The following is a 57158-nucleotide window of genomic DNA, read 5'->3' on the forward strand; positions in this document are numbered from 1 at the left end:
GCCCCGCAAGAACGCGAAGCCCTGGAAGACGATCACCGCTGGAGCCGTGGCGCGAAACGAGGCCCTGCGCGCGGTGAAATACCTGGGCCGCGCGCTCTGGCGACGATGGAGCGGATACCACCGCCGAAGCCGCGTCGAGACAAAGATGCATTGTGTGAAGTTGCTGGGGCAGCGGCTCATGGCGCGGGACTTCGACCGTCAGGTCGCTGAACTCCAGGTCCGAATCGCCGTCCTGAACGGATACACCGCGCTCGGCATACCCGTCACGGAAGCTGTGGGATAAGTCCGTCCGGGGAAGGGGGAACCTCGGCCATCACCCGATTTGTGCAACAGAGTCCAGCGTGAGCCTCATGGATTTCAGCTATTATCAGGCAAAGCCCCAACTGCATGACGCATTCGGGGCGGCATTTGACCAGTGTTATCGCGCACCAGAGGGCTCCGAATTGCGCCTGCGCCTCGAAGCCCTCTGGCGAGAAATGAGGTTGTAAACCCACAGAAACGGAGTCTTAGCCGTGAACAAGACCTCAGAGGATCGAGCCATGCAGCCTATTGGGGATTTGGCCCTTGACGATGACAAGGCCGTGAACGCCGTCAGCACCGGGGAGCGGCTTTCGCGCAAGCGCCGGACCGTCCGACGGACGGCCTCGAGGGCAGCGCTTCTTGGTTTTGTGGCGGTCCTTTACCACCCTACGCCTTCCGTTGCCGATCAGGTCGCATCCGTCATCGGGTGTTCGGTCGGCAGCACGCATCTCTACTGCAGCGATCCTACCATTCTCGTGTTGCGAGACGCTTTGGACGCTGCCTGGCCTGAGGCGCAGCGTTCTCTCGGTACGGGCGCAATGGTCGATCAAGATACCGCCTATCGCGACACGGTCTTGTCCTGCGGCGGGGATCGGGTCTGCCTGATCACTGCGGTGGCCGAGCAGGTTGGAACTCTGCGTGGCTGGGCATATCCGGAGCCTACCGATGCTCCTGTGCTGGCACCCCCCGAAACCGAGGCGCCACAAGCGGATACTCCAGCGCAGGCGGACGCTGCCGAGATCGCAGCGCTGCTGGGCTGCGACGGCAACGTCAAGCCCGCACGTTGCGCTGACCCTTCCATCGACGCTTTGGCGACGGACCGCATAGCCTCTGCGCGGGAAATGATCCAGGCGGATCCGGGGATGGCCGCGGCAGACAAGGTTGACAGATCGATGTTGTCGCGGGCGCTCGAGCGATGTGCGGACGATCTGTCTTGTGTGCGCCAGGCGCTGACCATGTCGACGGAGTCGATCCGCGGCATGGCTGGATTGCCGCCGAAGATGGAAGGCCCCGGAGAGGGGGCATTGGATGAGGATGTTCGCTCGCTGGTTCGACGTGCAGAGGACGCGGCGCGGACCCGGAACACCTCCCAGATCGCTGCGGCGGAAGCCGAGGCCAAGGCCGTCGAAGAGCGGCTGACAGCCGAAGCCGCATCGCGGGAGCAGACACTTGTCTCGCAGGCGCAGAGAACGGCTGATGCGTATGCGTCCGAGTGGATGGCGGCCACCACCGCCCTGTCACCCTATCCGCAATCCCTGGAGACATTCGCGCGGATCTACCAAACACCCGAAGCATGGGTTGAATGGCGCGACAGCAGCTGCCGCCAGTATCCCGAGCCGCTTGCCTGCATGGCGCAGGCTACTTTTGACAGGGAACGGATGGCGGCGCTTGCCGCCGAGCAGTTGGAAATTGGCCAGCAGAGTGCGGCGCGGGCGGCAGAGATTGCGCGAGAACGTGCCCTCGAGGCCGCGCGACTTGAGGAGCAGAGGCTCGAGGCCGAGACTCGGCTCGCGGCGCAGCGACAGGAGGCGGCAGAGCGGCTGACCCGGGAGATGGCCCCCGCCGAGCTTGCCAAGATCTTTCCCGAGAACAGCCTGCTACTGCATCTTGTCCACGGCGACTTCGACACGCTCGACGCCGAGCTGCGCGAGATGGTCGAACGCGAATATGCCGGCAAGATCTCGGCAACGATTGGGCTTTTGGCTCCGGGCAGGGCAGAAGAGATCAGAGCGGGGATCATCGGGAACCGACGAAACCTGTTTGCGGCCAGCTACGCGGTGACGCGTTTCAGAGAATTGGGCGCCTGCGGCGACCGTATTGTGAAGACCTTTCTGAGGTCCGTGTCAGGAACCGAAACGCGAACTTTGTCGGGCCGGGTCGTGGATCGTACCGAAGGTTTCGATGTCTATATCGACATCCCACGTCAGTTCGCCCGTTACATCCGACGCACCGGTGTGGATGACAGCGACCTCTTCATTGAGGAGGTCCGCGCGATGGGGTGCAACCACCCCTCGCGCCGCGTAGTCGAGGACAACCTCGTGGCGTTCGCCGAACGGCGCGACTTCATCCCATGGCGGCCCTGAGCCGGCCAGCCGGGGAGGACCTCACAGCCCCGAGCGGAAGACCGGGAGACGACCGTCGAAATACGCCCGCATGTTGCCCTCCATTGCGCGGCGCGTGTCGCTGTCGCAGCCCATCGCTTCGGCGATCCGCTCGAACCGGCCGATATCTGCGCGCAGCGTCCCCGGCGCAGCGATGAGGATATCAGCGAACCCGGCCAGCGCGGTGAATTCCGTCTCCGACGTTGACCCATATTCGCGACTTTCGAAGCTGCGGCCGCGGTACCAGTCGGTGACCGGGGTCGACGTGTGGATCATTGTCGTTACCGGATCGCCGCAATCGCCAAGAACCGCGTATCGCGCCAACGCCCACTGCGCGGCGATGTCCGCGAAGGCGCGCTGGCTGTTTGCGCCACCACTCTGGCTGGCCACCTGTTTCCAATTGGTCATCGAGCCCCCATTTGCGCTGATGAAACGTGCCCGCCCAATCCAATCGATCCTGTTCCAGTCGCCATGGAGAAAGAGCGTGAGAATGCTTCCGGGCCAATCCGGCCCGGCCGCGTCGATCGCGCTGGCGTCCGCGACCAGCCCGACGAAAGCCAGTTGCCCCGGCGAAACCCGTGCCGGAAGGCCAGCGAGATAGGCAGCCCGCATGTCATCGTACCGGGACAGAAGGTTCCGGCGCGGATTGCCCTGGTCCGACCACAGAAAATGATAGGGCGCGGACTACAGCGCGACCTCGGCCATGAGCTCCTGGGCCTCATCCGATGCGGCGCCTTCCGGCCACGACTGGTTCACCCAGCGCGGATCAGGCCGGTTTCGGGTCATCAGGTAGTAGAGCCGTGAAGTCAGAACGAAGATATCCTCGTCGGCGGGGGTGCCGAAGCGGGCGTTCCAGGCCTCGTGATGCGCACCCGGGCGGGCGGTCTCGCCGATCCCACAGTCAAAGTTCTCGACCTGCCCGAGCGTCGCATAGGGATCCTCAATCAGACGGGCGAAGGCCGCATCGCAGTCGACGTCACCGAGGGTCAGCAGCACCAGTCGCAGATCATCGAGGTCCGGCACGAACGCGCCGCTGAAGATCGATCTCGTGATCTCGTCCTCTGCAATTCCGAGAGCCGCAGCGTATTTGACGAACTGAGCGACGACATCACCGCTCACATCCAGTCGGTCCGCGATCTGGCGCGCCGCGCCCGCGTGGACGACCGGCTCGGGGGATGGCGCTGGCGGAACGCGCTCGAGGAAGACGGACTTCTCGATCGGGTGGATCGGCATGCCCGGACCGGTGAGAAAGGCTGCGACAAGGTTGTATTCCTCATCGACCGTCCGGAACAGGCGATGGATCTCCGGGCAGGCCGCCTCCATGCCGTCGAAGCCGTCCATCAGGCGCATCAGCCAGGCCAGCTGCATCACCCGGGGCTCCGGCCCGGCGTACCAGATATGACGGGTCCCCAACGGCTGCGGCGGCGGGTTCTGGGCGACGCTCGCAAGTAGCTCTCCGTAGTCGCCGGCAAGGATCACCGTCTCGACGAGGATGCAGGAATCCCCGAGGCGCTTGACATAGCTCGGGCGGTACCTTTTGCGCTCATCGCGTTTGCCCTGCGGGATCAGAGCGAAGAGCCTGCCGTATTCCGGATGCGCGGGCACCTCGGCGATGGCCGGAAGATCCGGGGCCGTGTACCATCCCGGGCGGCCCGAGGGATCCGGCAAGTCCGGCAGGGTCACGAGGTCGATCTCGGTCCAAGGGTCGGCCGTTGCCGGAGCGGCCGGCAAGGCCAGTGCGGCAGTTACAAAACCAACCAGAGCAATGAGTTTCTGCACGAACCAATCTCCCAAATTGTTAGGGCATCCGAATTTCGTGGTATGTATTCGACGGGCCAATCGGTTCCGAAACTCGAATTTCGTGATCGATGTTCATTCCCTCGCATTAACCTTCTGACTCAAATAAAGTGGTTGAGGCAGTCGCACCGGAGCCTAGCGGGATCGAGGGGGAAGCAGTGTTATGTGAGCGGCTGCATGCCCACTCCGGAGACCGTCCTGCGCGGGGGCGGTGGAAGATGGCCGACAGCACAGTCAATACCTCCTGCTCAGCCGCGTTAACTGGATGAGGAACGCTTGGCCCATCCCCGCCAGCGCCTGTAAGGTTGAGTGCCGTTCCTTGCCGCTCATTCCAGTGCCTCAAGCCTTTCAATCAGGACATCCTCGCGCGAGGCCGCTGGCAGGTCCAGCAACTCGCCGTTCAGTGCGAAGGCCGGAACCCCGCGACGCCCTCCGTCTGCAAATAGCTTCTGGAGGAGCTCGGTATTGCGGCGAAAATCGGCGTCGGCCGCGACGATGTTGTCGGGGTGGAAACAGGCGGTATACGCTTCAACCCCCGGATAGATGTTCATCGCGCGGATGCCATGCTCAAATATCTGCCGCTGCTCGGCATTCTCGATATAGGGCCAGTGCTTAAGGATATTTGCATCGGGAAACCAACTCGGCATTGTTGCAGAAGTCGACTTCAGCACATGATGGCCCTTTCCCCAGCTGAGGTCAGGCCACGCGTTCGATCTCGGCGGTGCCGAGGGCGTTGAAGCGGTTCATCAAGGCCACGCGGATGTGGATCTCGGCTGTCTGGCGGTCGGGGTCCCTCGAGGCGATCCGCTCGCCGAAGGATTTCAGGTTCCTCATCCGGGCCTCGACCCGGCTGCGGACATGATAGCCGGACCACCTTTTCCAGATCGTCCGGCCGAGGCGCCGGGTTGCCCTCAGGATGTCGTTGCGGGCCAAGGCGGCGGGGCAATCTTCCTTCCAGAGGCGGCCATTTCTGCGGATGGGAATGATCCCTGTGCCACCGCGCGCGAGGATCGCCGAATGGCAACGGCGAGTGTCGAAGGCGCCATCACCGGTAACGGTGCCGATGTCCTCGTCTTTCGGGATCTGGTCCAGAAGATCAGGGAGCACGGGGCTGTCGCCCGCGCAGCTAGAGGTGAATTCCACCGCCCGGATGTCGCCGGTCGCCGTGTCCATCGCCAGATGGACCTTGCGGTACTGGCGACGGCGGTGGGTGCCATGCTTCCTCGCCAGCCACTCTCCGTCGCCCAGGAACTTGATCCCGGTGCTGTCCACCAGCAGGTCCAGAGGGCCCGGAGCCCGGCGCGACGAAAGCTGGACCGCGATTGTCTTCTGGCGGCGGCTGAGCGTGGAGAAGTCCGGTACCGGCCAGTCCAGACCAGCCATCTTGAGGATGCTGGCGACCATTCCGGTCGTTTGCCGAAGCGGCAGGCCGAAGAGCACCTTGATCATCAGGCAGAACTGGATGGCGGCGTCGGAGAAGACCGGCGGACGTCCGGGCTTGCCTGCCTTCGGCGCAAGCCAGTCCACGTCCCGGTCTAGCCAGACAAGCAGCGATCCGCGCCGCTTCAGCGCGTCGTTATAGGATTTCCAGTTGGTCGTACGGTACCGGGCAGGTTCGGGCTTGCTCATGGCAGGCTTTTAACCCACCGGATTCACGCCGTGAATCCCGGAAGCTGATGAGTTCTGCAACAACACCCCGTAGACCTCCTTGGAGCGCTGGCGGAGCTTTTCCTCCTCAGAAAGGCGATCGAAGTTGGCGCCGGCGAATGCGTCGACTATATCCGGGAACACATCTTCGCTCCAGACGGTGGCGCCGGCGTGACGGGGCCGGATGCCAGGATTCTCAATAATAATGGCGAAATTGTTTGCCTTGATGCCAAAACATTCCAGGCAGGCAGCAATAGAAAATTTTTTGCGATAAATGACCGGAAGCATAGAGAGCTATTTGGAGAATGTAACTTCTATTTTTGCGTGCTGGTCAAGAGATTTGGAGAGGTGATGATTGTTGCGAGACTGGTTCCCTATGATGACGTGTCCCATTGGGAGTGCAACAATTTAATGAGGGGTGGAAAGGGATCGCCATCGCGAAATCTTGGTATCGATGAGTTTTCGAGGAATTATTGCAGCACTCCAGACGCTCTGTTCAGGGCAAATTCCGCGAAAGTGTTCGATGAAAAGAGCGTTCACAAGGTTTCCCGAGACGTTGATGTTATGAAAAGCATTCGAGGGATGCTACCAAACCTTCCAATTGGTGAGTGAGACGCATTGCCGAACCGACACCCGGCTATTCAATCTGCGGGCGGCCACAGGCGTGTGGTTGATTTTGGAGTCTTTTTTGTGCCGGAAAAAGAGAAGCTCAGTCGTCCTTCATTTCGCTGTTCCACAGCAATCTTGTTAAGATGAGTTCTACGGACGGGCACCTGCTCCATCACCTCGCTGGCGAGTGGCCCGAATGCGATACCCGGTCTCTGCGACACCGTCCGCAGCAGGAGTTCCGTAGCCCGCCCGATGTGACCAGAGCATCCGACCCCGTCGCGATCGGTTTCGAACGCGATGATCTGGTCCTCTGGAAATAGCTGCGACTGTCCGCTTTCCACCGTCTCAATGGTATGGCGCGTGCGGACGGCTTCCTTTTCCACTTTTTCCTGAATTGTCCGGAAAACCTCGACGCCGACTCCGCTGTGGGTGCCTAGGATTAGCCTCATCTTGATCCTATCTTCACGCGGTTTCCGAATGGCCATATCAGTAAGATACGTGGCGGCCCGGGCCTCCCTCATCTTGGCCTTAAGGAGCTGCAGGATCTTGGCTTCGTTGGAGGAGTCCTCCGGCATCGCTTCGAAAGCATCCTTCCAGACAGGATCCGCCAAGAAACGGCCGACAGAAGCCGAGACACCATCCCAGCCGGCATGCCTGTTCACCTCTTCGGCCATGAAGTTGAAAAGGAATTCGCCGTTCAGGCTCCGCAGAAAGTGAAAGACCTTGGCAGACTCGACATTCCATCCGGTAGGGTCGATGAATGTAAAGGTAAAGCCGCTTTGGCAGGCAGACCGAATATCGTCCAGGTTGTCTTCGAAAGCGTCCGAAAAAACCCGAATATCGAATTCTGGTTTGTCAGCCGCGAATTCTTGTAGCTTTGCGACAGAAGCAGGATTGCGTTCGCAAAATCGAAAGCGAACTTTCAGCCCGCTGCGCCCCATGTCGAGCAATGACCGGCGCACGGTTTCCAATGTCTCGATGGCTTGGGAGAACGAGGCGTCCGAGTACATGTTCGTGTCTGAAACCCGCCAGGGACCCGCAAACGCATCAACGAAGTTGAAGATCGGTGATCTACCCTGGAAAAGCTTGTAGGCCGCAGACTCGAGATACTTGTTGAGAAACAGGTGCTTAATGAAGGATTGCTCGCGCCCTTGGTAATTCTCGATCCGCGGCGGCATCAGGCATCCTCGGGCTGAAGAGCGCGAAGCATTGGCTCGGGAACGACCTGCCAGGGAAACCCATTCCACTCTTCTCCGTCTAGAAGTCGGCCGCCGGATTTCGGCCTGGCGCCGCCCCACTGTTTGAAGAAGAATGCCACATCGTCACGGTCGCAGAGGTCCCGAATTTTCCGGGCCCAGCCTTCCTCCATCGGTCGAGCGCGAGGCCCGCTCTCTCCTCCAACGATAGCCCACGCGACACCTTGCAGGTCGACGTCCTCGATTGGTCCGAGGAGCGGCTCAAACGAGATGAAACGTGCGTCGGAATTGATCTGCTTCAGGTACTCGATCCGGCTGCTATGCGCCGCGTCCTCGACCGAAACGCCGAGCCAGATGTGACGCGGGACTTGGCCACCCTCATATCGCTTCCGGACGTAGTTGCGCATAAGCGAGCTGCGCTTGGTGAGCACTTGGTAAACGTGCCAGTCCGCCGCTTCCATTGCATCGAACACCTGGTCGACGAAAACGCGGTCGATGTCCTTGTGGAACAGGTCGCTCATCGAATTCACGAAGATCATCCGCGGCTTTTTCCAGAGCGTCGGCTGCTTCAGCCTCGATGGCCATAGTGTCAGGTCGAAGCCCTGCTCGTAGGGGTGTCCGACGATTCCCCGCCAGCGCTCTGCAAACCGCTCAGCATAGCAGTTGTCACACCCGGGACCGACCTTCGTGCACCCGGTTACCGGGTTCCACGTGGCATCCGTCCATTCGATTTCTGATTTCTGCGCCAACTGCCACCTCAATGATTTTGCTTGAAAAGCTAACACATGGGCGGTTCGGTACAAAGAGAGAACATGGGGCGCGCACATCGGTCACCCAACTAGCGTCGTCGGATCGGTCCGATTTCTGTTCCTTCCCCGCAGATGCGACTGTCGTCAAAGTGTGCAGGTTTGAGCGATACTTTTGTTGTTTTTTCAATAGCATGCAGGCTCTACACCGAACCAATGCAGTCGAGAGGTCCGGAGAATATCGGCCCGGAGAGACCACTTTCGGGCCTCCTGGCAGCAGGCTCGGTGCTCAACATCACCCGTATAACCCCCGAAAACAACGAGAAAATCCGGCCGCGGACGGATCGGGAGCACGATTTCGCGAGGGCAAGTGGCGGAGAGGGTGGGATTCGAACCCACGGAACCCTTGCAGGCTCAACGGTTTTCGAGACCGCCCCGTTCGACCACTCCGGCACCTCTCCGCGCTTTCTTGGGTGGTGGCGGGGATTTAGAAGGGTAGGGGTTGAAGCGCAAGGGGGTTTCGACGAAAAATCGCGAAATTCGTATCGAAGGGCGCAGGATGACCCGATTTTCTGGAGCTTGGATTGGCGCGGCAGCCGGTCTTGCGCTGTGCCATTCGACCTTGGCCGAGGCGCAGCCACGGGCGGATTCGCAACGCCTGTGGCAGGTTCTGCAACTGGATGCGCTGATGCAGGTGATGGCGGCCGAGGCGCTGGCCGAGGCCGAAACGATGGAGCAGGGCAGCTTTCCGCGCGGCGGTGACGGATTGTGGCTGGATGTGGTCGCCGAGATCCATGACCCGGCAACACTGGAATCGCTGTTCCGCGAAGGCGTTTCAGGGGCCGTCGAAGCGGTTGATCCGCAGGATCTGGGCCGGGCGCTGGATTTCTATGCGACCGCGCTGGGACAGCGTGTGATCGGGCTGGAACTGTCGGCGCGCGAGGTGGTTCTGGACCCCGCCGCCGAAGAGGATGCCGAAAGCGATTTCGCCTTTGCGCAGGCCAGTGACGATCCGCGGGTCGACCAGATCCTGCGCTTTATCGAGTCGGGCGATCTTCTGGACCTGAATGTCGCCGGGGCGATGAATGCGGCGCTGGCCTTTTCCTTTGGCTACGAAGAGGCGGGCGGCTACCAGATGCCGATGAGCGAACAGCAGCTGCTTGCCGATGTCTGGGGCCAGGAGGCGCAGATACGCGAGGATGTCGAAAGCTGGATGCTGTCCTATCTGTTTCTGGCCTATTCACCGCTGAGCGATGCGGATCTGGAGGCGTATATCCGCTTTCAGGCTTCGGATGCGGGGCACGCCCTGTCACGGGTTCTGTCGGCGGGTTTTGATCGGTTGTTCACCGAAACCTCGCATAATATGGGTTTTGCGTTCGCCACACAGATGAGAGGGCGCGAGTTGTGACAAATCCTGTGCTGTTGATCGGGCCCTTGGCCGAGCCTGCGGTCTGCGATGCCTTGGGCGTTCGGGGCGAGGTGTTGACCCTGCCCGGGTCCTTGTCCGGTGCGGACCGTCATGGGTTGCAGCGCGGCGACTGGCCCGTCTATGGCGCTGGTAACGGCCAGATCGCCGCCCGCAGGGTTGAACCGAACGCGCAATTGCATCGCTTTGCGGCGGTGATGGGCCTGCATGAAATTCGGATCGACGGGCAGCCTGCCCTGGGGGCGTGCGATGGGCGGGCCTACGGGGTTTGGATTGCGGATCGGCAGGGGGATCTGTTGGCCGAATTGGTGCGGATGATCCTGGCCGAGCCTGCGGATCTGGCCGCGGATCGCATCGCGGCGCGGTTGCCGATGATGGGGGTCTGGGCCTCTAGCTGCCTGCGTGCGGCGGCGGGGCCGCGCAGCGGTGGGAATGTGGTGGCGCCGCGCGGGCCGGGCGATATCCGCGTCAGCCATTACGAACAGCCCTATGCCGGGTATTTCGCCATCCGCAAATGGCAGCTGACCCACCGGACCCATGATGGCGGCATGACCCAGCCGATGACGCGCGAGGGCTTCGTTTCGGGCGATGCGGTGGTCGTGCTGCCCTATGATCCGGTGCGCGACCGGGTCCTGGTGATCGAGCAGTTCCGCCTTGCCCCCGCCTTGCGGCAGGATCCGCAGCCTTGGCTACTGGAACCGATCGCGGGCCGCGTGGATGCGGGCGAAACCGTCGAGGCGGCGGCCCTGCGCGAGGCCAGGGAAGAGGCGGCCTTGCAGATCGACCGCCTGATTCCCGGCATTCATCACTATCCAAGCCCCGGCGCGCTGGGGGAATTCCTGTATATGTTCGTTGGTCTTGCCGATCTTCCCGACGATGTGACCGGTGTTCACGGACTGGACAGCGAGGCCGAAGATATCCGTGGGCATCTGCTGTCGCGGCAGCAATTGCGCGACATGGTGATGGCCGGACAGATCACCAACGGCCCCTTGTCGATGCTGTCGCTGTGGTTGGAAAACCGGCCGGATCTGATCGCCGGGGAACCGTAGGCGCGATCGCCCGTTGTCAGATGGTGGCGGGGTTGCCCCCGTGGTCCGGCCATGTGTAGGTAAACGTCACATACGCATCTGACAGAAGGCCGGACCTATGCGAATTTGCTCTGATCTTTCCGACGCGATCGGAAACACGCCGCTGATCCGGCTGAACCGCGCCAGCGACGAAACCGGCTGCGAGATTCTTGGCAAGGCCGAGTTTCTGAACCCCGGCCAATCGGTCAAGGACCGTGCCGCATTGTACATCATCCGCGACGCGGTGGCGCGCGGCGATCTGAAGCCGGGTGGTACCATCGTCGAAGGAACCGCGGGCAATACCGGTATCGGCATCGCGCTGGTCGGGGCGTCGCTTGGGTTCAAGTCGGTGATCGTGATCCCCGAAACCCAGAGCCAGGAAAAAAAGGACATGCTGCGTCTGGCCGGGGCCACCCTGGTCGAGGTGCCGGCAGCCCCTTACAAGAACCCCAACAACTATGTGCGCTATTCGGGTCGTCTGGCGGCGGAACTGGCCAAGACCGAGCCGAATGGCGCGATCTGGGCGAACCAGTTCGACAACATCGCGAACCGTCAGGCGCATGTCGAAACCACCGGGCCGGAAATCTGGGATCAGACGAATGGCAAGGTCGATGGCTTTATCTGTGCCGTCGGTTCGGGCGGGACACTGGCCGGGATCGCCATGGCGCTGCAACCACGTGGCGTCAAGATCGGTCTGGCCGATCCCGAAGGGGCGGCGCTGTATTCGTTCTATACCACGGGCGAATTCGACAGCCCCGGCAGCTCGATCACCGAGGGGATCGGGCAGGGCCGCATCACGGCCAATCTGGAAGGCTTCACGCCCGACATGGCCTATCGCATTCCCGATGCCGAGGCGCTGCCGGTGGTCTTTGACCTGCTGGAATACGAAGGCCTGTGCCTGGGCGGATCGTCCGGGATCAATGTCGCCGGCGCGATGCGCATGGCCCGCGACATGGGGCCGGGCCACACCATCGTCACGATCCTTTGTGACTATGGCAACCGCTATCAAACGAAACTCTTCAATCCGGAATTTCTGCGGGCCAAGGGCCTGCCCGTGCCCGGCTGGATGACATCGGGCCGTTCTGACCTTCCGGAAGTATTCGAGGACTGAACTGCATGTTACGCGCGCTCATAGCCGTCTTTCTGACGGCGTTGATGCTGATTGCCTCGCCTGTGGCCGCGCAGGATACGGCGATCAACTATGAGGAATGGGAAACCGTTGCGAGCAAGGCCGAGGATCAGCTGTCTGAGCCCGAGGTCCCAAACGAAACGCTGGCCCAGACGCGCCAGCAGGTCGTCGAATGGCGAGCCCGGTTCGATCAGGCACAGGACGCCAATTCGGGCCGGATCTCGACGGTAAATCAACAACTCGCCGCCCTTGGCGATCCCCCGGCCGAAGGGGAGTCTGAGGACGAGGAAGTCGCCAATCGCCGGGCGGTTCTGGAAAAGCAGCTGGCCGAATTGCAGGCCCCGCGTCTCAGCGCGGTCGAGGCGTTCAGCCGCGCGGATGCGATCATCAAGCAGATGGACGAGGCCACTGCGCGGCGTCAGGCAACGGCATTGGCGCGGGTGTCGCCTTCGCCGCTTTTGCCGTCCAGCTGGCTGGCCGCGGGTGAAGACACGCTGCAACTGGCCGAAGGGCTGTGGCTGGAAGGCGAGGATCGCAGCACCGATCAGACCATCTGGCAACAGCTGAAGCCACAACTGCCCAAGGTGCTGGCCTATCTGGCGGCCGCGATCGTGCTGCTGACCTATGGTCGCTGGTGGGTCGATACGCTTCCCTCGCGCCTGTCGGCCCGCGCCTCTGAACATTCGCGCGCCGTGGTCGTCTTTGTCACCTCGCTGGGGCAAATCGCGATCCCGATGATCGGGCTGTATCTGCTGATCAGCGCGATCACCGCCAGCGATCTGCCGGGTCCGTATTCACGGCCCTTCTGGGACGCGTTGCCGATTGCGGGCGTGATCCTGTTCAGCGGGTTGTGGCTGACGCGTCAGCTGTTCCCGGCGAAGGCGATCAACTACGACACGCTGACCATGCAGCCCAAGCCACGCAACACCGCGCGTCGCATGACGGTCATGCTGTCGCTGGTCTTTGCGGTCCATTCGCTGCTGTCGCAGGCACTTTTGCAGGGGTCGGGCCTCTACGAGCGGGTCGAGGACAGCCAGAACCGCGTGCCGATGGTTTTCAGTGATGCCGGTTCGGGCGTCATTCATTATGTGCTGGTGCTGCTGGCCGGGCTCGCCCTGTTCCGTCTGGGCAAGGCGCTGCGCAGTCTGCGCCGCGTCGATTCGGGCGAGGCGCAGACTTATCGCCATACGATCCTGTCGGTCGTGGGCACGCTGACCCGGATCCTGGTGATCGCATCGGTCATCATCGGCGCGATGGGCTTCGTGACATTCGCGAATGTGCTGATCTGGCCCTGGTCGCTGACACTGGCGCTGATCGCGTTGCTGATCTTGTTGCAGGATTTCATCGCCGACCTGTTCGACATGCTGAAGCGCGGGCAGGAAGGCGCGCGCGACGGGCTTGCGCCGCTGCTGATCGGGTTTTCGCTGATCCTGCTGTCGATCCCGCTGTTCCTTGTCATCTGGGGTGCCCGTCGCACCGACCTGGCCGAGATGTGGAACAATTTCCGGCAGGGGATCAGCCTTGGCGGCATCACCCTGTCACCGGGATCCGTGCTGACCTTCTTTGTGCTGTTCGCGATCGGCTATTCGATCACGCGCGGCGTTCAGGGCGCGTTCCGCAGCTCGATCCTGCCCAAGACGCGGCTTGATGCGGGCGGTCAGAACGCCGTCGTATCCGGGATAGGCTATGTGGGCATCGTCATTGCGGCATTGATCGCGATCACTTCGGCGGGCATCGACCTCAGTTCGCTGGCGATCGTGGCAGGTGCGCTGTCGGTCGGTATCGGTTTCGGTTTGCAGAATATCGTGTCGAACTTCGTGTCCGGCATCATCCTGCTGATCGAGCGTCCAGTCAGCGTTGGCGACTGGATCAGCGCGGGGGGCCAACAAGGCATCGTCAAGCGCATCTCGGTCCGTTCGACGCAGGTCGAAACCTTCGACAAGACCGAAGTGATCGTCCCCAATAGCGATCTGATCAGCCAGCCGGTCACCAACTGGACCCGCCACAATCAGACCGGGCGGATCATCATTCCCGTCGGCGTCGCCTATGGCAGCGACACCCGCCGCGTTCAGGAAATCCTGATGGAGATCATCGAGGATCAGCCGCTGGTGACCATCGACCCGGCCCCCGCGGTGCTGTTCCGCGCCTTTGGTGCCGACAGCCTGGAATTCGAGATCCGCGCCGTGCTGTCGGATGTGGGGGCAGGGCTGGGCGTCACGTCCGAGGTCTGTCACCAGATCGCGGAACGCTTCAAGGCCGAGGGGCTTGAAATTCCCTTCGCTCAGCGAGACATCTGGCTGCGCAATCCCGAAACCTTGCGGGGCGACGGGGCGCGTCAGGATCGGGAAGATCAGCCCAAGCCCATCGCACAAACCCGTCAGGACGCCCCGCGCCCGGACCCTCGGATCGCCTTTGACGATGCCGATGACGGTGCCGACATGCCCGACGCGGGCGGCGACGGCGACGGACGCTAGGGGCGGCTTTCGAACACGGAAAAGGCGGCGCAGTTTCCCTGCGCCGCCTTTTTTCATGCCGCCGGATCGGGTCGTGTCAGGCGACCAGCGTGGGGGGCCTGATCTGGTCGTCCTCGCTGCCGTCATCGGGCAACCCTTCGCGCGACAACAGCACCGCCACCGGGCGCAGCCACGGGATGTGGGCACAGACGATCATCAGGGCCACCATGATCGGGACCGCAAGAAACATCCCCGGAATGCCCCAGATCGCGCCCCAGAAAGCAAGGCTCAGGATGATGCCAAAGCTGGACAGGCGCAGCGTCTGACCCAGCAGCATCGGGTCCAGAACGTTGCCGATGACGAATTGCACCAGCGTGCAGGCCAGCCCGACCACGACCGTCAACGTGGTATCGCCCGACAGAACGAAGGCCAGAACCGCCGCGATGGCGGTCGCGATGATCGACCCCAGCGAGGGGATGAAGTTCAGGATGAAGGTCAACAGTGCGATCGGCCCCGCAAGGCCCAGCCCGGCCAGCGTGAAGATCAGCCAGACCGCGACGGCGGTCACCGCGCTGACACCGGCCTTCACCACCAGATAGCGGTTCACGCGATGCATGATCGAGGCGATGATCCGGCGCACGCCCATCGCGCGGTCCGGGTCACCGATCAGCCTTTCCATCTTGGTGGGGAACCAGACCTGTTCGGCGAACATGAAGCCGACGAACAGGATCACAAGCACGCTGCCCGACAACACGCCCGAGGCCTGCCCGGCCAGCGAACGGATCCAGCCGGTGATGTTGAAATTGGAAATCGCCGTCAGCACGCGTTCCTGTGCCTCGGGGCCAAGCCAGCCGGTCAGCGTGGGCAGGGCGGCCTGCGCCTGTTCGGCATAGGTGATCGCGGTCAGCACCACCTCGTTGACCTGTGACACGATGGTGGTCGAAATCCACAGGATCGCCAGCGTGATCCCGATCAGGGCCAGCGTTGTGCCCAGCCATTTCGGCACTTTCAGCCGGTGCGAGATGGCAAAGATCGCATCCGTGGTCAGTGAAAACAGAATAATGGCGATGGCCAGCGAAATCAGGATGAACCGCGCCTGAACCAGCATGAACAGCAGCAGGCCAAAGGCGATGATGCCCAGAAACCCTGTCTGCAACCTTTCCCGAAGAACCGTTTCCCGCGAGTTGTCCAAGTATTTCCCTGTCGTTTTTATAGACGACGGGCCGGCGCATCGCACCGGCCCGTCGCAATGAAGATTAGCTGTCGTCGCCTGCCTCGCCGCCGGCCTCGGCATCGGCCTCTGGCTCGGCATCGCCCTGTTCGGCAATCCGGGCGACCGACACCACGACCTCGCCATTGGTCGTGTTGAAGACCCGGACCCCGCCCGCGCTGCGCGAACGAAAGCTGATGCCTTCGACCGGCACCCGGATCGACTGCCCGGTCGAGGTTGCCAGCATGATCTGGTCATCGCCCTCGACGGGGAAGCTGGCAACCAGCGGGCCGCCGCGCATGGCCTTGTCCATGCCCATCACGCCCTGACCGCCGCGGCCACGGACCGGATAATCGTGGCTGCTGCTGATCTTGCCCGCGCCCTTGGCGGTGATGGTCAGGATCAGATCCTCGGCCGCCGACATTTCGGCATAGCGTTCCTGGGTGATGTTGCCTTCGGCGACGGTTTCTTCGTCCTCATCGGCCTCGGCCCCGTCATCCAGCGCCCCGGCGACCGCGCGGCGCATTTTCAGATAGGCGGCGCGTTCGGCGGGATCGGCCTCGAAATGGCGGATCACCGACATGCTGACCACGCCGTCGCCATCGGCCAGACGGATGCCCCGCACGCCGGTCGAATCCCGGCCCTTGAATACCCGGACTGCCGTGGTCGGGAACCGGATCGCCCGGCCCATCGCGGTGAACAGCATCACATCGTCATCCTCGGTCGCCATGCGCACCCCGATCAGGCTGACGCCGTCGGGAAGCTTCATCGCGATCTTGCCGTTGGATTTGATATTGGTGAAGTCCGACAGCGCGTTGCGGCGCACATCACCCTGATCGGTCGAGAAAATGACCTGATAATTGTCCCATTCCGCCTCGGGTGCATCCATCGGCAGCAGTGCCGCGATGGAAACGCCGGGCTCGATCGGCAGGATGTTGACGATGGCCTTGCCACGCGCGGTCCGCCCGCCAAGCGGCAGGCGCCATGTCTTCAGTCGATAGACCATGCCATCGGTGGTGAAGAACAGCAGTTCGGTGTGCGTGTTGGCGACGAACAGAGTCGTGACCACGTCGTCTTCCTTGGTCGCCATGCTGGACAGGCCCTTGCCGCCGCGACGCTGCGCGCGGAATTCGGCCAGCGCCGTGCGCTTGATATACCCGCCCGAGGTGATGGTGACGACCATGTCCTCGCGCTCGATCAGGTCCTCGTCCATCATGTCGCCGGACCATTCGGTGATCTCGGTGCGGCGCGGCACGGCGAAGGCGTCCTTCACCTCGCGCAGCTCATCGGCGATGATCGCCATGATCCGTTCGCGCGACGCCAGAATGGCCAGATATTCGCGGATGTCGTCGGCCAGCGTCTTCAGCTCATCCGTGACTTCCTGAACGCCGATCTGGGTCAGGCGCTGCAGACGCAGGTCAAGAATGGCGCGGGCCTGCGTTTCCGACAGGTTGTAGGTACCGTCGTCATTGACCGGATGCAGCGGATCGTCGATCAGTTTCAGATATTCGACGATGTCATGGGCGGGCCAGCGGCGCGACATCAGCCGCTCGCGGGCCTCGGCGGCGTCGGCGCTGCTGCGGATGGTGGCGACGACCTCATCGACATTGCTGACGGCAACGGCCAGACCGCACAGAACATGCGCCCGTTCCCGCGCCTTGCGCAGTTCATAGGCGGTGCGGCGGGCGACGACCTCTTCGCGGAAGCTGATGAAATGGGTCAGGAAGTCGCGCAGGGTCAGCTGCTCGGGCTTGCCGCCGTTCAGTGCCAGCATGTTGCAGCCAAAGCTGGTCTGCATGGGCGTAAAGCGGAACAGCTGGTTCAGCACCACATCGGGGGTCGCGTCGCGCTTCAGTTCGATGACGACACGTACGCCGTGGCGGTCGGATTCATCCTGAACGCTGGAAATTCCTTCGACCTTCTTTTCCTTGGCCAGATCGGCGATCCGTTCGATCAGGTTGGCCTTGTTCACCTGATAGGGGATTTCGTCGATGACGATGGCAAAGCGGTCCTTGCGCGGTTCCTCGATATGGGTCTTGGCGCGGATGATGACGCTGCCGCGCCCATCCAGATACGCCTTGCGCGCGCCCGAACGGCCCAGGATCATGGCGCCGGTCGGAAAATCGGGGCCGGGGATGAATTCCATGATCCGCTCGGTCGGCAGATCGGGGTTGTCGATCAGGGCCAACGTCGCATCGACCACCTCGCCCAGATTGTGCGGCGGGATGTTCGTGGCCATGCCGACGGCAATGCCACCCGCCCCGTTGACCAGCATGTTCGGGAACCGCGCCGGCAGAACCGTCGGCTCGCGGTCCTTGCCGTCATAGTTGTCCTGGAAATCGACCGTGTCCTTGTCGATATCCATCAGCAGATAATTGGCGGGCTTGTCCATCCGCACTTCGGTATAGCGCATGGCGGCGGGGGGATCGCCATCCATCGAACCGAAGTTGCCCTGACCGTCCAGCAAGGGCAGCGACATCGAGAAATCCTGCGCCATCCGCACCAGCGCGTCATAGATCGCACTGTCACCATGGGGGTGGTATTTACCCATGACATCGCCGATCGGGCGGGCGGATTTGCGATAGGGCTTGTCGGCGGTATTGCCGGTTTCGTTCATCGCATACAGGATGCGGCGATGCACCGGCTTCAGCCCGTCGCGCAGATCCGGGATCGCGCGGCTGACGATCACCGACATGGCGTAATCCAGATAGGATGTCCGCATCTCGGACGAGATGTCGATCACGGGGCCGTCGTGATGCATGACTTGGCGTTCGGGTGCGCCCGTTTCGTCACCGGTTTCGGGCGTTTCCGGCAGGTCGTCTTCTGGGGTGTCAGCCACGGAATTTCCTCAACATCTTGTTGGGTTTCGGTATAGCCGACGTGGATGCAGGGGGCAATCTTGCCCCCCTGCTTTTCCCGATTTTCGCCGCGTTTCAGACCGTCTTGCGGCCACGGATCGCGGCCAGGCCCCAGATCACCGCCAGAATGCCCGAGAAAATGGCGTTCCAGCTGGCCATGGACAGGCTCAGAAAGCGCCAGGACACCTCGTCACAGCGCACGACAGGGGCGGCCTCGATCCGGGCCATCAGGTCGCTGGCCGACATGGCGCCGATATTGCCCAGACCGCCGCTGCAATGTTCAGGGCCGGGCCACCACCCGATTTCGACGCCGCTGTGATAGATCGCAAGCCCCATTGCGATACCTGCCGCGGCCATGCCCAGCACCGCGAATGCGCGGACCCACCCGGTCAGCCAGACCAGCCCCGCGATCAGCACGGCGGCGACATGCGGCCAGCGTTGCAGGATGCACAATTCGCACGGGGCATAGCCCGCCGCCTGGAATCCCAGCGCCGCGATCAGCAGCCCGGCAGAGCCGGCACCGGCCAGCAGTGACAGTTTCCGTCCAGTCATAGATACCTCAATGCGACAAAGCCGCCGATCAGGCAGGCCATGAAGATGGTGAAGACAAGGCCCAGCCGTTCCTCGATAAAGCTGCGGATCGGCGGTCCGAACCGCCACAGCAGGCCCGCGACGACAAAGAATCGCGCCGCCCGCCCGATGACCGAGGTCAGGATGAACAGCGGCAGGGAAAAGCCCACCGCGCCGGAAAAGATCGTGATCACCTTGAACGGAAAGGGCGTCAGCGCCGCGAACAGCACCGCCCAGCCGCCATAGATCGCGAATTGCGCGGTCAGATGTTCATAGGCCTGTTCCTTGCCATAGGCAGCCAGGACCCATTGCCCGACGCTGTCCATCAGCGCCCATCCGATCCAGTAGCCCAGCAACGCGCCCAGCACCGATCCCAGCGTGGCGACGCTGGCCACGATCCAGGCGCGTGCGCGGTTGGCCATGACCATCGGGATCATCAGCACATCCGGCGGAATCGGAAAGATCGAGCTTTCGATGAAGCTGACCCCGAACAGGGCAGGGGTGGCATTGCGATGGCTGGCAAGCCCCATGGTCCAGTCGTAAAGCCTGCGCAGCATGATGTCCCTTTCGTTTCTTGCCAGCGGGTTGACCGCAGCCGGGCGCGGGCGTCAAGCATCTTGCCATGATGTCGCGGGGCTGTGATCATCATTGTGTCCGCGCTGCACGCCGGTTTGATCGGAACCGGTCCGACGATCGGGCGGTTGGATCGCAGCCGCGCGGGCGGTCGGGAAGGATGGGTAGACAGATGAAATGGCGTGGCAGGCGGGGCAGCCGCAATATCGAGGATCGGCGCGGCATGCGTGCCGGCGGCGCGGGCGGGGTCGGCATCGTCGGGATGCTGGTGGTTCTGGCCTTCGGGTATTTCTTCGGCATCGACATTTCGCCCGTGGTGCAGGGGCTGGATCAGGGCGGCCCGCAACAGGCCGGACGCCAGTCCGCCCAACTGAGCGAGGCGGATCGGGCTTACGGGGAATTCGTCTCGGTCGTGCTGGCCGACACCGAAGAGGTGTGGTCCGATGTCCTGCCGGCACAGGCCGGGCGCGACTATGCCGATCCGACGCTGGTCCTGTTCAGCGGCGTGGTTCAGTCGGCCTGCGGGGGCGCGTCCTCGGCGATGGGGCCGTTCTACTGCCCGAATGATCGCAAGGTCTATCTGGACACCGATTTCTTCGATCTCATGCGGCAGAAGATGGGCGCGGGCGGGGATTTCGCCTATGCCTATGTCATCGCCCACGAGGTCGGCCATCATATCCAGAACCTTGAAGGCACGCTGCAACAGGTCAACTCTTTGCGCGGCCGGGTCAGTCAGGCGGATTCCAATGCGCTGTCGGTCCTGACCGAATTGCAGGCCGATTGCTATGCCGGTATCTGGGCGCGGCAGGCGAGTGAGCGTTTCGGCACCCTGGAAGAAGGCGATCTGGAAGAGGCGATCGGCGCGGCCCATGCCGTCGGCGATGACGTCATCCAGTCAAGCGCGGGGCGCACCCCCATGCCCGACAGTTTCACGCATGGCAGTTCGGCACAGCGACGCGAATGGCTGATGCGCGGGTTCAACAGTGGTGACATGGGCCAATGCGACACATTCGCCGCCGCAGGCCTGTGACCGATCAATGCGGCACGCGCACGCCACGGCCGTGATCCATCGTCGCCCATTCCGGCCAAAGGCCCGCCTTTTCGATCAGCACAATCGCCAGACCCAGCAGGATGATCGCGAAAACCAGCTTGACCATCTTGGGGCTGGGGGGGTGGCGTGCCCATTTCGTGGCACGTAGAAGCCAGATCAGGTTGTTCATCGCCTTTGCCGCCTGCTAAACGCTGTGCGACGAACCGAACCAGAGCCTGCCTCGAAACTCAAGAGCCTCGCCCGTGCCGCATACAGAAGACCATCGTGAACTGCCCTATACCGCCCAGCAGATGTTCGATCTGGTGGCCGATATCGAAAGCTATCCGAAATTCCTGCCCTGGAACAGCGCCGCACGCATCAGGTCGCGCAGCGAACGTCCGGACGGCGCGACGGTGATCAAGGCCGATCTGGTGATCAGCTTCAAGGTCTTCCGCGAGCGTTTCGGCAGCAATGTGATCCTGTGGCCGCGTGATGAACAGGGCCGGCTGCGGATCGACATCGACTATCTGGACGGCCCGTTCAAATACCTGCGCAGCGCTTGGGTCTTTACCGACCGGCCCGAGGGCAGCTGCCGCGTCGATTTCACGGTCGATTTCGAATTCAAGAACATGATCCTGCAACGCCTGATCGGCGTGGTCTTCGGCGAGGCGATGTCCCGCATCGTCCGCGCCTTCGAGGCTCGTGCCAAGACGCTGTATGGCTGACGAAAAAAGGCCGCCCCTGGGGGCGGCCTTTCGGTCTTAGGTCAGGGCGGCTTTCAGCGCCTCTGCCTTGTCGGTGCGTTCCCAGCTGAACGCCGTCCCGCCGGCCAGCGCATAGGGATCGCGCCCGAAATGGCCATAGCTGGCGGTCGGGCGATAGATCGGATGCAGCAGGTCCAAGTCGCGGATGATCGCGAAGGGGCGCAGGTCGAACACCTCGCGCACGGCCGCGACGATCTTGTCGACCGGGACGGTTTCCGTGCCAAAGCAGTTGAGGCTGATCGAGGTCGGTTCGGCCACGCCGATGGCATAGCTGACCTGGATCTCGCAGCGGCTGGCAAGGCCCGCTGCCACGATGTTCTTGGCAACCCAACGGCCGGCATAGGCGGCGCTGCGGTCGACCTTGGACGGATCCTTGCCCGAGAACGCGCCGCCGCCGTGACGGGCCATGCCGCCATAGCTGTCGACGATGATCTTGCGCCCGGTCAGGCCGCAATCGCCGACCGGGCCGCCGATGACGAACTTGCCGGTGGGGTTGATGAAGTACTTCGTATCCGCCGACAGCCATTCCGAGGGCAGGACCGGCTTGATGATCTCCTCGATCACCGCCTCGCGCAGGTCGTTCAGGCCGATGTCCGGGTTGTGCTGCGTGGACAGCACGACCGCGTCGATCCCCTCGGGGCGGCCATCAGCGCCATAGCGCAGCGTGACCTGCGACTTCGCATCGGGGCGCAGCCAGGACAGCGTGCCGTCGCGGCGCATCTTGGACTGACGTTCCACCAGCCGGTGCGCATAGGTGATCGGCGCCGGCATCAGCACGTCGGTTTCATCCGAGGCATAGCCGAACATCAGGCCCTGATCGCCTGCGCCCTGTTCCTCGAGGCTTTCGCGGTCCACGCCGATATTGATCTCGGGGGACTGCTTGCCGATGATGTTGATAACCGAGCAGGTCGCGCCGTCGAAACCGACATCGCTGCTGGTATAGCCGATATCGTTGATGACGCCGCGCACGATCGATTCCAGATCGACCCATGCGCTGGTCGTGATCTCGCCCGAGATGATCGCCACCCCGGTCTTGACCATGGTCTCGCAGGCGACGCGGGCGCGCGCATCCTCGGCCAGAATGGCGTCGAGGATGGCGTCGCTGATCTGGTCTGCGATCTTGTCGGGATGGCCCTCGGTCACGGATTCCGAGGTGAAAAGCGAATATTCGGTCATATGTATCAGTACCGGTAATGATCTGATTTGAACGGGCCTTCGGGCGTAACGCCGATATAGTCGGCCTGTTCCTTCGAAAGCTTCGACAGCTTCGCGCCGACCTTCTCCAGGTGCAGCATCGCGACCTTCTCGTCCAGGTGCTTGGGCAGGATGTAGACGCCGGGCTTGTAGTCGTCACCCTTGGTCCACAGCTCGATCTGCGCCAGGACCTGGTTGGTAAAGCTGGCCGACATCACGAAGGACGGATGCCCGGTCGCGTTGCCCAGGTTCAGCAGGCGGCCTTGGCTCAGCAGGATGATGCGATTGCCCGAGGGCATCTCGATCATGTCCACCTGGTCCTTGACGTTGGTCCATTTGTGGTTGCGCAGGCTGGCGACCTGGATCTCGTTGTCGAAATGGCCGATATTGCCGACGATCGCCATGTCCTTCATCTCGCGCATATGCTCGATGCGGATGACGTCGCGGTTGCCGGTGGTGGTGACGAAGATGTCGGCGGTGCCCGCGACTTCTTCCAGGGTCACGACCTCGAACCCGTCCATCGCGGCCTGAAGGGCGCAGATCGGATCGACCTCGGTCACCTTCACGCGGGCGCCGGCGCCCTGAAGGCTGGCGGCGCTGCCCTTGCCGACATCGCCATAGCCGCAGACGACGGCGACCTTGCCGGCCATCATCACGTCGGTCGCGCGGCGGATGCCGTCGACCAGCGATTCCTTGCAGCCGTACTTGTTGTCGAATTTCGACTTGGTGACGCTGTCGTTGACGTTGATCGCGGGGAAGGGCAGCTGGCCGTTCTTCTGCAGATCGTACAGGCGGTGCACGCCGGTCGTCGTTTCCTCGGACACGCCCAGGATCTGGTCGCGGGTCTTGGTGAACCAGCCGGGCGACTGCGCCATGCGCTTGAGGATCTGCGCTTTGACGACTTCCTCTTCCTCGGATTCCGGAACCGGGATGATATCCTCACCCGCTTCGGCACGCGCGCCCAGAAGGACGTACAGCGTGGCGTCGCCGCCATCGTCCAGGATCAGGTTCGGGCCGTCCTCGAACTGGAACGAGCGATCCAGATAGTCCCAATGCTCGGCCAGGGACTGACCCTTGATCGCGAAGACCGGCACACCAGAGGCCGCGATGGCCGCCGCCGCATGGTCCTGCGTCGAATAGATGTTGCACGATGCCCAACGCACATCGGCGCCCAGATCGACCAGAGTCTCGATCAGGACGGCGGTCTGGATGGTCATGTGCAGGCTGCCGACGATGCGGGCGCCCTTAAGGGGCTTGTCATTGCCGTATTCGGCACGCAGCGCCATCAGGCCCGGCATCTCGGTTTCCGCGATGTCCAGTTCCTTGCGGCCGTAATCGGCCAGAGAAATGTCTTTGATGATATAGTCGGTCACGGCCATGCCTTTGGGTCATTCGCGTTTTGACATGCGGGATAACCCATGCAGGCCATGACGGAAAGACGAAACCGGGGCCGATTCGCGACCTGACCTGAATGTCAGGCCGGGCGGGACAGATTTTCTTCGGGTCGCCGCGCACCGTTCGGCGCACGTGAGCCGCGCGCGATGCGTTGCAGGAAATCCTTGATCGAGGCGCGCGCGGCCTCCATCTGATCGCGGCCATCGTCCCATTCGCGCATCCGGTCATCTACGATCATCCGCGCCACGCCATAGGCATAGATACGCGAGGTCAGCGCAAGTTGCGGAATGTTTTCGTCCGGGTGCAGCAGCCCGGCATCGCGGGCACGTTCCAGCATCCGGACCATCAGATCGCGCACCGACTGGAAATAACGGTCAAGCTGGGGGTTCTGCGACGTGTCGAGAACCTTCGTATTCGACATCAGGCGGAACTGGACCGGATTTTCATAGGCCCACATGACATAAGCCTCGCCCAGGGCGCCGAACTGCGCCATCGCATCATTGGGGTCGATCATCACGACCGCCTTGGTGCAGCCATCGACAAGACGCATCAGCGAATCTTCGGCCAGGGCGACAAGGGCAGCATGTGTATCGGGAAAGATCGCCTGCAGATCCTGCAGCGGGATGCCGCTGTCACGGGCGACATCCTCCAGCGTGGGGGGCGTCACGATATGCTGCTCGATCAAGGCCAGCATCGACGACAGGGCACGTTGATGAACGCCTGTCCCCGTATAGCTTTGCGCAGCATTACTCATCAGCCGACCTTTTCACTTTCAACCGCTACCCCAATATCTTCGCATGGCAAAAATATAGATATCAACAAGATAGCGAGAACTTTGTCTTTTGTCTGAATTGTACACTCATAACGTGACAGTCACCAGACAGTGACAGGCGGAAAAGGGCAGATTCTTGATCGCGCCCGCACCGCTTGTGAAAATCGCGGGCAGCGACCGAATTTTCGGCAGAAACTGACCACGTGAAAGACCCGGCACTCGATATCCGGGTCAGCTTAGCATCAGTCCCGAAACGCGCGAACCCGACCAAATGGACAGGTCGGGTTCGGGTAGGTCAACCAATGATCTGGGTCTTAGCCGTCGCTGCGGGCCTGACGCTTGCGTTCATGCGGGTCCAGGAACCGCTTGCGCAGGCGGATGTTCTTGGGCGTCACCTCGACCAGTTCGTCGTCGTTGATATAGGCGATGGCCTCTTCCAGCGACATGCGGACCGGCGGCGTCAGGCGGACGGCCTCGTCCGTCCCCGAGGCGCGGACGTTGGTCAGCTTCTTGCCCTTCAGCGGGTTCACTTCCAGGTCGTTGTCGCGCGAGTGCTCGCCGATGATCATGCCCTGATACACCTGCTCCTGCGAGCCGATGAACATCTTGCCGCGATCTTCCAGGTTCCACAGCGCATAGGCGACGGACACGCCGTCCTCCATGCTGATCAGGACGCCTTGACGACGGCCCTGGATGTGGCCCTTGAACGGGGTCCAGCCGTGGAAGATGCGGTTCAGCACGCCGTTGCCGCGCGTGTCGGTCATGAATTCGCCGTGATAGCCGATCAGGCCGCGCGAGGGCACATGGGCCACGATGCGGGTCTTGCCGACGCCTGCGGGGCGCATGTCGACCATCTCGCCCTTGCGGTCGCCGGTCAGCTTTTCGATCACGACGCCTGTATAGTCGTCATCGACGTCGATGATGACTTCCTCGACGGGTTCGATACGCTCGCCGTTTTCTTCACCGAAGATCACGCGCGGACGGCTGATCGACAGCTCGAAGCCTTCGCGGCGCATGTTCTCGATCAGCACGCCCATCTGCAATTCGCCACGACCCGAGACCACGAATGCCTCGCCGCCCGGCGTGTCCTCGATCTTGATGGCGACGTTCGATTCGGCCTCTTTCATCAGACGCTCGCGGATGACGCGCGACTGGACCTTGCTGCCGTCGCGACCGGCCAGCGGGCTGTCGTTGATGCCGAAGGTGACGCTGATGGTGGGCGGGTCGATCGGCTGCGAGGGGATCGCGGCCTCGACCTCGGGGGCGCAGATGGTGTCGGCGACGGTCGCCTTGGCCATGCCTGCCAGCGTGACGATGTCACCGGCGACGGCTTCGTCGATGGGCTGCTGCGTCAGGCCGCGGAAGGCCAGGACCTTGCTGATGCGGAACTGCTCGATCCGTTGGCCGTCGCGCGACAGCGCCTTGACGGTGTCGCCGGCCTTGGCGCGGCCGGCCTCGACACGGCCGGTCAGCAGGCGGCCCAGGAAGTTGTCGGCGCCAAGCGTGGTCGCCAGCATCTGGAACGGCTCGTCGGCCTTCTCGACCTGCTTCGGCGGTTCGACATGCTTCAGGATCAGGTCGAACAGGGCCGACATGTCCTGGCGCGGACCTTCCAGGCTGTCATCGCACCACCCGCCGATGCCCGAGGCATAGAGATGGGGGAAGTCCAACTGTTCATCGCTGGCGCCGAGATTGGCGAACAGGTCGAACACGTCGTTCAGCGCCTCTTCGGGTTCGGCGGCGGGCTTGTCGACCTTGTTCAGCACCACGATCGGGCGCAGGCCAAGCGCCAGCGCCTTCGAGGTCACGAATTTCGTCTGGGGCATCGGGCCTTCGGCGGCATCGACCAGCAGGCAGACGCCATCGACCATCGACAGGATGCGCTCGACCTCGCCGCCGAAATCGGCGTGGCCCGGCGTGTCGACGATGTTGATGCGCGTGCCTTTCCATTCGACCGAGGTCGCCTTGGCCAGAATGGTGATGCCGCGCTCGCGCTCGATGTCGTTGCTGTCCATGGCGCGTTCAGCCACGGCCTGGTTTTCGCGGAAAGCGCCCGATTGCTTCAGCAACTGGTCGACCAGCGTGGTTTTGCCGTGGTCAACGTGGGCGATGATGGCGATGTTGCGGATATCCATGGAAGCCTTCCGTACAATTCGGGGTCGCCCTACCGAAGAAGGCGGTAAATTGCCAGTCCGAATCGTGCGTCAGGCGAAAGCCGCCGCGTCAGCCGCGGCGACGGAAATCCCTGGTGGCCGTTCTCAGCGAAGGCCTAGGAAGGACAGGATGAACAGAACGACGACCACGAGGCCCACGATGTAGATGATCGTATTCACGGCTTGGCTCCTGTGTTGCGCTGTGTCGGTGCCAGTGTCGCGCCGACTGCCTTTCGCTGTCAACGAATTGATCTTGCTTTGGTTCCCTGCATGTCCGAAAGCCAGCCAAGGCCGGGTTCGGTCAGTCCGGCGGGGTGGTATTCGGCGCTGATCCAGCCGTCATAGCCTGCCCGGTCCAGCGCGGCGAAGATCGCCGGATAATCGATCTGCCCGGCTGTCGGCTCGGCCCGGCCGGGACAGCCCGCGATCTGCACATGGCGGATATGCGACAGCTGGCGTTGCAGAACCGCCAGCGCGTCGCCGGTGATCATCTGCGCGTGATAGGCGTCATATTGCAGCCCCAGATTCGCCGCGCCGACCTGTTCAAGAATGGCAGCGGCCTGATCGAAATCCGACAGGAAATAGCCGGGCCTGTCGGTCTGGTTGATCGGCTCGATCGTCAGGCTTTGATCGGGATCCTGCGCCGCGGCCCAGGTCAGGTTGGCGATGAAGGCCCGATGCGCGTCATCGCCCGACGCATTGCCCGCCATGATATGGATATGCCGGGCCTTCAGCGTTCTGGCCAGTTTTAGCGCGCGCAGGAAATCGCGTTGAAACAGTGGCACGTTGTCCGGAACCGCCGCAAATCCGCGCGGCCCGCCCGACCAGTTCGGCGCGGGTGTGTTGATCAGGGCCACGGGCATCCGCGCGCGGTTGGCCGCATTGCGCAGGGTGCTGGCCGGGATGTCGTAAGGAAACAGCATCTCGACGCCCTGAAACCCGGCGCGGCGGGCGGCTTCGAAGCGATCCTCGAAGGCCAGATCGGTGAACAGCATCGTCAGATTTGCGGCAAGGCGCGGCATCTGTGTCAGGGTTCCAGCGCAAAGAACTGACCGCCCGAGCGGACGCCGACCTTGCCGTCCGGTCCCTCATCCGCCGCGGCCGCCAGCCGGTAAAAGGTCTTGCGGTCGATCAGCGCCTCCAGCCCCGCGCGGATATGGACATAGGGGCGCGGCTCGCTGTTGTTGCCTCGGGTGATGATGGGATGTTCGGCATCCGCCACGACCTGATCGCCGACATTGGTCGTCAGCGTGATCCGGTCGGGCCCGATTTCGGCATCGGTGGCGACGAAGGGCGCATCCTCGACCTGAATGCCGACCTTTTCGACCGGAGTGACCAGAAAATACTTGTCCCCCTCGCGCTTCAGAATGGTCGAGAACAGCCGCACCATCGCCGGGCGACCGATGGGGGTGCCTTCGTGAAACCATGTCCCGTCGCGGCGGATTTGCATATCCAGATCGCCGCAGAAAGGCGGGTTCCACAGATGCACCGGCGGCAGTCCGCCCTGTTTGGCCGCCTTGCTTGCCGCGGCGGCAATGCCTTCGGCGCTCACGCTTTTGTCACTGTGATCTGGCATTCGTTATGGTCGCCCCTGACTGACTTGCCTATGGTTGGTCTAGCAGCAGCGAGGGGGCATTGTCATGGCTTCGGATGAAATTCTGGTGCAAGAGGTCGAAACGCTGGCCGCCCGGCTGGCCGAGGCCCGCATCAGCATCGAACGTCGTTTCGTCGGGCAACATTCCGTTGTCGAACAGGTGCTTGCCGCCATTCTGTCGGGTGGCCACGCCCTGCTGGTCGGGCAGCCGGGTCTGGGCAAGACGATGCTGGTCGATACGCTGGCGACGGTGATGGGGCTGGACAGCCAGCGCATCCAGTTCACCCCCGACCTGATGCCCGCCGATATCCTTGGCTCTGAGGTGCTGGACGTGCTGCCAGATGGCAGCCGGGCCTTCCGCTTTATCGAGGGTCCGGTCTTTACGCAGCTGTTGATGGCCGATGAAATCAACCGGGCCAGCCCGCGCACGCAATCGGCCCTGCTTCAGGCCATGCAGGAACGCGAGGTGACGGTCAGCGGCCAGCACCGTCCGCTGGGGCGGCCGTTCCATGTGCTGGCGACGCAGAACCCGATCGAACAAGAGGGAACCTATCCACTGCCCGAAGCGCAGCTGGACCGTTTCCTGTTGCAGGTCGATGTGGACTATCCCGACCGCGACACCGAACGCGACATCCTGCTGGCCACCACTGGCACCGAAGAGGGCGCGGCACATGCCGCCTTCGACCCTGATTCGCTGATCGCGGCACAGCGCCTGATTCGTCAGATGCCGGTCGGGGAATCGGTGGTCGAGGCGATTCTGGATCTGGTCCGGGCCTGCCGTCCGGGCACCGATGAGGCCACGGGCGAGGTCGCCGATGCGCTGATCTGGGGGCCGGGGCCGCGCGCCGCGCAGGCGCTGATGCTGGTGACGCGGGCGCGGGCCGTGCTGAACGGTCGGTTCGCCCCAACGCTGGAGGATGTGCAGATGATGGCGGCGCCGGTGCTGCGGCACCGGATGGCGCTGTCCTTTGCGGCGCGTGCGCAGGGTCGGACGGTCGATGGCGTCATCGCCGCGCTGATCGATCAGCGCCTTGTCGCGCGTCAGGCGGCATGAGGCCGTCTTGACGCAGACCTCCGCCGACCTGCGCGCCCAAGCCGACGCCGCCAGCGCCCATCTGCCGGGCCTGATCCTGTCGGCGGAACGTCTGGCCGCGATGATCGCCCCCGGTGCGCATGGGCTGCGACGCGCCGGACCGGGCGAGGATTTCTGGCAATACCGTCCCGCGCATTCGGGCGATACCGCACGCAGCATCGACTGGCGCCGCTCGGCCAGATCGGATGCGCAATTCGTTCGCGACCGCGAGGCGCAGACGGCGCAGGCCGTCGGGCTTTGGGTGTCGTCGGGGCAGGGTATGACCTATACGGGCGGCACTGACCGTCCCAGCAAGTTGCAGCGGGCGCAGGTCATGGCGCTGGCCCTGGCGATGGTGCTGCTGCGGGGGGGCGAAAAGGTCGGCCTGCTGGGACAGCAGGCGCGCGCCGGACGCATTCAGGCCGACCGGCTGGCCGAACACATGGCGACGGCCACGCCCCGCGACACCGATAGCGACGCGCCGCAGATCCTGACCCTGCGGCCCAATCAGCGGCTGGTGCTGATCTCGGATTTCCTGGGCGACCCGTCATGGGTCGGGGATCTGCTGGATCGGGCGGCGGGCATGGGTGTGCGCGGTGTGCTGTTGCAGGTGCTGGACCCGGATGAAGAGACATTTCCCTATTCCGGTGCCGTCGATTTCCGCTCGCTCTCGGGGGGGATGCGCCATGACAGCCGCGACGCGAGCGGTCTGCGTCAGGCCTATCTGGCGCGTTTGGCCGAACGCCGCGACTGGCTGCTGCAACGCAGCCGCGCCGCCGGATGGCATTTCGGGCATCACAGCACCGATCATGCGCCGGCCCATGCGCTTGGCTGGGTCTATCAGGTGCTGGGGGGCTGATGCTGGTTCTTGGCCCTCTTGGATTTGCCGCGCCCTGGGTTCTGACGGCGCTGATCGCGCTGCCGGTGCTGTGGCTGATCCTGCGCGCGACACCGCCCAGCCCGCGCCGGGTGGCCTTTCCCGGGGTGGCGCTGTTGCAGGGGTTGGTCGACAAGACCCCCGTGGCGCGGCGCACGCCTTGGTGGTTGCTGTTGCTGCGTCTTGCGGCGATCACGGCGCTGATCCTTGCCTTTGCGTCGCCGGTCTGGAAACCGGTGCTGCAGGATCGACAGGACGGGCCGCTTCTGGTGGTGCTGGATGCCGGATGGGCCGCCGCACCCGATTGGGCGGCGCGTCAGACCCGGGCCGCGCAGGCCCTGTCAGAGGCCGCCGCGCAGGGTCGCCCCGCGGCGCTGTTGCTGGGCGATGGCCAGACGCAGGAAGAACCGCTTCGCTTTGCGGCGGGTGACAGCCTGCTGTCGCGCCTGCGCGCCGCCCAGCCCGCGCCCTGGGGCACCCGCTTGCCGGAGGATCCCGATGCCGTTCTGGCCAACCAGCCCGAAGGCGATCTGGCGACCCTTTGGATCAGCGACGGTCTGGACCACCCCAACCGCGCGGCCTGGTTGCAGTCGCTGGCGGCACGCGGCCCGGTCAGCGTCGTTCCGCCGCGCCGCGCCGTTCAGTCCCTGTCCTTGCAGGGCGGTGACGCGCCGTCCCTGACAGTGCACGACACGGGCGATGCCGCGCCCGCGATCCTTGCCATCGGCCCCGATCCGCAAGGGATCGAACGCGAACTGGCCCGCCTGACCGCGGGCGAGGCGACCGCCGTCGCGGGCGTGACCACGCGCCCGGTCAGCATCGATCTGCCGCCGGAATTGCGCAATCGCATCGCGCGGTTCCAGATCGAGGGCGCTTCACATGCGGGGGCCGTGGTTCTGGCCGATGACCGCGTCCGGCGGCGCAAGGTCGGGCTGGTCGGTGACGCCGACAGTCAGGCCGAGGGACAGCAATTGCTTGCGCCGCTATATTACTTGCGCCGCGCCCTTGCCCCCAGTACCGATCTGGTCGAGGGCGGCCTTGGCGATGTTCTGGATACGGCGCCCGATGTGATCATCCTTGCCGATCAGGTCCAGCTGACAGAAATCGGGGAACTGGCCGAATGGGTCGATGCCGGCGGGCTGCTGATCCGCTTTGCCGGGCCGCGCATGGCCGCGTTCGACCGCCTGACCGAAGAGCCCTTGCTGCCCGTCATGTTGCGTCAAGGGGGGCGCGACATCGGTGGCGCGCTCAGCTGGGGCGATCCGCGCGGCCTTGCGCCCTTTGCGGGCGACGGCGTCTTTGCGGGCCTGCAACCGCCGCAGGATGTGACCGTAAGGGCGCAGTTGATGGCCCAGCCCTCGCCCGATCTGGCGGCGCGGACGATCGCGGCGCTGACCGACAACACGCCCTTGGTCACACGTGACCGATTGGGGCAGGGACAGGTCGTGCTGTTTCATGTAACCGCCAATGCCGAATGGTCGAACCTGCCGATTTCGGGTCTGTTCGTGCAGATGCTGGATCGCCTGCTGTCCACTGCGGGAACGGCCGCGGTCGAACCCCGCGCGGACCAGCGCCAGCAACCGTTCTGGACGGCGCAATCCGTGCTGGACGGATTTGGGCGCGCGGCCTCCGCCGACGATCTGGCGCCGGTTGCGGCGCAGGACATGGCCGGGGGACCGGGGCCGGGGCGTCCGGCGGGGATCTATGCGGCAGGCGAACAGATCATGGCGCTGAACGCGGGCGGTCCGATGCGGATTGCCGCATGGCCCGGCGCACATGTCGAACAGGCCGCCGCCGGGCAGGGGCGGGACCTGCGCGGCATCCTTCTGGCGCTGGCGGCGGTGATGCTGGCGCTGGATGCGGTGGGCTCGGCGCTGATCGCACGCGGCGGGCGCATTGCGGCGCTGCTGCTGATCGCGATGGCGGGCCTGCCGCCCGCACCTGCGCAGGCACAGGACCTGACCCCCGAGGCGAGCCGCGCCGCAGACGAGGTCGCGCTGGCCTATGTGATCACGGGCGACGAGGCGGTGGACGAGGCCTCATACGAGGGTTTGCGCGGGCTGTCCCAGGCGCTGCGGCAGCGCAGCTCGGTCGAGCCGGGCGAACCTGTCGGCGTCGATCTGGACAATGACGGGCTATCGGTCCTGACCTTCCTTTACTGGCCGGTGACCGAGGCGCAGCCCGCGCCCACAGCGCAGGCATATCTGCGGCTGAACCAGTTTTTGCGTTCGGGGGGCATGATCCTGTTCGACACGCGCGACGGCGATATCGCGGGGCTGGGCGGGCCGGACATGTCCTCGGCGCTGCAACGTCTTGCGGCGCCGCTGGATGTTCCGCCCCTGGCCCCGGTGCCCGATGACCATGTGTTGACGCGCAGCTTCTATCTTCTGGCCGATTTTCCCGGTCGTTGGCGCGGTCAGCCGGTCTGGGTCGAAGCACCGCCCGCAGGGGCCAGCGCCGCCGAGGGGACGCCCTTCCGACAGTTGAACGATGGCGTCAGCCCGGTCGTCATCGGCGCCAATGGCTGGGCCGAGGCCTGGGCGCTGGACGAGAACGGCTATCCCACCTTTCCCGTTGGCACCGGCTGGGAAGGGGAACGCCAGCGCGAACTGGCGATCCGCTTTGGCGTCAACCTGATCATGTATGTGCTGACCGGGAACTATAAATCCGATCAGGTCCATGTGCCCGCCCTGCTGGACCGCCTGCGCACGGAAGAAAGGCTTGGCCCGTGAACCTGTCCGCGACCGATCTGCGTTTCGATCCGCTGCTGCCCTGGGGGGTGATCGCGGCGCTGGCGGGGCTTGCGCTGCTTGTGGCGGGTTTTGCCTTGTGGCGCGGCCTGCGCGGCTGGGCTTGGCGCGGGCTTGCCGGGCTGGCGGCCGCGTTGGCCCTGTCCGCGCCCGCGCTTGAAATCGGCAGCCGCACGGGGCTGTCGGATATCGTGCTGCTGGTGGATGACCGCTCGGCCAGTCAGGGCCTGCCCGAGCGCGACAATCAGACCACTGCCGCCATCGACGCGCTGAGCCAGCAGATCACGGCCCTTCCGGGGACCGAGTTGCGGCGCATCTCGGTGGGCGACGATCCCGATGGCACCCTGCTTGGCACCGCCCTGTCGCGCGCCGTCGCGGCCGAGCCCGAGGCGCGGTTGGCAGGCGTCATCACCGTCACCGACGGGCTGGCCCATGACCCCGACATGTTACCCGCCGATCTGCCCGCGCCGATGCACACGTTGCTGACAGGGCGTCCGCAGGATTGGGACCGCCGCCTTGTCATCGAAGAGGCACCGGCTTTCGGCCTGATCGACCAAGAGGTCAGCATCCGCCTGCGGATCCAGGATCAGGGCGCCGTGCCCGCCGATCAGCGCGGCCAGTCCGTCAGCCTGCGCATCAGCCTTGACGGCGAACAGGAACAGGTCGTCGCGGTGCCGGTGGGAACCTCGCTTGAACTGCCGCTAACGCTTGGCCATGCGGGGCAGAATGTCGTTCAGATCGGCTTTGACGCGCCAGAGGGGGGCGAACTGACCGACCGCAACAATACCGCCGCCATCACCATCAACGGCGTGCGCGACCGGCTGCGCGTGCTGCTGGTATCGGGCGAGCCGCATGCCGGGGAACGCACCTGGCGCAACCTGCTGAAATCCGATGCGGCGGTCGATCTGATCCATTTCACCATCCTGCGCCCGCCCGACAAATCCGATGGCGTGCCGGTGAACGAACTGTCGCTGATCGCCTTCCCCACCCGCGAACTGTTTCTGGAACGGATCGACGATTTCGATCTGATCATCTTCGACCGTTATCGCGTGCGGGGCATCCTGCCGCCGGATTATTTCCAGAACATCGTCCGCTATGTGCGCGACGGCGGGGCGGTTCTGGTTGCGGCTGGGCCGGAAATGGCAAGCGTCGAAAGCCTGAACCTGTCACCAATGGGCGCGGTGCTGCCCGCGCGGCCGACCGGGCGCGTCATCGATCAGGCATTTACCCCGCAATTGACCGATGCCGGGCGCCGCCACCCGGTCACGGCCGGGCTGCCCGGTGCGCCCGATGAGAACGGCGAGAACGGCTGGGGCCGCTGGTTGCGCATGGCCGAGGTCACGCCCAATCCTGACGCCGAGGTGGTGATGACCGGGGCGGATGATCGCCCGCTGCTGGTGATGAACCGTCAGGGCGAAGGGCGCGTCGCGCTGTTGGCCTCGGATCAGGTGTGGCTTTGGGCGCGCGGCTTTGAGGGCGGCGGGCCGCAACTGGAACTGCTGCGCCGCATCGCCCATTGGTCGATGAAGGAACCCGAGCTGGAGGAAGAGGCGCTGGAAGCCGATGTTTCAGGTGGGCTGAACGTGGATTTCACCCGCCGTACCATGGCGGACAGTGCCGGCCCCCTGACGATCACGCATCCGGATGGCAGGACCGAGGACTTGCCGTTGGCCCCGGACGGGCCGGGCCGCTTTGCCGCCGAATGGTCGGCACCGCAGCCGGGTCTGTATCGTCTGGTCGATGGCGATCTTGGCCGGGTTCTTGCGCTGGGACCGGCCGCGCCGAAAGAATTCGAACGCACCATCGCGGATGCCGGGGCACTGGGCGATCTGTCGCGGGCCACGGGCGGCGCGGTCCTGAACCTGTCGGATGGCACCCCGGATCTGCGGACCGTCGCGCCGGGACGCAATGCGCATGGCCGGGGCGTCGCGCGGGACTGGATCGCGGTCACGCCCCGCGATGCGGCGACCGTCACCGGGTTGCAGCGACGTCCGCTCTTGCCGGGCTGGGCGTGGCTGTGCATCATCTTCGGGCTGATCCTTGCGGGTTGGCTGTCCGAAGGGCGCGGCGGTGGCAAATGGTTGCCGTCCGGTCCGCGTCGCGAGGTCTGACAAGCTTGCCAAGTCGCAGGTGCATTGCTACCTCGACTAAAAGCCCGAAGGAAAACCCATGGCCGAAGATACGACCACACCCGCGCCGCACAGCCACGCCGACCTGTCGCTGATCAAGCGGATCATCCCCCATCGCTATCCGTTCCTGTTCATCGACAAGGTCCGCGATATCGTTCCCCATGAAAGCGGGGTCGGCATCAAGATGGTCACGAATAACGAACCGCATTTCCAGGGTCATTTCCCGGACGAGCCGATCATGCCGGGCGTAACCATCGTCGAGGCGATGGCCCAGACCTCGGCCGTGGTGGTCGGCGTCAGCATGAACATCATCGATCAGCCGATGGCGACCTATTTCATGGGCATCGACAAGTGCAAGTTCCGCCGCATGGTGGTGCCGGGCGACGTGCTGGAACTGCATTGCAAGGCCATTCGCGGGGGTGGCAAGATCTGGAAATTCGAGGGCAAGGCCATCGTCGACGGCCAGCTTTGCGCCTCGGCCGAATTCACCGCCATGATGGCGCGGAAAACTGATGGCTGAGACCCGGATCCACCCCAGCGCGGTTATCGAAGAGGGTGCCCGGATCGGACAGGGCGTGACCATCGGTCCGTTCTGCGTGGTCGGCCCGCAGGTGCAGCTTGGCGATGGGGTCGAGTTGAAATCCCATGTCGTGATCGAGGGCGAGACCAGCATCGGCGAAGGCAGCATCCTGTTTCCCTTCGCCTCGATCGGGCAGGTTCCGCAGGACCTGAAATTCAAGGGCGAGCGTGCGCAGCTGATCATCGGTGCGCGCAACCGCATCCGCGAATATGTGACCATGAACCCCGGCACCGAGGGCGGTGGCGGCATCACCCGGATCGGCGATGACGGGCTGTTTATGGCCGGATGCCATGTCGGCCATGATTGCCAGTTGGGCGATCGGGTCATTCTGGTCAACAACGCCTCGCTGGCCGGGCATTGCCATCTGGAAGACGACGTGATCATTGGCGGATTGTCGGGCGTGCATCAATGGGTGCGCATCGGACGCGGGGCGATGATCGGCGCGGTCAGCATGGTGACGGCCGATGTCATCCCCTATGGTCTGGTCCAAGGGCCGCGCGGTCATCTGGACGGGTTGAACCTTGTCGGGTTGAAGCGCCGCGGCGCGACGCGGGCCGATATCCTTGCGCTGCGCGATCTGCTGAAGGCGCTGGCGGGCGGATCGTTCCGCGATACCGCGCGTGGCCGCGCCGAGCAGGATGCCACCCCGATGGAGCGCGACATCCTCGACTTCATCCTTGGCCCTTCTGACCGATCCTTCCTGACGCCGAAATCATGACCCGTACCGCCGTAATCGCCGGGCAGGGCGCGCTTGCCCCTGCCATCATCGCCCAGCTTGACGACCCGCTGGTCTTTTCGCTGGAAGGTTATCAACCCGACATGCCGACAACGCCGTTCCGTCTGGAACGTCTGGTGCCGTTTCTGGACGAACTGATCGGTCAGGATGTTACCCGCGTCGTCTTTGCCGGGGCGATCCGCCGTCCGCGCCTGGACCCCGAGGCGTTCGATCCGCGCACCGCGCAGCTGGTGCCGCGCATCCTGATGGCCATGCAGGCGGGCGACGATGCCGCGCTGCGCGAGGTGCTGAAGGTCTTCGAGGAAAACGACCTGAAGATCTGCGGGATCGAAGAGATCGCGCCTGATCTTATCCCCGCCGAGGGCGTGCTGACGGGCCAGCCCGGCAAGGCCGACCAGCAGGATGCCGAACGCGCGGCGCAGATCCTGTCGGCGACCGGCCCGCTGGATATCGGGCAGGGCTGCGTCGTGGCACAGGGTCAGTGTCTGGCGATCGAAACCTTGCCGGGAACGGCGGCCATGCTGGCATTCGCGGGGCGGCACGCCGATCTGCGACCCAATCCAAAGGGCGGCAGGGGCGTGTTCTACAAAGCGCCCAAGCCCGGCCAGGATCGCCGCATCGACCTGCCGACCATCGGCCCCGATACGGTCGATCAGGCTGCCGCCGCGGGGCTCGCGGGCATCGCATGGCAGGCAGGCAGCGTGATCCTGTTGCAGCGCGACGAGGCGCTGCGCCGTGCACAGGCAGCCGGGCTGTTTCTGTGGGCACGGGCATGAATGCGGCGGCGGGTGGCAGGAAATGCTGGCACCCGCCAGCCGGATTGCTTACCCCTTATGCGTGTAAGGCAACCGAAGGCGCGGCATGAAGTTTTTCCTGATCGCGGGTGAGCCCTCGGGCGACCATCTGGGCGCGGCCCTGATGGCCGGGCTGAAGGCGCTTGTGCCCGATGCGACATTCCACGGTATCGGTGGGCCGCGCATGGCCGCCGAGGGGCTGGAAAGCCTGTTTCCGATGGACGAACTCAGCCTGATGGGCATCTGGGAAATCCTGCCCAGATACCGCCATCTGAAACGCCGGATCGCCGAAACCGCCGAAGCCGTGATCGCCTGCGATCCCGACGCGCTGATCACCATCGACAGCCCGGATTTCTGCCTTCGGGTCGCCGCCGCCGTTCGCGAACAGCGCCCTCGTCAACGCACGATCCACTATGTCGCGCCCTCGGTCTGGGCGTGGCGGGCGGGCCGTGCGCTGAAGATGGCGAAGGTCATCGACCATGTGCTGGCGATCCTGCCCTTCGAGCCGCCCTATATGCAGGCCGCGGGCATGAGCTGCGATTTCGTCGGTCATCCCGTGGCCACGGCGACGGTTTCCGGTCCCGACGATGCCGCGCTGTTTCGGGCCCGCCACGGCATCGCGCCCGAGGCTCCGGTGGTCCTGTGCCTGCCCGGTTCGCGGAAATCCGAAGTAAGCCGTCTTGCCGCCCGGTTCGACGAGGCCCTGATGCGGCTGCGCGACCGGGTGCCGGAAATCCGGGTCGTGCTGCCGACCGTGCCGGGCGTTGCCCATATGGTGCATGACATGGCCCGTCGCTGGCCGACCGCGCCCATCGTGATCGAGGAATCGGAAGAAAAGATGGCCGCCTTTGCCGCCGCCGATCTGGCGCTTGCGGCTTCGGGGACGGTCAGCCTTGAACTGGCTGCGAACCGGATCCCGATGGTGATCGGCTATGACATGGCCCCGCTAAGCCGCCTGATCATCGGGGCGTTGCTGAAAACCGATACCGTCACGCTGGTCAATCTGGTCAGCGATACCCGCGCCGTGCCCGAATTTCTGGGCAGTGCCTGCAAGCCGGGGCCGTTGGCCCTGGCATTGCAGGGCGCGCTGGAGGATATGCCCGCGCGCAAGGCCCAGCTTGATGCCATGGATCTGACCATGGACCGTCTGGGCAAGGGGGGTGAGGCGCCGGGCCTTCGCGCGGCGCGCTCGGTCATCAGGGCGATTACAGAACCGCGGTGATGATGATCTCGACCTTGTAGTCGGGGGTTGCCAGCTTGGATTCGCCGGTCGCACGTGCCGGGGCGTGGCCCTGCGGAACCCATGCATCCCAGACTTCGTTCATCGCGGCGAAATCGGCCATGTCGGCCAGCCAGATCTGGGCCGAAACGATCTTGGTCTTGTCGGTGCCGGCCTTTTTCAGCAGCGTGTCGATCTGTGCCAGGATCGAGCGGGTCTGATCGGCGGCGGGCTTGCCCGGCTCGGCGACCTGGCCTGCCAGCCAGACAGTGTTGCCGGCGATGACGGCCTGACTCATCCGTTGGCCGGATTCGATGCGTTTGATCTCGGTCATGTTATGCTCCGTTTACGAGACGCCAAAAGAATATCGCTGTCATGCCGAAGCCGACAGCCGCAATCAACAGGCGCAAGGCCCGTCGGGGAATTCGTCGCGCGACAGGCGCGCCCGCATAGCCGCCGATGATCGTGCCCGCGGACATCACCGCCGCCGGGCCCCAGACGATCTTGCCGCCGATGGCAAAGACAGCCAGCGCGATCAGGGCCAGCGCGAAGGACAGCCAGCTTTTCAGCCCGTTCATCAGGTGAAGATCCTGCATTCCCCACATCGCAAAGACGGCCAGCATGACGATGCCAAGTCCGCCATTGAAATAGCCGCCATAGATCGCGACCGGCAGCAGCGTTCCCAGCCCGAAGGGGGCCACCGCCGACCGCCAGCGTGCGGCGTGGTGGCGGATGGGTTCGGCCCAGTAAAAGATCACCGTCGCCGCCAGCAGCAGAAAGGGTACCAGGGCGGCAAAGGCGGCGTTCGAACTGATCAGCAGCAGCAGGCAGCCGACCGTGCCGCCCAGCATCGTCCATAGGGTCAGCTTGACCAGCGGCAGGTCGCGGCCGGCACGCAATTCATGACGAAAGCCGATCGCGGCGGCCAGATAGCCGGGCAGGGCGGCCACGGTCGTCGTCGCATTCGCGATGACCGGCGGTACACCGGTAAAGACCAGCGCCGGAAATGTGATGAAGGTGCCCCCACCCGCGACGGCATTCAGCATGCCACCGACGATCCCGGCAAGAAACAGCAGGGCGGCGTCGAACATGGCGATCCTTGGGGGTTGGATTGGAGCGGGTGAAGGGAATCGAACCCTCGTCGTCAGCTTGGGAAGCTGCTGCTCTACCATTGAGCTACACCCGCATGCGCCTCTGATTAGCCGCAGCCGCAGCCCGAGACAAGCGCCTTTTTGTCGCGATCCCCAGCTGCGCTGCGCCAGACACGTCCGTCAGAAGCTATTTGCTTGCAGAGGCACGTCGCCATGACTAGAACGGCGGAAATTTTCAGGTCGCCGCTGCCCGGTGGCCCTTCTTGCTATGAGGAACATGATGCAGGTCAAGGAAACCCAGAACGAAGGTCTGAAGCGGGGCTACCAGTTCACCCTGCCCGCCGACGAGCTGGCCGCGACGGTCGATGCCAAGCTGAAAGAGGCCCAGCCGGAAGTCGAAATGAAGGGCTTCCGCAAGGGCAAGGTGCCCATGGCGATGCTGAAAAAGCAGTTTGGCCCGCGCGTGCTGGGCGATGCGATGCAGGAAGCCATCGATGGCGCGCTGCGCAAGCATTTGGACGAATCGGGTGACCGCCCCGCCGCCCAACCCAAGGTCGAGATGGAGAACGGCGAACAGTGGAAAGAGGGCGACGACGTCGTCGTCAACGTGTCCTACGAAACGCTGCCCGCCATCCCCGAGGTCGATCTGGCCGCGCTGAAGCTGGAAAAGCTGAACGTTCCGGCAGAAGACGCCGCGATCTCCGAAGCGCTGGAAAACCTGGCGAAATCGGCGCAGAACTTTGAAGACCGTCGCAAGGGCAGCAAGGCCAAGGACGGCGATCAGGTCGTGATCGACTTCAAGGGCTTTGTCGACGGCGAAGCCTTCGAAGGCGGCGAGGCCGAGGATTATCCGCTGGTTCTGGGTTCGAACAGCTTCATCCCGGGCTTCGAAGACCAGCTGGTCGGCGCCAAGATGGACGAAGAGATCAAGGTCGAGGTCAAATTCCCCGAGGAATATGGCGCCGCACATCTGGCCGGCAAGGACGCGACTTTTGAATGCAAGGTGAAAGCCGTGAAAGCGCCCAAGCCCGCAGAGGTCGATGACGAGCTGGCGAAAAAATTCGGCGCCGAGGATCTGGACGGTCTGAAAAAGCAGATCTCGGATCGCCTTGAGCAGGAATACGCCGGTGCCGCCCGCGCCATCATGAAGCGCGCGCTGCTGGATCAGCTGGACGATCAGGTCAAGTTCGAGCTGCCCGAGTCGCTGGTCGAGGCCGAAGCCGCCCAGATCGCGCATCAGCTGTGGCACGAGGAAAACCCCGAGGTTCAGGACCACAACCACGGCGCCATCGAGCCCACCGATGAGCACAAGAAACTGGCCGAGCGTCGGGTGCGTCTGGGTCTGCTGCTGGCCGAGATCGGCCAGAAGGCAGAGGTCAGCGTGACCGATCAGGAAATGACGCAGGCTGTCATGCAGGCCGCCCGTCAGTATCCTGGCCAGGAACGTGCCTTCTTCGAATTCGTGCAGCAGAACCAGCAGGCTCAGCAGCAGCTGCGCGCGCCGATCTTCGAAGACAAGGTCGTCGACCACATCGCCGAGCAGGCGAAGGTCGAAGAGAAGAAAGTCACCAAGGAAGAGCTGGAAAAGGCTGTCGAGGCTCTGGACGAGCTTTGATCCCCGGCTGACCGTGACAGACGAAAGCCGCGATCTTCGGATCGCGGCTTTTTTCACGTGGGGTAGGGACGCTGGCTTGTGAGCCGCACGGACCGGCCCTATCTATGGCGCATGACCGCCTCTCTCCATCTGATGAAGCTTTGTGTGGGTGCCGAAGGCCCCGATGATCTTGCCCGCTGGCAGCAGCAGCGCTATGGCGACGGGCCCGCGATGCATGTGACGCGGATGTGGCCCAAGCGAGAAGATGAGCTGTTGAATGGCGGTTCGATCTTCTGGGTGTTCAAGGGGGTCATGCTGGCGCGGCAGAAACTGTTGCGCCTGGAAGAGAGGTTCGGCGATGACGGGATTCGCCGTTGTGCGCTGATCCTGGATCGTGACCTGGTTCGCGTGGCGGCCATTCCTCGGCGACCTTTTCAGGGATGGCGGTATCTGGACCCGAAAGATGCGCCCGACGATCTGCCCGAAAACCGTGCGGCAGAAGAGGCGTTGCCCGCCAAGGTCGCCGCCGCATTGTCTGAAATGGGATTGGTCTGAACCAGGACGCCGCCAGCCATGAAGAAGCCTGCCGTGCAATGGCGCGGCAGGCTTTGGTTTTGTCGGGGGCGCGCTATTCGGCGGTCAGCAGCGGCGTTTTCGATTTGCCGATGCGCAGGGCCTCGGGACCGGTGATGTCGAAGACGGGCTTGTCATCCTCGATCTGAACCCGGACGACCCCGCCCTTGGTCAGGCGACCGAACAGCAATTCTTCGGCCAGCGGCTTCTTGATGTATTCCTGGATGACACGACCCAGCGGGCGCGCCCCCATCTTGTCATCATAGCCCTTCTCGGCCAGCCAATCCGCCGCTGCGGGCGTCAGTTCGATATGGACATTGCGGTCCATCAGCTGAGCCTCCAGCTGAAGCACGAATTTTTCGACCACATGGACCACGACTTCGCGCGACAGAGGTGCGAAGCTGATCACCGCATCCAGCCGGTTGCGGAATTCGGGCGTGAAGGTCCGTTCGATCGCCTCGGTGTCTTCCCCTTCGCGGCGGTCGCGGCCAAAGCCGATCGCGGCTTTCTGCATGTCCGAGGCCCCGGCATTCGACGTCATGATCAGGATCACGTTCCGGAAATCGACCTGACGTCCGTTGTGATCCGTCAGCTTGCCGTGATCCATGACCTGCAGCAGGATGTTGAACACATCGGGATGGGCCTTTTCGATTTCGTCCAGCAACAGGACGCAATGCGGATGCTGATCGACGCCGTCGGTCAGAAGGCCGCCCTGATCGAACCCGACATATCCCGGAGGCGCGCCGATCAATCGGCTGACCGCATGCTTTTCCATGTATTCCGACATATCGAAGCGCAGCAGTTCGACCCCAAGGGTCGAGGCCAGCTGTTTCGCGACCTCGGTCTTGCCGACGCCGGTCGGACCCGCGAACAGATAGTTGCCGATGGGTTTTTCCGGTTCGCGCAAACCCGCCCGCGCCAGCTTGATCGCCGAGGACAGGGCCTCGATCGCGCTGTCCTGACCAAAGACGACCCGTTTCAGGGTGCCGTCCAGATCGCGCAGCACCTCTGCGTCATCCTTGCTGACATTCTTCGGCGGAATGCGGGCGATCTTGGCCACCACGGCCTCGATCTCTTTGGGGCTGATCGTCTTGCGGCGTTTGCTTTCCGCGACAAGATGCTGCGCCGCGCCCGCCTCATCGATCACATCGATCGCGCTGTCGGGCAGCTTGCGGTCGTTGATATAGCGGCTGGCCAGTTCAACGGCCGATTTGATCGCGTCATTGGTGTAACGCAGTTCGTGGTGCTTTTCGAAATGCGGCTTCAGCCCCATCAGGATCTTGATCGCATCCGGTACGTTCGGCTCGTTCACGTCGATCTTCTGGAAGCGCCGCGACAGGGCACGGTCCTTTTCGAAATGCTGACGATATTCCTTGTAGGTGGTCGAGCCCATGCAGCGCAGCTTGCCGCCAGCCAAGGCGGGCTTCAGCAGGTTCGAGGCGTCCATCGCCCCGCCCGAGGTCGCACCCGCGCCGATCACAGTGTGAATTTCGTCGATGAACAGGATCGCATCATCATGCTGTTCCAGTTCCTTGACGACGGCCTTCAGCCGTTCCTCGAAATCGCCGCGATAGCGGGTCCCGGCCAGAAGGGCGCCCATGTCCAGCGAAAAGATCGTGGCGCCCGACAGAACCTCGGGGGTTTCGCCTTCGACGATCTTCTTGGCCAGACCTTCGGCAATGGCGGTCTTGCCCACGCCGGGATCACCCACCAGAAGCGGGTTGTTCTTGCGGCGGCGGCACAAGACCTGGATCGCGCGTTCGACCTCGTCGCCGCGCCCGATAAGGGGATCGACATCGCCCTTCTTCGACTTGGCATTCAGATCGACGCAATACTTGGCCAGCGCGCTGTCGTCTTTTTGTTCAGGGGCGGCTTCGGCCTGTTCCGCCTCGGCCGGCTCATCCGAACCGACGACCTTGCGATTTTCGCTGAAGGTCGGGTTCTTGGCCACGCCATGCGCGATGAAATTGACGGCGTCATAGCGCGTCATGTCCAGTTCCTGCAGGAAGAATGCAGCATTCGATTCCCGCTCGGCGAAGATGGCGACCAGCACATTGGCGCCGGTCACTTCCTGCCGACCTGAGCTTTGGACATGGATCGCGGCGCGCTGGATCACGCGCTGGAAGGCCGCTGTGGGAACGGCTTCCGAGCCTTCCACATCGGTAATCAGGGTGGACAGGTCATCTTCGATGAATTCCACCAGAAGCTTGCGAAGTTCGTCCAGATCGACATTACAGGCGCGCATCACCTTGACCGCGTCCGGTTCCTCGGTCAGCGCCAGAAGCAGATGTTCCAGCGTGGCCAGTTCGTGTCTGTGTTCGTTCGCCAGCGCAAGTGCCTGGTGAATGGCCTGTTCCAGTGAGGTCGAGAAACTTGGCACGGTCGTCTCCTGTCAGTCGGCTGGCGGTATGGGCATATCTGGTTGCCCACCTGCCCAGACTGTCACGATACAGTTAAGATTTGGTGGAATTGCCCCGGCTTCAAGTTGTTTTTTCGTAAATGCGGGGAAAATCTGTCATGGGTCGGGCAGATGTGATGATCGATTGGGCGGTTTTCAACCCGTCCTTGCCGGATGTGCATTTCTGCTAGAACGCATCCTTCATCTGGCGCAGCTGTGCGAAAACCTGTGCGTCATCGGCCTCTGGCAGCCCAAGGCGGTCGCGCAATTCTGTCACGCGCAGGAAGGGGTTGGTTTCGCGCTCGACCTGAAGGGTTGCCGGGGCACAGGGCAGCCGTGCGGCATCCACCGCGGCCAGTCGTTCCTGCAGCGCGACATTGTCGGGTTCGACCGACAGCGCGAAGGCGCCGTTGCCTGCGCAATAATCATGGCCCGAACAGATCAACGTCTGGGGGGGCAGGGAGTTCAGGCGCGACAGGCTGTCCCACATCATCGCGGGGTCGCCCTCGAACAGGCGCCCGCAGCCCATTGCCATCAGGCTGTCGGCCGTGAAGGCCATCGCGGATTGCGGCAGGTGGAAGGCGATATGGCCGATCGTGTGGCCCGACACCTCGATCACCTCGACCGGTTCGCCCAGCAGGTCCAGCGGCTCGCCCGGCGTGACCGAAATGTCCAGTGGCGGCAGTCGGCGGGCATCGGCGGCGGCGCCGATGACCTTGGCCCCGGTGGCGGCGACAAGTTCCGGCACGGCCTGAATATGGTCGGCATGGTGATGGGTCAGAAGGATCGCATCCAGCGACCAGTCCCGGTCGCGCAGCGCTTGCAGGATCGGCGCGGCCTCGGGGGCGTCGATCAGGGCGGTTCCGGCCTCGCCATGCAGCAGATAGGCATAGTTGTCTTGCAGACAGCGAACGGTCACCAGTTCCAGCGGCATTGGCAAATCCTTTTCCTTGTGCTGTTTTCAACGGTGACAAAACCGGGGCCGGGGTGCAATGCATCATGATATCGAGGATCTGCGCCGCTTCTATTACCAGCGGTCACTGGGCCGGGTGGTTCAGCGGATCCTGCGCGATCGGCTGATTCTGCGCTGGCAACCGGCCCGCAGCAAGGGCATGAACGTGGCGGGCTATGGCTTTGCCGCGCCGATGCTGCGGCCATATCTGGCCCCGGCAAGGCGGGTCACGGCGCTGATGCCGGGACCGCAGGGGGTCATGGGCTGGCCTGCGGGAATGCCCAACCATAGCGTTCTGTGCGACGAAACCGCGTGGCCGCTTGAAACCGGCAGCCTTGATCGGCTGGTCATGCTGCACGGGCTGGAAACCAGCGATCATCCCGCCGCCCTGCTGGCCGAGGCATGGCGCGTGCTGGGGCCGGGGGGGCGGATGATCGTGATGGTCCCGAACCGGGCCGGACTGTGGGCCGCATCCGACCGCACGCCCTTTGGCCTTGGTCGCAGCTATACGGCGGGGCAGCTTGAAACCCAGATGCGCAAGGCAGGTTTCGTCAGCGAGTGGTCGGGATCCGCCGTCTATATCCCGCCGTCCGATCGACGTTTCTGGCTGCGCAGCGCCCAGATGTGGGAACGCGCCGGGGCCAGGATCAGCCGTGTGCTGATCGCCGGAGTGGTCATGGTCGAGCTGTCGAAACAGACCCGCGCGCCGATCGGGCCGGGGGTCAAGGTGCATGTCCCGAACCCTCTGGACATTCTGGACGGCGTGGGGATCCGCCAGCCGCATGGCAGTCCGGCGACCCGCCGCGACAGTGGCGTCACAAGGTGCCGTTAGGTCATCTAGTCTCCTGACAGGAGATCACTAAATGCCGAAACTTGTCCTAAAGGTGAACTAGCCGAATCGGCGCTTTTTTGCGCATATTGACCAAGTGGTAAGTTTTTAAATGGTGACGTGTCATGTGTGCGCTTTGTGTGTCGCCGGCGCTTGAAGGCTGGCCGATTTTTATCCTCTGCGGTGCTGGGATGCAGCGTCGTGAAGGCAAACTGACCGAGGCTTTGCGGTCGTTCCGTTTGCCCTTTCGTGTGCTCGAAACTGTGCGGGGCGCCTCTCCGGTCGGGGGGCGCCCCGAGTTGCATCGCAGGGTCTGGCGTCAGGTGGTTCAGGATGACCTGCCCGGTGCGATCCTTCTGGAAGATGGTGTCAAATTGCTGCCCGGCTTCGTCGGCTTTCTGGCGGCGGGCGGGTATCTGCATTCCGAACTGACGCAGCTGTGCCACGGTCGCGCCCGTGTCTGGCGCTGGGGGGCAAGCGATGCCTCGCCGGGGGTGCGCCTGCGACCGCTGGCCGTCAGCGATGCCCTGCCTGCCGGATATGCCTTGTCGCGCAAGGGCGCAGGCCATCTGCTGGACGCCCATCGCGCGACCCGCGCCCGCTGCGAGGTGACCCAGGACAGCTGGCCCTGTGACGTCGGGCAGCTTGGCGCGCTGGTTGCCCGGCCGCAGCTGGTCGAGGCGCCGGAATGGATGACCGCGACCGCACCCGGACCCGCCGCGCCCGATGCCGGGCGACCTTCACGCATTCGCCACTTCGCCCGCGAGTCATTCAGCCGCGAACTGAGCCTGCGCCACTGATCTTCCGGACTTCCTGTCAGGGCCGCGCCGATGGTTTCGGGGCGGCCTTGTACCGTCTTGCCTCGCGATGTTCGGGGTGGCGATGTCTCCGATCCGCAACGTCAATTCAAGAACTGCGATCCAAAGGTCGCATCCCTCGCGATTCCGTGTGCTTGACGGTTGCCGGGTCTTGAATCAGGTGCTAGAGACGCCGCAGATTTCCGAATGGCCGTCCACAGGCCGTTTGACTGCGACCCGCACCCCGCGACAGACCGGATCCCTTGTCCGGCCCGCCAGCGGGGTTTGCGCAAACCGTGAAGGATGACCGTGGCCAACTCTGTTTCCATGTCCCAGAGCATCGCCGGGCGCTATGCGCAGGCCGTCTTCGACATCGTGAAAGAAGAAGGAGGGCTGGATCAACTGGCCCAACAGACCGACGATCTGGGTGCGGCGCTGCATGACAGCAGCGATCTGCGCAGCCTGATCACCTCGCCCATCTACAGCCGCGACCAGCAGAACCGTGCCATCGGCGCGCTGGCCGACAAGATGGGCCTGTCGGCCACGATGTCGAACACCCTGCAGCTGATGGCGAAGAACCGGCGCCTGTTCGTACTGCCGCAGCTGGTGTCCCAGCTTCAGGCACTGATCGCGCAGGAGCGTGGCGAAGTGACCGCCGATGTGATCAGCGCCGTCGCGCTGACCGATGACCAGCAGAACCGCCTGCGTGACACGCTGGCGAAGAAGTCGGGCAAGACGGTCAAATTGAATACCCGCGTCGATGAGGCTCTCATCGGCGGAATGATTGTCAAGATGGGCTCGCAGATGATCGACAGCTCGATCCGCTCGAAGCTCGCCTCCCTCCAGAATGCTATGAAAGAGGTCGGATAATGGGAATCCAGGCTGCCGAGATTTCGGCGATCCTCAAGGATCAGATCAAGAACTTCGGTCAGGAAGCCGAAGTGGCCGAAGTGGGGCAGGTGCTGTCGGTCGGTGACGGCATCGCCCGTGTCTACGGCCTCGACAAGGTGCAGGCCGGTGAGATGGTCGAATTCCCCGGCGGCGTCCGGGGCATGGTGCTGAACCTCGAAACCGACAACGTCGGTGTCGTGATCTTCGGCGACGACCGTGACATCAAGGAAGGCGACACCGTCAAGCGCACGCGCTCGATCGTGGACGTCCCCGTCGGCAAGGGCCTGCTGGGCCGCGTCGTCGACGCACTGGGCAACCCGATCGACGGCAAGGGGCCGATCGAGAGCGACACCCGCGCCGTCGCCGACGTGAAGGCACCGGGCATCATGCCGCGCAAATCGGTTCACGAACCGATGGCGACCGGCCTGAAGGCCATCGACGCGATGATCCCCGTCGGCCGCGGCCAGCGCGAGCTGATCATTGGTGACCGCCAGACCGGCAAGACCGCGATCGCGCTGGACACCATTCTGAACCAGAAGAACTACAACGGCCGCGAAGAAGACGGCATGAAGTCGCTGTATTGCGTCTATGTCGCCGTTGGCCAGAAGCGTTCGACCGTTGCGCAGCTGGTGAAGAAGCTGGAAGAAACCGGCGCGATGGCCTATTCGATCGTCGTCGCCGCAACCGCGTCGGACCCCGCGCCGATGCAGTTCCTCGCACCCTATTCGGCGACCGCCATGGGCGAGTATTTCCGTGACAACGGCATGGACGCGCTGATGATCTATGACGACCTGTCCAAGCAGGCCGTTGCTTATCGTCAGATGTCGCTGCTGCTGCGCCGCCCGCCCGGCCGCGAAGCCTATCCGGGCGACGTTTTCTACCTGCACTCGCGCCTGCTGGAGCGTTCGGCCAAGCTGAACGAGGAATATGGCGCAGGCTCGCTGACGGCCCTGCCGATCATCGAAACCCAAGGCGGCGACGTGTCGGCCTTTATTCCGACCAACGTGATCTCGATCACCGACGGCCAGATCTTCCTGGAAACCGAACTGTTCTTCCAGGGCATCCGTCCGGCCGTGAACACCGGTCTTTCGGTCAGCCGCGTGGGTTCGTCGGCACAGACCAAGGCGATGAAATCGGTTGCCGGTCCGGTCAAGCTGGAACTGGCGCAGTATCGCGAAATGGCGGCCTTTGCCCAGTTCGGTTCGGATCTGGACGCCGCGACCCAGCGACTGCTGAACCGTGGTGCGCGCCTGACCGAGCTGATGAAACAGCCGCAGTATTCGCCGCTGACCAACGCTGAAATCGTGATTGTCATCTATGCCGGCACCAAAGGTTACATCGACACCGTGCCGGTGCGCGAAGTCGTGGCATGGGAACAGGGCCTGATCCAGTTCCTGCGCAACCAGAAGGCTGACCTGCTGGACGACATGACCAAGAACGACCGCAAGGTTGCGGGCGATCTGGAAAACGCGATCAAGGCGGCGCTGGACGAATACAGCAAGACCCGCGCCTGAGAGGGGGGATAGATGCCCAGTCTCAAGGAACTCAAAAACCGGATCGGAAGCGTCAAGAACACGCGGAAGATCACCAAGGCGATGCAAATGGTCGCCGCCGCGAAACTGCGCCGTGCGCAAGACGCGGCGGAGGCCGCGCGCCCCTATGCCGACCGCATGGCCGCCGTCATGGCCGGGCTGACCGCAAGTGCGGCCGGTTCGGAAACGGCGCCGCGCCTGCTGTCGGGCACGGGCTCGGAACAGAAGCATCTGCTTGTGGTGATGACCGCGGAACGTGGTCTTGCCGGCGGCTTCAACAGCTCGATCGTCAAGCTGGCGCGCCAGCATGCCGAAAAGCTGCGGGGCCAGGGCAAGGACGTGACGATCCTGACCGTCGGCAAAAAAGGCCGCGAGCAGCTGAAGCGTGACTATGGCAGCCTGTTTGTCAGCCATGTCGATCTGTCCGAGGTCAAGCGCGTGGGCTATGAAAACGCCCGCCAGATCACCGATCAGGTTCTGGACCGGTTCGAAGCGGGCGAATTCGACGTCGCCACGATCTTTTACAACCGGTTCGAATCGGTGATCAGCCAGATCCCGACGGCACGTCAGATCATCCCCGCCGAAGCGCCGCAGGGCGATCAGGCGGCCGATACCTCGGCGCTTTATGACTACGAGCCCGGCGAAGAGGCCATTCTGGCCGAATTGCTGCCCCGCTCGGTGGCGACGCAGATCTTTGCGGCGCTTCTGGAAAATGCGGCCTCCGAACAGGGGGCGCGGATGAGTGCCATGGACAACGCCACGCGCAACGCGGGCGACATGATCGACCGACTGACGACCGAGTATAACCGCTCGCGTCAGGCAGCGATCACCAAGGAACTCATCGAAATCATTTCGGGCGCCGAGGCGCTCTGACCGTAACGCAGAGGTGACATCATGGCAGAGGCCACTGGTAAAATCACGCAGGTGATCGGCGCCGTCGTAGACGTGCAGTTCGAAGACCACCTGCCCGCAATTCTGAACGCGCTGGAAACGGACAACAACGGCAAGAAGCTGGTGCTGGAAGTTGCGCAGCACCTGGGCGAAAACACCGTCCGCACCATCGCAATGGACGCGACCGAAGGTCTGGTCCGTGGTCAGGGCGTGACCGACACGAAGGGCCCGATCACGGTTCCGGTCGGCGACGCGACCCTGGGCCGCATCCTGAACGTCGTGGGCGAACCGGTTGACGAAGGCGACGCGCTGACCGTCACCGAAACCCGCGCCATCCACCAGCCCGCACCGGATTTCGCCGCTCAGGCGACCGCGTCGGAAATTCTGGTGACCGGCATCAAGGTCATCGACCTGCTGGCCCCCTATTCCAAGGGCGGCAAGATCGGCCTGTTCGGCGGCGCAGGCGTCGGCAAGACCGTTCTGATCATGGAACTGATCAACAACATCGCCAAAGTGCACTCGGGCTACTCGGTGTTCGCAGGTGTTGGCGAGCGGACCCGTGAGGGCAACGACCTGTATCACGAGATGGTCGAATCGGGCGTTATCAAGCCCGACAATCTGGCCGAATCGCAGGTTGCTCTGGTCTATGGCCAGATGAACGAGCCTCCGGGGGCCCGTATGCGCGTCGCGCTGACCGGTCTGACCCTGGCCGAGCAGTTCCGCGATTCGACCGGGACCGACGTTCTGTTCTTCGTCGACAACATCTTCCGCTTCACGCAGGCGGGTTCCGAGGTGTCGGCACTTCTGGGCCGTATTCCTTCGGCCGTGGGCTACCAGCCGACGCTGGCCACCGACATGGGCGCGATGCAGGAACGCATCACCTCGACCAAGAACGGCTCGATCACCTCGATCCAGGCCGTCTACGTTCCGGCCGATGACTTGACCGACCCCGCACCGGCAACGACCTTCGCCCACCTTGACGCCACGACCGTTCTGTCGCGTGCGATCTCGGAACTGGGCATTTACCCGGCCGTTGACCCGCTGGATTCCAACAGCCGGATCCTGGATCCCGGCGTCGTCGGCGAAGAGCATTATCAGGTGGCGCGCGACGTGCAGGGCATCCTGCAGAAATACAAGTCGCTGCAGGACATCATTGCGATTCTGGGCATGGACGAACTGTCGGAAGAAGACAAACTGACCGTGACCCGTGCGCGCAAGATCCAGCGCTTCCTGTCGCAGCCTTTCGACGTGGCGAAGGTGTTTACCGGTTCGGACGGTGTTCAGGTGCCGCTGGAAAAAACCATCGCGTCCTTCAAGGCCGTGGTTGCCGGCGAATATGACCACCTGCCCGAAGCCGCCTTCTACATGGTCGGCGACATCGATGAGGTGAAGGCGAAAGCCGAGCGTCTCGCCGCTGAAGCCGCGTAAGGGGGCGAAATGGCCGATACCATGCAGTTCGATCTCGTGTCGCCGGAACGGAGCCTGATCTCCGTTCCCGTGCGCGAGGTGCGCCTGCCGGGGACCGATGGCGATCTGACCGCCATGCCCGGCCATGCGCCGACCATCGTCACGCTGCGGCCGGGCCTTGTCACGGTGGTTGCCGGTGACGGCAACCAGTCGGAATTCGCCGTGACCGGCGGTTTCGCCGAAATCGCCGCCGATTCGGTCAGCCTGCTGGCCGAACGCGGTCATCCCCGCGCCGAGATCACGCAAGAGATCTTCAACGAGATGATGACCGAGGCACATCGCCAGAAGAAGGCTGCGGTCGAAAAGGCCGACAAGCATTCGACGGGCGAAGACATCGTGACCGCCGCGGTCAAGCTTCTGGGTGATATGGAGGCCTTGGGCACCCATATCGGTCTGGATCCGAACCAGGCGACGATCCCGGACTGATAGATCGTTGAAAATTTGACGATAAAGACAAGCCCCGGCCGCGCGCCGGGGCTTTCGCATGCGATTTGAACGCGTTTAATCTGGTTCAAAGGGGGAGACATGCAGCGTTTCAATCACACCGCGATCGGCATCTGTCAGGGCAGTCTGCAGCTGTTTTCGGCCTTCGAGGATAACGGTCCGATGTGGGCTGGCGAGGGCCCGCGGGTCGAGCGGCGGCAGGTCCGGTTCACGGACAGCTTTCTGCTGCCGCCGGTCGTCCATATCTCGGTGTCGATGTGGGATATCGAAGGCAGCAACAATCAGCGCGCCGATATTGCCAGCGACAAGGTGACCCCCGACGGGTTCGAGGTGGTGTTTCGGACCTGGGGCGATACGCGCGTCGCCCGCATCCGCGCCGATTGGATGGCCATCGGCGCGGTGCAGAACGAGGATGATTTCACCCTCTAGGCGCGTTCCAGATTGACCGCGATCAGGCCCGCGACCTCGTCCGGGTGACTGATCGGCAGCATGTGGCCCGCGCCCGGCACGCTGGCGCGGCCCACATCCGGCAGACGCGCCGCCAGCTGTTCGGCGATTTCATGCACCACCGGGGGCGAATTCTCGCCCGAGACCAGCAAGACCGGCGCATCGATCGATTCCAACCCGTCCGGGCGCAGGATATCGGCGCTGTCCTGCGACAGGGCCGGACCCGTCGCCGCGACGAGGTGGATCTGTTCGCGCATCTGCTGCTGCAGCATCGAGGGCAGGGCGTCATAGCCCTGGCCGCCCCAGACGGCCAGAAAGCGGCGCGTCGCCTCTTCGATCTGGCCTTCGGACATCAGTCGTTCCATCTCGGCGTCGCGCAGGGTCTGGTCGGCATCGTCGGCGGCCGCGAACAGGACAGGCTCGATCAGGGTCAATGTGCGCACGGCCTCGGGGGCTGCGACGGCGATGCGCAGGGCAACGGTCGCGCCGATGCTGTGACCGATCAGATCCAGCGGACGGTTGATGAAACTGGCCGCAATCCGGGTGACGGCCGTGTGGAAATCCACGTCGTCCGATCCCGGTTCCCACGGATCGCTGCGGCCGTGGCCCGGCATGTCAAAGCCTTGCAGATCGATCTGCCCGCCAAGCCGCTGCGCGATGGGACGCCAATAGCCGCCGCTTGCCAGCATGCAATGCAGCGCCAGCGCCGGGCGGTCAGGGTCGCCCGGCCAGTGTCGTTTGTAGATCCCCTTCACAGCGATGCCAGATGCCGTTCCAGGAAATCCAGCCGATCCTGACCCCAGAACCGTTGTCCGGTTTCGCGGACCACATAGAACGGCGCGCCAAAGGCCCCGGCCTCGACCGCGTCCTCCAGGTTGCGGCCATAGGTTTCGGCGCCGACGAACAGGCCCTTGTCGGCCAGATCGGGGTCGAAGCCGTGCGCCTGCAGGATATCGCGGATCACGCTGTCTTCCGCGATGTCGCGCTGTTCGGCCCAAGTGGCGCGGGTAAACGCGTGCACCAGCCCGCCAAGATCGCCGCCGCCGGCATTCTGCGCGGCAATCACCGCATAAGAGGACGGAGCCATATTCGTCGGCCAATGCGCAGGGTTCAGGTGAAACGGAACGCCCATATGCGCGGCCCACCGGGTCAGTTCCTGCGCGCGGTATTCCTGACGGCTGACATGGCGGTCCTTGGGACGGATCCCGCCGGTGCGGTCGAACATCTGCATCAGGTCGACCGGCTTGTAGGTGATCGTCGCGCCGTGTTTTTCGGCAATCTCCTCAAGCCGCAACCCGGCCAGATAGCAATACGGGCTGATTGTCCCAAGATAATAGTCGATGCTAGCCATAACATGGTCCTTCTAGGTTTGCCGCGAGGCTAGCGCGGTGCTAAGGCGTTCGCAATCTGACGAATCCCGCCAAAGGCCTTGCTTCCATGCCCGTCATGACAGAACCCAAACTCATCGCTGGTAATGCCAACACGCCGCTTGCTTCGGCCATCGCCCGTCGCATGTCGATGCATCGTGGCATGAATGTGGGGCTGTGCGACGCCCGTGTCGAGCGTTTCAACGATGCCGAGATCTTTGTCGAAGTCTACGAGAACGTTCGTGGCGAAGACATGTACATCATTCAGCCGACGTCGAACCCGGCGAATGACAACCTGATGGAACTGCTGATCATGGTTGACGCGCTGAAACGGTCCTCGGCCGCGCGCATCACCGCCGTGATCCCCTATTTCGGCTATGCCCGTCAGGACCGCCGCGCCAAGGCCCGCACGCCGATCAGCGCCAAGCTGGTCGCCAACCTGCTGACCGAGGCGGGCGTGGACCGGGTTCTGACCATGGACCTGCATGCCGCGCAGATTCAGGGCTTCTTCGATATTCCGGTCGATAACCTGTACGCGGCCCCGGTCTTCGGACTGGACGTCAAGCACCACTTCAAGGGTCGCATGGACGATCTGATGGTCGTCTCGCCCGATGTGGGTGGTGTGGCCCGCGCCCGCGAACTGGCCACCCGGATCGGTGCGCCCCTGTCGATCGTGGACAAGCGCCGCGAAAAGGCGGGAGAGGTCGCCGAGATGACCGTGATCGGTGATGTCGAAGGCAAGGCCTGCATCATCGTCGACGATATCTGCGACACGGCCGGAACGCTGTGCAAGGCCGCGCAGACGCTGACGGATGCCGGCGCGACCGAGGTGCACGCCTATATCACCCATGGCGTCCTGTCCGGCCCGGCGGTCGAACGGATCAGCAAATCGGTGATGAAATCGCTGGTGATCACCGATTCGATCCAGCCGACCGAGGCGGTGAAGAATGCGCCGAATATCCGTATCGTGCCGACCGCGCCGATGTTCACCCAGGCGATCCTGAACATCTGGAACGGCACGTCGGTCAGCAGCCTGTTCGAAACCGACACGCTGATCCCGATCTATGAAGGTCTTTACAGCGACAGCTGAAGCCGCCGGTTTCGGGCGCAGGTGACGATCAGTCCTTGCGCCCGCGCACCGAAATGACCCCGTCGAAGGATCCGCCATCGCGGGTCGCCTTCGCACCCAGATTGCGCGCCAAGCTGCGCATCGACTGATTTTCAGCCTGATAGAACAGATGCAGCGACGACATGCCGACCCGGCGTGCCGCCAGCATCGTCAACAGGATCAGGGTGCGTCCGAGACCCTTGCCCTGCAATTGCGGCTCGACCGACAGGGCGACTTCGCCCGCGCCGCTGGTGGGATAGGCGGCCAGTTCAGACATCGCCCGCAGGTCGCCCCGCACGAAAGCGCCAAAGGCATAGGTCTGCGACCAATCGATCCGATCGACATAGGCGCAGATCGCCTCGTCGCTGAGACTGCCGTGAAACCGCGAGCCGCGGGCCTCGGGCGAAAGCCGCAGGAAATGCGCCTTGACAGCCGGCGCGTCGGCTTGATCCAGCCCGCGCAGCCGGAACCGGCCCGCAAGCCGGGTCAACAGTGGCAAGCCCTGTGGGCGGGGCCTGCGAAAGGGAAAGCGAAGATGAAGCACGCCCTGATCCGTTTCGACGTTCGACCCATGCCGAACCCCGCCGAAATCGGTTCGGCGGGGCGAATTTTCAAGTCCGACCCTACGTCAGCCTAATGCGGCAGGGCGCGCCAGCCGATGTCACGACGACAGAAGCCCTGCGGCCAGTCGATGCGGTCAACCAGATCATAGGCGCGCTGATGGGCCTCGGTCAGCGTCGCGCCGCGTCCGGTGCAGGCCAGAACCCGGCCCCCGCTGGCGACGACCTGTCCGTCCTGATCCTTGGTCCCGGCGTGGAACACCATCTCGAAACTGGTTTCAGGAAGGTTGCTCAGGCCATTGATCACGCTTCCCTTTTCGTATTCACCGGGATAGCCGTTCGCGGCCATCACCACGGTCAGGGCATGATCCTCGGCCCAGGTGACCTGCGCCTGATCCAGACGCCCTTCGGCACAGGCCAGCAGCAGGTCAAGAACCTGACCGCCCAACCGCATCATCAGAACCTGGCATTCCGGGTCACCGAAGCGCACATTGTATTCGACCAGCCGCGCCTGTCCGTCCTTGATCATCAGCCCGGCATAAAGGACGCCCTGAAACGGCATGCCGCGATCAGCCATTTCCGCCATCGTCGGGCGGACGATGCGGTCCATGACCTGATCCTGCAACGCCTCGGTCAGGATCGGGGCGGGGCTATAGGCGCCCATGCCGCCGGTATTCGGGCCGGTATCGCCGTCGCCGACGCGTTTGTGATCCTGTGCCGTGCCCACGGGCAGGCAGGTCTTGCCGTCGCAAAGGATGAAAAAGCTGGCCTCTTCGCCGTCCATGAATTCCTCGATCACGACCGAGGTGTCGCCGAATTCGCCGTCGAAGATCTGGGCGATGGCCTCATGCGCCTGCGCCACGGTTTCGGCCACGGTCACGCCCTTGCCTGCGGCCAGCCCATCGGCCTTGACCACGATGGGGGCACCCTTTTCGCTGACATAGGCGCAGGCGGGCGCGGCCTCGGTAAAGCGGGCCCATGCGGCGGTGGGGGCGTCGCAGGCATCGCAGACTTCCTTGGTGAAGGTCTTTGACGCCTCAAGCTGGGCGGCCGCGCGGGACGGTCCGAAAACCGGCAGGCCCGCTTCGCGCAGCGCATCGGATACGCCCGCGGCCAGCGGCGCCTCGGGGCCGATGACGACGAAATCGATGGCATGTTCTTCGGCGAAGGTCAGCACGTCGGCGGGTGAATCAATGTTGATCGAGGCGCAGCGCGCAAAGCTGGCGATGCCCGCATTGCCCGGTGCGACGATCAGCCGGTCGCATTTCGGATTCTGCCGGATGGCCCATGCCAACGCATGTTCACGCCCGCCGCCGCCGAGGATCAGGATATTCATCTGCCGCCCTTTCGCTTGCCGCCCTTTCACTCAGGGTCGGCGCGTTCTAGTCTGAGGGCCGCGAGGGAACAAGACGCAGGGTTCGGCAGGAATGGATCTTCTGGAAGACGCGCCGGGCAGCAATGCCCATGAATTCACG

Annotated in this window: 54 protein-coding genes and 2 tRNA genes (1 of these 56 running past the window's edge); 28 read left to right on the forward strand and 28 right to left on the reverse strand. The window is 63.6% G+C overall.

The window, feature by feature from the left end; genetic code table 11:
• Positions 1–283: transposase (locus BMX67_RS15215; protein WP_342707925.1), on the forward strand; the 283-nt coding region annotated here is incomplete at its 5' end.
• A gap of 229 nt (positions 284–512) precedes the next feature.
• On the forward strand, positions 513–2384 hold the full coding sequence (locus tag BMX67_RS15220; RefSeq protein ID WP_139206549.1) for a hypothetical protein: 1872 nt from the start codon (positions 513–515) through the stop codon (positions 2382–2384).
• Between the two features lie 21 nt (positions 2385–2405).
• Here BMX67_RS15220 and BMX67_RS15225 read toward each other — a convergent pair whose 3' ends face one another.
• The 8 genes from BMX67_RS15225 to BMX67_RS15260 form a co-directional block, all read right to left on the reverse strand.
• Positions 2406–3014 carry a hypothetical protein gene (locus tag BMX67_RS15225; RefSeq protein ID WP_090736868.1) on the reverse strand — a complete coding sequence of 203 codons (609 nt, stop codon included), beginning with the start codon at positions 3012–3014 and terminating at the stop codon, positions 2406–2408.
• 72 nt (positions 3015–3086) lie between these two features.
• A complete protein-coding gene (locus tag BMX67_RS15230; RefSeq protein ID WP_139206550.1) occupies positions 3087–4181 on the reverse strand; it encodes a hypothetical protein in 1095 nt (364 codons plus the stop codon).
• A gap of 344 nt (positions 4182–4525) precedes the next feature.
• Positions 4526–4870 carry a hypothetical protein gene (locus tag BMX67_RS15235; protein WP_139206551.1) on the reverse strand — a complete coding sequence of 115 codons (345 nt, stop codon included), beginning with the start codon at positions 4868–4870 and terminating at the stop codon, positions 4526–4528.
• Between the two features lie 25 nt (positions 4871–4895).
• A complete protein-coding gene (locus BMX67_RS15240; protein ID WP_090736872.1) occupies positions 4896–5828 on the reverse strand; it encodes an IS5 family transposase in 933 nt (310 codons plus the stop codon).
• 9 nt (positions 5829–5837) lie between these two features.
• A complete protein-coding gene (locus BMX67_RS15245; protein WP_090736874.1) occupies positions 5838–6134 on the reverse strand; it encodes a hypothetical protein in 297 nt (98 codons plus the stop codon).
• A 353-nt stretch (positions 6135–6487) separates the two neighbouring features.
• The gene (tcmP, locus tag BMX67_RS15250; protein WP_090736876.1) at positions 6488–7633 is read right to left on the reverse strand and encodes a three-Cys-motif partner protein TcmP; all 1146 of its coding nucleotides are present in this window, start codon (positions 7631–7633) and stop codon (positions 6488–6490) included.
• Positions 7633–8400 carry a DUF5131 family protein gene (locus BMX67_RS15255; protein ID WP_090737009.1) on the reverse strand — a complete coding sequence of 256 codons (768 nt, stop codon included), beginning with the start codon at positions 8398–8400 and terminating at the stop codon, positions 7633–7635. The genes tcmP and BMX67_RS15255 overlap by 1 nt, the downstream gene beginning before the upstream one ends.
• A gap of 368 nt (positions 8401–8768) precedes the next feature.
• A tRNA-Ser gene (locus tag BMX67_RS15260) sits at positions 8769–8858 on the reverse strand.
• Between the two features lie 98 nt (positions 8859–8956).
• On the opposite strand from BMX67_RS15260, the gene BMX67_RS15265 reads away from it, so the two are divergent.
• The 4 genes from BMX67_RS15265 (at position 8957) to BMX67_RS15280 (ending at position 14493) form a co-directional block, all read left to right on the forward strand.
• Positions 8957–9805 (forward strand): DUF2059 domain-containing protein, encoded by an 849-nt coding sequence (locus BMX67_RS15265; RefSeq protein WP_139206552.1) that lies wholly within the window; start codon positions 8957–8959, stop codon positions 9803–9805.
• Positions 9802–10872: an NUDIX domain-containing protein gene (locus BMX67_RS15270; RefSeq protein ID WP_090736880.1), complete on the forward strand. Its 1071-nt coding sequence runs from the start codon at positions 9802–9804 to the stop codon at positions 10870–10872. Before BMX67_RS15265 ends, BMX67_RS15270 begins: the two co-directional genes overlap by 4 nt.
• A gap of 97 nt (positions 10873–10969) precedes the next feature.
• Positions 10970–12001 (forward strand): cysteine synthase A, encoded by a 1032-nt coding sequence (locus BMX67_RS15275; protein ID WP_090736882.1) that lies wholly within the window; start codon positions 10970–10972, stop codon positions 11999–12001.
• Between the two features lie 5 nt (positions 12002–12006).
• The gene (locus BMX67_RS15280; RefSeq protein ID WP_090736884.1) at positions 12007–14493 is read left to right on the forward strand and encodes a mechanosensitive ion channel domain-containing protein; all 2487 of its coding nucleotides are present in this window, start codon (positions 12007–12009) and stop codon (positions 14491–14493) included.
• A 76-nt stretch (positions 14494–14569) separates the two neighbouring features.
• On the opposite strand, the gene BMX67_RS15285 is transcribed toward BMX67_RS15280, so the two are convergent.
• The 4 genes from BMX67_RS15285 to BMX67_RS15300 all read right to left on the reverse strand — a co-directional run bounded on the left by BMX67_RS15285 (position 14570) and on the right by BMX67_RS15300 (position 19667).
• Complete coding sequence (locus BMX67_RS15285) at positions 14570–15664, reverse strand: AI-2E family transporter (RefSeq protein WP_245739482.1); 1095 nt, start codon at positions 15662–15664, stop codon at positions 14570–14572.
• A gap of 64 nt (positions 15665–15728) precedes the next feature.
• Entirely contained in the window at positions 15729–18443 is a 2715-nt protein-coding gene (gyrA, locus tag BMX67_RS15290) for a DNA gyrase subunit A (protein WP_090737011.1), read from the reverse strand.
• A gap of 172 nt (positions 18444–18615) precedes the next feature.
• Positions 18616–19092 (reverse strand): disulfide bond formation protein B, encoded by a 477-nt coding sequence (locus tag BMX67_RS15295; RefSeq protein WP_090736888.1) that lies wholly within the window; start codon positions 19090–19092, stop codon positions 18616–18618.
• A complete protein-coding gene (locus BMX67_RS15300) occupies positions 19089–19667 on the reverse strand; it encodes a YqaA family protein (protein ID WP_090736890.1) in 579 nt (192 codons plus the stop codon). Before BMX67_RS15300 ends, BMX67_RS15295 begins: the two co-directional genes overlap by 4 nt.
• A 188-nt stretch (positions 19668–19855) precedes the next feature.
• On the opposite strand from BMX67_RS15300, the gene ypfJ reads away from it, so the two are divergent.
• Positions 19856–20713, forward strand: a complete 858-nt coding sequence (gene ypfJ, locus BMX67_RS15305; RefSeq protein WP_090736892.1) for a KPN_02809 family neutral zinc metallopeptidase — start codon at positions 19856–19858, stop codon at positions 20711–20713.
• 4 nt (positions 20714–20717) lie between these two features.
• On the opposite strand, the gene BMX67_RS15310 is transcribed toward ypfJ, so the two are convergent.
• Positions 20718–20903: a hypothetical protein gene (locus BMX67_RS15310; RefSeq protein ID WP_090736894.1), complete on the reverse strand. Its 186-nt coding sequence runs from the start codon at positions 20901–20903 to the stop codon at positions 20718–20720.
• 73 nt (positions 20904–20976) lie between these two features.
• Here BMX67_RS15310 and BMX67_RS15315 point away from each other — a divergent pair, with 73 nt between their 5' ends.
• On the forward strand, positions 20977–21438 hold the full coding sequence (locus BMX67_RS15315) for a type II toxin-antitoxin system RatA family toxin (RefSeq protein WP_090736896.1): 462 nt from the start codon (positions 20977–20979) through the stop codon (positions 21436–21438).
• A gap of 36 nt (positions 21439–21474) precedes the next feature.
• Here the strand turns inward: BMX67_RS15315 and metK are convergent, their stop codons facing one another.
• The 6 genes from metK to BMX67_RS15345 form a co-directional block, all read right to left on the reverse strand.
• Positions 21475–22653 carry a methionine adenosyltransferase gene (gene metK, locus BMX67_RS15320; RefSeq protein WP_090736898.1) on the reverse strand — a complete coding sequence of 393 codons (1179 nt, stop codon included), beginning with the start codon at positions 22651–22653 and terminating at the stop codon, positions 21475–21477.
• A 5-nt stretch (positions 22654–22658) separates the two neighbouring features.
• Complete coding sequence (gene ahcY / locus BMX67_RS15325) at positions 22659–24044, reverse strand: adenosylhomocysteinase (RefSeq protein ID WP_245739483.1); 1386 nt, start codon at positions 24042–24044, stop codon at positions 22659–22661.
• A gap of 101 nt (positions 24045–24145) precedes the next feature.
• Positions 24146–24820, reverse strand: coding sequence for a WHG domain-containing protein (locus BMX67_RS15330; protein WP_090736902.1), 675 nt, complete (start codon positions 24818–24820; stop codon positions 24146–24148).
• 332 nt (positions 24821–25152) lie between these two features.
• A complete protein-coding gene (gene typA / locus BMX67_RS15335) occupies positions 25153–26973 on the reverse strand; it encodes a translational GTPase TypA (protein ID WP_090736903.1) in 1821 nt (606 codons plus the stop codon).
• A gap of 257 nt (positions 26974–27230) precedes the next feature.
• Positions 27231–28013: a hydroxypyruvate isomerase family protein gene (locus tag BMX67_RS15340; RefSeq protein WP_090736904.1), complete on the reverse strand. Its 783-nt coding sequence runs from the start codon at positions 28011–28013 to the stop codon at positions 27231–27233.
• A 5-nt stretch (positions 28014–28018) separates the two neighbouring features.
• Positions 28019–28567, reverse strand: coding sequence for a DUF1285 domain-containing protein (locus tag BMX67_RS15345; protein WP_090736906.1), 549 nt, complete (start codon positions 28565–28567; stop codon positions 28019–28021).
• A gap of 64 nt (positions 28568–28631) precedes the next feature.
• Between BMX67_RS15345 and BMX67_RS15350 the strand changes: the two genes are divergently transcribed.
• The 8 genes from BMX67_RS15350 to lpxB all read left to right on the forward strand — a co-directional run bounded on the left by BMX67_RS15350 (position 28632) and on the right by lpxB (position 38745).
• Positions 28632–29639 carry an AAA family ATPase gene (locus BMX67_RS15350; protein ID WP_090736908.1) on the forward strand — a complete coding sequence of 336 codons (1008 nt, stop codon included), beginning with the start codon at positions 28632–28634 and terminating at the stop codon, positions 29637–29639.
• A 7-nt stretch (positions 29640–29646) separates the two neighbouring features.
• Positions 29647–30516 carry a DUF58 domain-containing protein gene (locus BMX67_RS15355; protein ID WP_245739484.1) on the forward strand — a complete coding sequence of 290 codons (870 nt, stop codon included), beginning with the start codon at positions 29647–29649 and terminating at the stop codon, positions 30514–30516.
• The gene (locus tag BMX67_RS15360) at positions 30516–33266 is read left to right on the forward strand and encodes a DUF4159 domain-containing protein (RefSeq protein ID WP_090736910.1); all 2751 of its coding nucleotides are present in this window, start codon (positions 30516–30518) and stop codon (positions 33264–33266) included. The genes BMX67_RS15355 and BMX67_RS15360 overlap by 1 nt, the downstream gene beginning before the upstream one ends.
• Complete coding sequence (locus BMX67_RS15365) at positions 33263–35395, forward strand: hypothetical protein (RefSeq protein ID WP_425438986.1); 2133 nt, start codon at positions 33263–33265, stop codon at positions 35393–35395. The genes BMX67_RS15360 and BMX67_RS15365 overlap by 4 nt, the downstream gene beginning before the upstream one ends.
• 58 nt (positions 35396–35453) lie before the next feature.
• A complete protein-coding gene (gene fabZ, locus BMX67_RS15370) occupies positions 35454–35933 on the forward strand; it encodes a 3-hydroxyacyl-ACP dehydratase FabZ (protein WP_090736911.1) in 480 nt (159 codons plus the stop codon).
• Positions 35926–36711, forward strand: a complete 786-nt coding sequence (gene lpxA, locus BMX67_RS15375; RefSeq protein ID WP_090736913.1) for an acyl-ACP--UDP-N-acetylglucosamine O-acyltransferase — start codon at positions 35926–35928, stop codon at positions 36709–36711. The genes fabZ and lpxA overlap by 8 nt, the downstream gene beginning before the upstream one ends.
• On the forward strand, positions 36708–37505 hold the full coding sequence (locus BMX67_RS15380) for an LpxI family protein (protein ID WP_090736915.1): 798 nt from the start codon (positions 36708–36710) through the stop codon (positions 37503–37505). The genes lpxA and BMX67_RS15380 overlap by 4 nt, the downstream gene beginning before the upstream one ends.
• 85 nt (positions 37506–37590) lie before the next feature.
• Complete coding sequence (gene lpxB, locus BMX67_RS15385; RefSeq protein WP_090736917.1) at positions 37591–38745, forward strand: lipid-A-disaccharide synthase; 1155 nt, start codon at positions 37591–37593, stop codon at positions 38743–38745.
• Here lpxB and BMX67_RS15390 read toward each other — a convergent pair.
• From BMX67_RS15390 to BMX67_RS15400, 3 genes are all read right to left on the reverse strand, one after another.
• Positions 38729–39076 (reverse strand): RidA family protein, encoded by a 348-nt coding sequence (locus BMX67_RS15390; protein ID WP_090736919.1) that lies wholly within the window; start codon positions 39074–39076, stop codon positions 38729–38731. The genes lpxB and BMX67_RS15390 overlap by 17 nt on opposite strands.
• A 1-nt stretch (position 39077) precedes the next feature.
• A complete protein-coding gene (locus tag BMX67_RS15395) occupies positions 39078–39833 on the reverse strand; it encodes a sulfite exporter TauE/SafE family protein (RefSeq protein WP_090736921.1) in 756 nt (251 codons plus the stop codon).
• Between the two features lie 21 nt (positions 39834–39854).
• Positions 39855–39928: transfer RNA gene (locus tag BMX67_RS15400), tRNA-Gly, on the reverse strand.
• 185 nt (positions 39929–40113) lie between these two features.
• Between BMX67_RS15400 and tig the strand changes: the two genes are divergently transcribed.
• Together tig and BMX67_RS15410 are read left to right on the forward strand one after the other, a co-directional pair.
• Positions 40114–41448: a trigger factor gene (gene tig, locus BMX67_RS15405; RefSeq protein ID WP_090737017.1), complete on the forward strand. Its 1335-nt coding sequence runs from the start codon at positions 40114–40116 to the stop codon at positions 41446–41448.
• Positions 41449–41559: 111 nt separating this feature from the next.
• Entirely contained in the window at positions 41560–41982 is a 423-nt protein-coding gene (locus tag BMX67_RS15410) for a DUF1489 family protein (RefSeq protein ID WP_090736923.1), read from the forward strand.
• Positions 41983–42055: 73 nt separating this feature from the next.
• On the opposite strand, the gene clpA is transcribed toward BMX67_RS15410, so the two are convergent.
• Both clpA and gloB read right to left on the reverse strand, forming a co-directional pair.
• Positions 42056–44380: an ATP-dependent Clp protease ATP-binding subunit ClpA gene (gene clpA, locus BMX67_RS15415; RefSeq protein ID WP_090736925.1), complete on the reverse strand. Its 2325-nt coding sequence runs from the start codon at positions 44378–44380 to the stop codon at positions 42056–42058.
• Between the two features lie 205 nt (positions 44381–44585).
• On the reverse strand, positions 44586–45332 hold the full coding sequence (gene gloB / locus BMX67_RS15420; protein ID WP_090736927.1) for a hydroxyacylglutathione hydrolase: 747 nt from the start codon (positions 45330–45332) through the stop codon (positions 44586–44588).
• A 58-nt stretch (positions 45333–45390) separates the two neighbouring features.
• Here gloB and BMX67_RS15425 point away from each other — a divergent pair, with 58 nt between their 5' ends.
• From BMX67_RS15425 to BMX67_RS15460, 8 genes are all read left to right on the forward strand, one after another.
• Entirely contained in the window at positions 45391–46182 is a 792-nt protein-coding gene (locus BMX67_RS15425) for a class I SAM-dependent methyltransferase (RefSeq protein ID WP_090736929.1), read from the forward strand.
• A gap of 188 nt (positions 46183–46370) precedes the next feature.
• Positions 46371–46979, forward strand: a complete 609-nt coding sequence (locus tag BMX67_RS15430) for a glycosyltransferase family 25 protein (RefSeq protein WP_090736930.1) — start codon at positions 46371–46373, stop codon at positions 46977–46979.
• 306 nt (positions 46980–47285) lie between these two features.
• On the forward strand, positions 47286–47846 hold the full coding sequence (locus tag BMX67_RS15435) for a F0F1 ATP synthase subunit delta (protein ID WP_175479938.1): 561 nt from the start codon (positions 47286–47288) through the stop codon (positions 47844–47846).
• Positions 47846–49381 carry a F0F1 ATP synthase subunit alpha gene (gene atpA / locus BMX67_RS15440; protein WP_090736935.1) on the forward strand — a complete coding sequence of 512 codons (1536 nt, stop codon included), beginning with the start codon at positions 47846–47848 and terminating at the stop codon, positions 49379–49381. Before BMX67_RS15435 ends, atpA begins: the two co-directional genes overlap by 1 nt.
• A 12-nt stretch (positions 49382–49393) precedes the next feature.
• The gene (locus tag BMX67_RS15445) at positions 49394–50272 is read left to right on the forward strand and encodes a F0F1 ATP synthase subunit gamma (protein WP_090736936.1); all 879 of its coding nucleotides are present in this window, start codon (positions 49394–49396) and stop codon (positions 50270–50272) included.
• A gap of 21 nt (positions 50273–50293) precedes the next feature.
• Positions 50294–51718: a F0F1 ATP synthase subunit beta gene (gene atpD / locus BMX67_RS15450; RefSeq protein ID WP_090736938.1), complete on the forward strand. Its 1425-nt coding sequence runs from the start codon at positions 50294–50296 to the stop codon at positions 51716–51718.
• Between the two features lie 9 nt (positions 51719–51727).
• Positions 51728–52183 (forward strand): F0F1 ATP synthase subunit epsilon, encoded by a 456-nt coding sequence (locus BMX67_RS15455; protein ID WP_090736940.1) that lies wholly within the window; start codon positions 51728–51730, stop codon positions 52181–52183.
• A 99-nt stretch (positions 52184–52282) separates the two neighbouring features.
• Positions 52283–52630, forward strand: a complete 348-nt coding sequence (locus tag BMX67_RS15460; RefSeq protein ID WP_090736942.1) for an H-type lectin domain-containing protein — start codon at positions 52283–52285, stop codon at positions 52628–52630.
• Here BMX67_RS15460 and BMX67_RS15465 read toward each other — a convergent pair.
• Positions 52627–53403 carry an alpha/beta fold hydrolase gene (locus tag BMX67_RS15465; RefSeq protein ID WP_090736944.1) on the reverse strand — a complete coding sequence of 259 codons (777 nt, stop codon included), beginning with the start codon at positions 53401–53403 and terminating at the stop codon, positions 52627–52629. The two genes, BMX67_RS15460 and BMX67_RS15465, sit on opposite strands and share 4 nt — an antisense overlap.
• A complete protein-coding gene (locus BMX67_RS15470; protein ID WP_090736946.1) occupies positions 53400–53999 on the reverse strand; it encodes a 2-hydroxychromene-2-carboxylate isomerase in 600 nt (199 codons plus the stop codon). The genes BMX67_RS15465 and BMX67_RS15470 overlap by 4 nt, the downstream gene beginning before the upstream one ends.
• An 86-nt stretch (positions 54000–54085) precedes the next feature.
• On the opposite strand from BMX67_RS15470, the gene BMX67_RS15475 reads away from it, so the two are divergent.
• Positions 54086–55105, forward strand: coding sequence for a ribose-phosphate pyrophosphokinase (locus BMX67_RS15475; protein ID WP_090736948.1), 1020 nt, complete (start codon positions 54086–54088; stop codon positions 55103–55105).
• A gap of 28 nt (positions 55106–55133) precedes the next feature.
• On the opposite strand, the gene BMX67_RS15480 is transcribed toward BMX67_RS15475, so the two are convergent.
• A complete protein-coding gene (locus tag BMX67_RS15480) occupies positions 55134–55622 on the reverse strand; it encodes a GNAT family N-acetyltransferase (RefSeq protein ID WP_175479936.1) in 489 nt (162 codons plus the stop codon).
• A 134-nt stretch (positions 55623–55756) separates the two neighbouring features.
• A complete protein-coding gene (purD, locus tag BMX67_RS15485; protein ID WP_090736952.1) occupies positions 55757–57019 on the reverse strand; it encodes a phosphoribosylamine--glycine ligase in 1263 nt (420 codons plus the stop codon).
• A 91-nt stretch (positions 57020–57110) separates the two neighbouring features.
• Between purD and xseA the strand changes: the two genes are divergently transcribed.
• Positions 57111–57158, forward strand: partial view of an exodeoxyribonuclease VII large subunit gene (gene xseA, locus BMX67_RS15490; protein ID WP_090736954.1) — the beginning only. It continues 1509 nt past the right edge of the window; only the first 48 of its 1557 coding nucleotides appear in the window; it begins with the start codon at positions 57111–57113; its stop codon lies beyond the right edge, outside the window.

The organism is Paracoccus homiensis (assembly GCF_900111675.1).
In the GTDB taxonomy this organism is placed as follows: Bacteria; Pseudomonadota; Alphaproteobacteria; order Rhodobacterales; family Rhodobacteraceae; genus Paracoccus; species Paracoccus homiensis.

Bases quoted from the DNA above. Each gene is read 5' to 3' on its own strand.
- BMX67_RS15360 (WP_090736910.1), top strand. From the start codon at position 30,516: ATGCTGGTTCTTGGCCCTCTTGGATTTGCCGCGCCCTGGGTTCTGACG.
- BMX67_RS15295 (WP_090736888.1), bottom strand. From the start codon at position 19,092: ATGACTGGACGGAAACTGTCACTGCTGGCCGGTGCCGGCTCTGCCGGG.
- gloB (WP_090736927.1), bottom strand. From the start codon at position 45,332: ATGCCGCTGGAACTGGTGACCGTTCGCTGTCTGCAAGACAACTATGCC.
- atpA (WP_090736935.1), top strand. From the start codon at position 47,846: ATGGGAATCCAGGCTGCCGAGATTTCGGCGATCCTCAAGGATCAGATC.
- ypfJ (WP_090736892.1), top strand. From the start codon at position 19,856: ATGAAATGGCGTGGCAGGCGGGGCAGCCGCAATATCGAGGATCGGCGC.
- BMX67_RS15410 (WP_090736923.1), top strand. From the start codon at position 41,560: ATGACCGCCTCTCTCCATCTGATGAAGCTTTGTGTGGGTGCCGAAGGC.
- BMX67_RS15310 (WP_090736894.1), bottom strand. From the start codon at position 20,903: ATGAACAACCTGATCTGGCTTCTACGTGCCACGAAATGGGCACGCCAC.
- BMX67_RS15265 (WP_139206552.1), top strand. From the start codon at position 8,957: ATGACCCGATTTTCTGGAGCTTGGATTGGCGCGGCAGCCGGTCTTGCG.
- typA (WP_090736903.1), bottom strand. From the start codon at position 26,973: ATGGATATCCGCAACATCGCCATCATCGCCCACGTTGACCACGGCAAA.
- lpxB (WP_090736917.1), top strand. From the start codon at position 37,591: ATGAAGTTTTTCCTGATCGCGGGTGAGCCCTCGGGCGACCATCTGGGC.
- BMX67_RS15300 (WP_090736890.1), bottom strand. From the start codon at position 19,667: ATGCTGCGCAGGCTTTACGACTGGACCATGGGGCTTGCCAGCCATCGC.
- BMX67_RS15380 (WP_090736915.1), top strand. From the start codon at position 36,708: ATGACCCGTACCGCCGTAATCGCCGGGCAGGGCGCGCTTGCCCCTGCC.
- BMX67_RS15280 (WP_090736884.1), top strand. From the start codon at position 12,007: ATGTTACGCGCGCTCATAGCCGTCTTTCTGACGGCGTTGATGCTGATT.
- BMX67_RS15470 (WP_090736946.1), bottom strand. From the start codon at position 53,999: ATGGCTAGCATCGACTATTATCTTGGGACAATCAGCCCGTATTGCTAT.
- BMX67_RS15245 (WP_090736874.1), bottom strand. From the start codon at position 6,134: ATGCTTCCGGTCATTTATCGCAAAAAATTTTCTATTGCTGCCTGCCTG.
- BMX67_RS15345 (WP_090736906.1), bottom strand. From the start codon at position 28,567: ATGCCAGATCACAGTGACAAAAGCGTGAGCGCCGAAGGCATTGCCGCC.
- BMX67_RS15340 (WP_090736904.1), bottom strand. From the start codon at position 28,013: ATGCCGCGCCTTGCCGCAAATCTGACGATGCTGTTCACCGATCTGGCC.
- BMX67_RS15225 (WP_090736868.1), bottom strand. From the start codon at position 3,014: ATGCGGGCTGCCTATCTCGCTGGCCTTCCGGCACGGGTTTCGCCGGGG.
- BMX67_RS15275 (WP_090736882.1), top strand. From the start codon at position 10,970: ATGCGAATTTGCTCTGATCTTTCCGACGCGATCGGAAACACGCCGCTG.
- tig (WP_090737017.1), top strand. From the start codon at position 40,114: ATGCAGGTCAAGGAAACCCAGAACGAAGGTCTGAAGCGGGGCTACCAG.
- atpD (WP_090736938.1), top strand. From the start codon at position 50,294: ATGGCAGAGGCCACTGGTAAAATCACGCAGGTGATCGGCGCCGTCGTA.
- BMX67_RS15455 (WP_090736940.1), top strand. From the start codon at position 51,728: ATGGCCGATACCATGCAGTTCGATCTCGTGTCGCCGGAACGGAGCCTG.
- BMX67_RS15425 (WP_090736929.1), top strand. From the start codon at position 45,391: ATGCATCATGATATCGAGGATCTGCGCCGCTTCTATTACCAGCGGTCA.
- BMX67_RS15460 (WP_090736942.1), top strand. From the start codon at position 52,283: ATGCAGCGTTTCAATCACACCGCGATCGGCATCTGTCAGGGCAGTCTG.
- BMX67_RS15475 (WP_090736948.1), top strand. From the start codon at position 54,086: ATGCCCGTCATGACAGAACCCAAACTCATCGCTGGTAATGCCAACACG.
- BMX67_RS15390 (WP_090736919.1), bottom strand. From the start codon at position 39,076: ATGACCGAGATCAAACGCATCGAATCCGGCCAACGGATGAGTCAGGCC.
- purD (WP_090736952.1), bottom strand. From the start codon at position 57,019: ATGAATATCCTGATCCTCGGCGGCGGCGGGCGTGAACATGCGTTGGCA.
- gyrA (WP_090737011.1), bottom strand. From the start codon at position 18,443: ATGCATCACGACGGCCCCGTGATCGACATCTCGTCCGAGATGCGGACA.
- tcmP (WP_090736876.1), bottom strand. From the start codon at position 7,633: ATGCCGCCGCGGATCGAGAATTACCAAGGGCGCGAGCAATCCTTCATT.
- BMX67_RS15445 (WP_090736936.1), top strand. From the start codon at position 49,394: ATGCCCAGTCTCAAGGAACTCAAAAACCGGATCGGAAGCGTCAAGAAC.
- metK (WP_090736898.1), bottom strand. From the start codon at position 22,653: ATGACCGAATATTCGCTTTTCACCTCGGAATCCGTGACCGAGGGCCAT.
- lpxA (WP_090736913.1), top strand. From the start codon at position 35,926: ATGGCTGAGACCCGGATCCACCCCAGCGCGGTTATCGAAGAGGGTGCC.
- BMX67_RS15430 (WP_090736930.1), top strand. From the start codon at position 46,371: ATGCAGCGTCGTGAAGGCAAACTGACCGAGGCTTTGCGGTCGTTCCGT.
- BMX67_RS15395 (WP_090736921.1), bottom strand. From the start codon at position 39,833: ATGTTCGACGCCGCCCTGCTGTTTCTTGCCGGGATCGTCGGTGGCATG.
- fabZ (WP_090736911.1), top strand. From the start codon at position 35,454: ATGGCCGAAGATACGACCACACCCGCGCCGCACAGCCACGCCGACCTG.
- BMX67_RS15330 (WP_090736902.1), bottom strand. From the start codon at position 24,820: ATGAGTAATGCTGCGCAAAGCTATACGGGGACAGGCGTTCATCAACGT.
- BMX67_RS15350 (WP_090736908.1), top strand. From the start codon at position 28,632: ATGGCTTCGGATGAAATTCTGGTGCAAGAGGTCGAAACGCTGGCCGCC.
- BMX67_RS15240 (WP_090736872.1), bottom strand. From the start codon at position 5,828: ATGAGCAAGCCCGAACCTGCCCGGTACCGTACGACCAACTGGAAATCC.